This is a genomic window from Pseudomonas sp. (genome assembly GCF_036404235.1).
GTDB lineage: Bacteria > Pseudomonadota > Gammaproteobacteria > Pseudomonadales > Pseudomonadaceae > Aquipseudomonas.
Genome location: NZ_DASWOT010000017.1, coordinates 1 through 55,265 on the forward strand (window position 1 = coordinate 1; position 55,265 = coordinate 55,265).

Annotated in this window: 60 protein-coding genes, 4 tRNA genes and 1 pseudogene; 54 read left to right on the top strand and 11 right to left on the bottom strand. The window is 55.7% G+C overall.

Annotation, left to right across the window (positions count from 1 at the left end):
• The first annotated feature begins 213 nt into the window (after nt 1-213).
• The 47 genes from birA to bfr all read left to right on the top strand — a co-directional run bounded on the left by birA (nt 214) and on the right by bfr (nt 33,417).
• Nucleotides 214-1,185 (top strand): bifunctional biotin--[acetyl-CoA-carboxylase] ligase/biotin operon repressor BirA, encoded by a 972-nt coding sequence (birA, locus tag VGC62_RS01930; RefSeq protein WP_331185419.1) that lies wholly within the window; start codon nt 214-216, stop codon nt 1,183-1,185.
• Between the two features lie 111 nt (nt 1,186-1,296).
• Nucleotides 1,297-1,734 (top strand): hypothetical protein, encoded by a 438-nt coding sequence (locus VGC62_RS01935; protein ID WP_331185420.1) that lies wholly within the window; start codon nt 1,297-1,299, stop codon nt 1,732-1,734.
• Nucleotides 1,735-1,877: 143 nt separating this feature from the next.
• Nucleotides 1,878-1,962 (top strand) — tRNA-Tyr (locus tag VGC62_RS01940).
• A gap of 26 nt (nt 1,963-1,988) precedes the next feature.
• Nucleotides 1,989-2,062, top strand: a tRNA-Gly gene (locus VGC62_RS01945).
• 26 nt (nt 2,063-2,088) lie between these two features.
• Nucleotides 2,089-2,164 (top strand) — tRNA-Thr (locus tag VGC62_RS01950).
• Nucleotides 2,165-2,351: 187 nt separating this feature from the next.
• A tRNA-Trp gene (locus VGC62_RS01955) sits at nt 2,352-2,427 on the top strand.
• A gap of 45 nt (nt 2,428-2,472) precedes the next feature.
• Nucleotides 2,473-2,841, top strand: a complete 369-nt coding sequence (secE, locus tag VGC62_RS01960; protein ID WP_331185421.1) for a preprotein translocase subunit SecE — start codon at nt 2,473-2,475, stop codon at nt 2,839-2,841.
• A 9-nt stretch (nt 2,842-2,850) separates the two neighbouring features.
• Nucleotides 2,851-3,384 carry a transcription termination/antitermination protein NusG gene (nusG, locus tag VGC62_RS01965; protein WP_150804249.1) on the top strand — a complete coding sequence of 178 codons (534 nt, stop codon included), beginning with the start codon at nt 2,851-2,853 and terminating at the stop codon, nt 3,382-3,384.
• Nucleotides 3,385-3,502: 118 nt separating this feature from the next.
• Nucleotides 3,503-3,934 carry a 50S ribosomal protein L11 gene (gene rplK, locus VGC62_RS01970; protein WP_065833634.1) on the top strand — a complete coding sequence of 144 codons (432 nt, stop codon included), beginning with the start codon at nt 3,503-3,505 and terminating at the stop codon, nt 3,932-3,934.
• Nucleotides 3,934-4,629 (top strand): 50S ribosomal protein L1, encoded by a 696-nt coding sequence (gene rplA / locus VGC62_RS01975; protein ID WP_331185422.1) that lies wholly within the window; start codon nt 3,934-3,936, stop codon nt 4,627-4,629. The genes rplK and rplA overlap by 1 nt, the downstream gene beginning before the upstream one ends.
• A gap of 196 nt (nt 4,630-4,825) precedes the next feature.
• On the top strand, nt 4,826-5,326 hold the full coding sequence (gene rplJ, locus VGC62_RS01980) for a 50S ribosomal protein L10 (RefSeq protein WP_331185423.1): 501 nt from the start codon (nt 4,826-4,828) through the stop codon (nt 5,324-5,326).
• A 77-nt stretch (nt 5,327-5,403) separates the two neighbouring features.
• The gene (gene rplL, locus VGC62_RS01985) at nt 5,404-5,769 is read left to right on the top strand and encodes a 50S ribosomal protein L7/L12 (RefSeq protein ID WP_331185424.1); all 366 of its coding nucleotides are present in this window, start codon (nt 5,404-5,406) and stop codon (nt 5,767-5,769) included.
• A gap of 220 nt (nt 5,770-5,989) precedes the next feature.
• Nucleotides 5,990-10,063 carry a DNA-directed RNA polymerase subunit beta gene (gene rpoB, locus VGC62_RS01990; RefSeq protein ID WP_331185425.1) on the top strand — a complete coding sequence of 1,358 codons (4,074 nt, stop codon included), beginning with the start codon at nt 5,990-5,992 and terminating at the stop codon, nt 10,061-10,063.
• 64 nt (nt 10,064-10,127) lie between these two features.
• Nucleotides 10,128-14,327: a DNA-directed RNA polymerase subunit beta' gene (gene rpoC, locus VGC62_RS01995; protein WP_331185426.1), complete on the top strand. Its 4,200-nt coding sequence runs from the start codon at nt 10,128-10,130 to the stop codon at nt 14,325-14,327.
• Between the two features lie 203 nt (nt 14,328-14,530).
• The gene (rpsL, locus tag VGC62_RS02000; protein ID WP_002555494.1) at nt 14,531-14,902 is read left to right on the top strand and encodes a 30S ribosomal protein S12; all 372 of its coding nucleotides are present in this window, start codon (nt 14,531-14,533) and stop codon (nt 14,900-14,902) included.
• A gap of 120 nt (nt 14,903-15,022) precedes the next feature.
• Entirely contained in the window at nt 15,023-15,493 is a 471-nt protein-coding gene (rpsG, locus tag VGC62_RS02005) for a 30S ribosomal protein S7 (protein WP_002555493.1), read from the top strand.
• A 30-nt stretch (nt 15,494-15,523) separates the two neighbouring features.
• A complete protein-coding gene (gene fusA, locus VGC62_RS02010) occupies nt 15,524-17,626 on the top strand; it encodes an elongation factor G (protein WP_331185427.1) in 2,103 nt (700 codons plus the stop codon).
• Nucleotides 17,627-17,657: 31 nt separating this feature from the next.
• Entirely contained in the window at nt 17,658-18,851 is a 1,194-nt protein-coding gene (gene tuf / locus VGC62_RS02015; RefSeq protein ID WP_331185428.1) for an elongation factor Tu, read from the top strand.
• 138 nt (nt 18,852-18,989) lie between these two features.
• On the top strand, nt 18,990-19,301 hold the full coding sequence (rpsJ, locus tag VGC62_RS02020) for a 30S ribosomal protein S10 (RefSeq protein ID WP_003186070.1): 312 nt from the start codon (nt 18,990-18,992) through the stop codon (nt 19,299-19,301).
• Between the two features lie 81 nt (nt 19,302-19,382).
• Nucleotides 19,383-20,018, top strand: a complete 636-nt coding sequence (gene rplC, locus VGC62_RS02025) for a 50S ribosomal protein L3 (protein ID WP_268798241.1) — start codon at nt 19,383-19,385, stop codon at nt 20,016-20,018.
• 12 nt (nt 20,019-20,030) lie between these two features.
• Nucleotides 20,031-20,633: a 50S ribosomal protein L4 gene (gene rplD, locus VGC62_RS02030; protein WP_125831864.1), complete on the top strand. Its 603-nt coding sequence runs from the start codon at nt 20,031-20,033 to the stop codon at nt 20,631-20,633.
• The gene (gene rplW, locus VGC62_RS02035) at nt 20,630-20,929 is read left to right on the top strand and encodes a 50S ribosomal protein L23 (RefSeq protein WP_002555488.1); all 300 of its coding nucleotides are present in this window, start codon (nt 20,630-20,632) and stop codon (nt 20,927-20,929) included. Before rplD ends, rplW begins: the two co-directional genes overlap by 4 nt.
• 14 nt (nt 20,930-20,943) lie before the next feature.
• Nucleotides 20,944-21,768, top strand: a complete 825-nt coding sequence (rplB, locus tag VGC62_RS02040) for a 50S ribosomal protein L2 (protein WP_003317104.1) — start codon at nt 20,944-20,946, stop codon at nt 21,766-21,768.
• A gap of 16 nt (nt 21,769-21,784) precedes the next feature.
• Nucleotides 21,785-22,060 (top strand): 30S ribosomal protein S19, encoded by a 276-nt coding sequence (gene rpsS, locus VGC62_RS02045; protein ID WP_002555486.1) that lies wholly within the window; start codon nt 21,785-21,787, stop codon nt 22,058-22,060.
• Between the two features lie 13 nt (nt 22,061-22,073).
• On the top strand, nt 22,074-22,406 hold the full coding sequence (gene rplV, locus VGC62_RS02050) for a 50S ribosomal protein L22 (RefSeq protein ID WP_002555485.1): 333 nt from the start codon (nt 22,074-22,076) through the stop codon (nt 22,404-22,406).
• A 13-nt stretch (nt 22,407-22,419) separates the two neighbouring features.
• Entirely contained in the window at nt 22,420-23,106 is a 687-nt protein-coding gene (rpsC, locus tag VGC62_RS02055) for a 30S ribosomal protein S3 (protein WP_003176422.1), read from the top strand.
• 12 nt (nt 23,107-23,118) lie between these two features.
• Entirely contained in the window at nt 23,119-23,532 is a 414-nt protein-coding gene (rplP, locus tag VGC62_RS02060) for a 50S ribosomal protein L16 (protein WP_003186052.1), read from the top strand.
• On the top strand, nt 23,532-23,723 hold the full coding sequence (gene rpmC, locus VGC62_RS02065) for a 50S ribosomal protein L29 (RefSeq protein ID WP_002555481.1): 192 nt from the start codon (nt 23,532-23,534) through the stop codon (nt 23,721-23,723). Before rplP ends, rpmC begins: the two co-directional genes overlap by 1 nt.
• A gap of 2 nt (nt 23,724-23,725) precedes the next feature.
• On the top strand, nt 23,726-23,992 hold the full coding sequence (rpsQ, locus tag VGC62_RS02070; RefSeq protein WP_003176419.1) for a 30S ribosomal protein S17: 267 nt from the start codon (nt 23,726-23,728) through the stop codon (nt 23,990-23,992).
• Nucleotides 23,993-24,015: 23 nt separating this feature from the next.
• The gene (rplN, locus tag VGC62_RS02075) at nt 24,016-24,384 is read left to right on the top strand and encodes a 50S ribosomal protein L14 (protein WP_002555479.1); all 369 of its coding nucleotides are present in this window, start codon (nt 24,016-24,018) and stop codon (nt 24,382-24,384) included.
• 11 nt (nt 24,385-24,395) lie between these two features.
• Entirely contained in the window at nt 24,396-24,710 is a 315-nt protein-coding gene (rplX, locus tag VGC62_RS02080; RefSeq protein WP_268798237.1) for a 50S ribosomal protein L24, read from the top strand.
• A 20-nt stretch (nt 24,711-24,730) separates the two neighbouring features.
• Nucleotides 24,731-25,270 (top strand): 50S ribosomal protein L5, encoded by a 540-nt coding sequence (rplE, locus tag VGC62_RS02085; protein ID WP_020290700.1) that lies wholly within the window; start codon nt 24,731-24,733, stop codon nt 25,268-25,270.
• Between the two features lie 14 nt (nt 25,271-25,284).
• The gene (gene rpsN, locus VGC62_RS02090; protein WP_331185429.1) at nt 25,285-25,590 is read left to right on the top strand and encodes a 30S ribosomal protein S14; all 306 of its coding nucleotides are present in this window, start codon (nt 25,285-25,287) and stop codon (nt 25,588-25,590) included.
• A gap of 214 nt (nt 25,591-25,804) precedes the next feature.
• A complete protein-coding gene (rpsH, locus tag VGC62_RS02095; protein ID WP_331185430.1) occupies nt 25,805-26,197 on the top strand; it encodes a 30S ribosomal protein S8 in 393 nt (130 codons plus the stop codon).
• Between the two features lie 12 nt (nt 26,198-26,209).
• Nucleotides 26,210-26,743, top strand: coding sequence for a 50S ribosomal protein L6 (gene rplF, locus VGC62_RS02100; RefSeq protein WP_032626504.1), 534 nt, complete (start codon nt 26,210-26,212; stop codon nt 26,741-26,743).
• Between the two features lie 10 nt (nt 26,744-26,753).
• Nucleotides 26,754-27,104 carry a 50S ribosomal protein L18 gene (rplR, locus tag VGC62_RS02105; RefSeq protein ID WP_037017727.1) on the top strand — a complete coding sequence of 117 codons (351 nt, stop codon included), beginning with the start codon at nt 26,754-26,756 and terminating at the stop codon, nt 27,102-27,104.
• A gap of 3 nt (nt 27,105-27,107) precedes the next feature.
• On the top strand, nt 27,108-27,608 hold the full coding sequence (gene rpsE, locus VGC62_RS02110; RefSeq protein ID WP_093514287.1) for a 30S ribosomal protein S5: 501 nt from the start codon (nt 27,108-27,110) through the stop codon (nt 27,606-27,608).
• A 2-nt stretch (nt 27,609-27,610) separates the two neighbouring features.
• Complete coding sequence (gene rpmD / locus VGC62_RS02115; RefSeq protein ID WP_265388108.1) at nt 27,611-27,787, top strand: 50S ribosomal protein L30; 177 nt, start codon at nt 27,611-27,613, stop codon at nt 27,785-27,787.
• Between the two features lie 3 nt (nt 27,788-27,790).
• Nucleotides 27,791-28,222 (top strand): 50S ribosomal protein L15, encoded by a 432-nt coding sequence (rplO, locus tag VGC62_RS02120; protein WP_037017733.1) that lies wholly within the window; start codon nt 27,791-27,793, stop codon nt 28,220-28,222.
• Nucleotides 28,223-29,551, top strand: coding sequence for a preprotein translocase subunit SecY (gene secY, locus VGC62_RS02125; protein WP_331185431.1), 1,329 nt, complete (start codon nt 28,223-28,225; stop codon nt 29,549-29,551).
• A gap of 28 nt (nt 29,552-29,579) precedes the next feature.
• Nucleotides 29,580-29,696: a 50S ribosomal protein L36 gene (gene rpmJ / locus VGC62_RS02130; protein ID WP_002555468.1), complete on the top strand. Its 117-nt coding sequence runs from the start codon at nt 29,580-29,582 to the stop codon at nt 29,694-29,696.
• A 130-nt stretch (nt 29,697-29,826) separates the two neighbouring features.
• Nucleotides 29,827-30,183 (top strand): 30S ribosomal protein S13, encoded by a 357-nt coding sequence (rpsM, locus tag VGC62_RS02135; RefSeq protein ID WP_004883692.1) that lies wholly within the window; start codon nt 29,827-29,829, stop codon nt 30,181-30,183.
• A 30-nt stretch (nt 30,184-30,213) separates the two neighbouring features.
• Nucleotides 30,214-30,603 carry a 30S ribosomal protein S11 gene (gene rpsK / locus VGC62_RS02140; RefSeq protein ID WP_002555466.1) on the top strand — a complete coding sequence of 130 codons (390 nt, stop codon included), beginning with the start codon at nt 30,214-30,216 and terminating at the stop codon, nt 30,601-30,603.
• Between the two features lie 18 nt (nt 30,604-30,621).
• Nucleotides 30,622-31,242, top strand: a complete 621-nt coding sequence (rpsD, locus tag VGC62_RS02145; RefSeq protein ID WP_037017742.1) for a 30S ribosomal protein S4 — start codon at nt 30,622-30,624, stop codon at nt 31,240-31,242.
• A gap of 22 nt (nt 31,243-31,264) precedes the next feature.
• Nucleotides 31,265-32,266, top strand: coding sequence for a DNA-directed RNA polymerase subunit alpha (locus tag VGC62_RS02150; RefSeq protein ID WP_331185432.1), 1,002 nt, complete (start codon nt 31,265-31,267; stop codon nt 32,264-32,266).
• A gap of 41 nt (nt 32,267-32,307) precedes the next feature.
• Nucleotides 32,308-32,694, top strand: a complete 387-nt coding sequence (gene rplQ / locus VGC62_RS02155) for a 50S ribosomal protein L17 (protein WP_004397026.1) — start codon at nt 32,308-32,310, stop codon at nt 32,692-32,694.
• A 258-nt stretch (nt 32,695-32,952) separates the two neighbouring features.
• The gene (gene bfr, locus VGC62_RS02160; protein WP_331185433.1) at nt 32,953-33,417 is read left to right on the top strand and encodes a bacterioferritin; all 465 of its coding nucleotides are present in this window, start codon (nt 32,953-32,955) and stop codon (nt 33,415-33,417) included.
• A gap of 71 nt (nt 33,418-33,488) precedes the next feature.
• Here the strand turns inward: bfr and uvrA are convergent, their stop codons facing one another.
• Entirely contained in the window at nt 33,489-36,323 is a 2,835-nt protein-coding gene (uvrA, locus tag VGC62_RS02165) for an excinuclease ABC subunit UvrA (RefSeq protein ID WP_331185434.1), read from the bottom strand.
• Nucleotides 36,324-36,452: 129 nt separating this feature from the next.
• Between uvrA and VGC62_RS02170 the strand changes: the two genes are divergently transcribed.
• Together VGC62_RS02170 and VGC62_RS02175 are read left to right on the top strand one after the other, a co-directional pair.
• Entirely contained in the window at nt 36,453-37,847 is a 1,395-nt protein-coding gene (locus VGC62_RS02170) for an MFS transporter (protein WP_331185435.1), read from the top strand.
• A gap of 9 nt (nt 37,848-37,856) precedes the next feature.
• Nucleotides 37,857-38,402, top strand: a complete 546-nt coding sequence (locus VGC62_RS02175; protein WP_331185436.1) for a single-stranded DNA-binding protein — start codon at nt 37,857-37,859, stop codon at nt 38,400-38,402.
• A gap of 137 nt (nt 38,403-38,539) precedes the next feature.
• Here the strand turns inward: VGC62_RS02175 and VGC62_RS02180 are convergent, their stop codons facing one another.
• Entirely contained in the window at nt 38,540-39,019 is a 480-nt protein-coding gene (locus tag VGC62_RS02180) for a nuclear transport factor 2 family protein (protein ID WP_331185437.1), read from the bottom strand.
• 211 nt (nt 39,020-39,230) lie between these two features.
• On the opposite strand from VGC62_RS02180, the gene VGC62_RS02185 reads away from it, so the two are divergent.
• Nucleotides 39,231-39,563, top strand: a complete 333-nt coding sequence (locus VGC62_RS02185) for a hypothetical protein (RefSeq protein ID WP_331185438.1) — start codon at nt 39,231-39,233, stop codon at nt 39,561-39,563.
• A 29-nt stretch (nt 39,564-39,592) separates the two neighbouring features.
• Nucleotides 39,593-41,728 carry a mechanosensitive ion channel family protein gene (locus tag VGC62_RS02190; RefSeq protein WP_331185489.1) on the top strand — a complete coding sequence of 712 codons (2,136 nt, stop codon included), beginning with the start codon at nt 39,593-39,595 and terminating at the stop codon, nt 41,726-41,728.
• A gap of 36 nt (nt 41,729-41,764) precedes the next feature.
• Here the strand turns inward: VGC62_RS02190 and VGC62_RS02195 are convergent, their stop codons facing one another.
• Complete coding sequence (locus tag VGC62_RS02195; RefSeq protein WP_331185439.1) at nt 41,765-46,087, bottom strand: DEAD/DEAH box helicase; 4,323 nt, start codon at nt 46,085-46,087, stop codon at nt 41,765-41,767.
• Nucleotides 46,088-46,473: 386 nt separating this feature from the next.
• Here VGC62_RS02195 and VGC62_RS02200 point away from each other — a divergent pair, with 386 nt between their 5' ends.
• Together VGC62_RS02200 and VGC62_RS02205 are read left to right on the top strand one after the other, a co-directional pair.
• Nucleotides 46,474-47,358 (top strand): sugar nucleotide-binding protein, encoded by an 885-nt coding sequence (locus tag VGC62_RS02200; protein ID WP_331185440.1) that lies wholly within the window; start codon nt 46,474-46,476, stop codon nt 47,356-47,358.
• Nucleotides 47,351-48,280 carry an NAD-dependent epimerase/dehydratase family protein gene (locus VGC62_RS02205; protein ID WP_331185441.1) on the top strand — a complete coding sequence of 310 codons (930 nt, stop codon included), beginning with the start codon at nt 47,351-47,353 and terminating at the stop codon, nt 48,278-48,280. Before VGC62_RS02200 ends, VGC62_RS02205 begins: the two co-directional genes overlap by 8 nt.
• 149 nt (nt 48,281-48,429) lie before the next feature.
• On the opposite strand, the gene VGC62_RS02210 is transcribed toward VGC62_RS02205, so the two are convergent.
• The 5 genes and pseudogenes from VGC62_RS02210 to VGC62_RS02230 form a co-directional block, all read right to left on the bottom strand.
• On the bottom strand, nt 48,430-49,113 hold the full coding sequence (locus tag VGC62_RS02210) for an OmpW/AlkL family protein (protein ID WP_331185442.1): 684 nt from the start codon (nt 49,111-49,113) through the stop codon (nt 48,430-48,432).
• Between the two features lie 132 nt (nt 49,114-49,245).
• Nucleotides 49,246-49,779 carry a DUF3299 domain-containing protein gene (locus VGC62_RS02215; protein ID WP_414705730.1) on the bottom strand — a complete coding sequence of 178 codons (534 nt, stop codon included), beginning with the start codon at nt 49,777-49,779 and terminating at the stop codon, nt 49,246-49,248.
• Between the two features lie 11 nt (nt 49,780-49,790).
• Complete coding sequence (locus tag VGC62_RS02220) at nt 49,791-51,056, bottom strand: ABC transporter permease (RefSeq protein WP_331185444.1); 1,266 nt, start codon at nt 51,054-51,056, stop codon at nt 49,791-49,793.
• A 2-nt stretch (nt 51,057-51,058) separates the two neighbouring features.
• Nucleotides 51,059-51,768: pseudogene (locus VGC62_RS02225) on the bottom strand (ABC transporter ATP-binding protein); the annotation flags it as partial.
• A 66-nt stretch (nt 51,769-51,834) separates the two neighbouring features.
• Entirely contained in the window at nt 51,835-52,401 is a 567-nt protein-coding gene (locus VGC62_RS02230; RefSeq protein ID WP_331185446.1) for a DUF2796 domain-containing protein, read from the bottom strand.
• Nucleotides 52,402-52,638: 237 nt separating this feature from the next.
• Between VGC62_RS02230 and VGC62_RS02235 the strand changes: the two genes are divergently transcribed.
• On the top strand, nt 52,639-52,980 hold the full coding sequence (locus tag VGC62_RS02235; protein ID WP_331185447.1) for a hypothetical protein: 342 nt from the start codon (nt 52,639-52,641) through the stop codon (nt 52,978-52,980).
• 174 nt (nt 52,981-53,154) lie between these two features.
• Here VGC62_RS02235 and trxA read toward each other — a convergent pair whose 3' ends face one another.
• From trxA to VGC62_RS02250, 3 genes are all read right to left on the bottom strand, one after another.
• Nucleotides 53,155-54,033 carry a thioredoxin gene (gene trxA, locus VGC62_RS02240; RefSeq protein ID WP_331185448.1) on the bottom strand — a complete coding sequence of 293 codons (879 nt, stop codon included), beginning with the start codon at nt 54,031-54,033 and terminating at the stop codon, nt 53,155-53,157.
• 102 nt (nt 54,034-54,135) lie between these two features.
• Nucleotides 54,136-54,789: a class I SAM-dependent methyltransferase gene (locus tag VGC62_RS02245; RefSeq protein WP_331185449.1), complete on the bottom strand. Its 654-nt coding sequence runs from the start codon at nt 54,787-54,789 to the stop codon at nt 54,136-54,138.
• The gene (locus tag VGC62_RS02250) at nt 54,786-55,241 is read right to left on the bottom strand and encodes a hypothetical protein (protein WP_331185450.1); all 456 of its coding nucleotides are present in this window, start codon (nt 55,239-55,241) and stop codon (nt 54,786-54,788) included. Before VGC62_RS02250 ends, VGC62_RS02245 begins: the two co-directional genes overlap by 4 nt.
• Nucleotides 55,242-55,265 lie beyond the last annotated feature (24 nt).

Genomic DNA, 55,265 nt, shown 5'->3' on the forward strand with positions numbered 1-55,265 from the left:
GTCAAGATTGATTCCGAGCCCCCTCATCGCTTACGCGGTGAGGGGGTTTGTTTATGCGCTCGGAAAAGTGCCGGGGTTGCTGAAGGCTGCTTTAGGCCTGTAGCCCAAGCCCCCCTTTCAGCTGCGGCTACCACTCCGGTCGCCACCCCTGCCTTCTATGCATTAATTGAGCGCATGGCTATGATGCGTTTCTGATCGTTAGGGCTAATGCTAATGCGGAAGTTGTTGAGGCTTCTTGAAAATGGAGAGTTTCATTCAGGGCAGGCTCTGGGTGATGCGCTGGGTATAACTAGGGCAGCAGTCTGGAAGAGGCTTCAGCAGTTAGAGTCTGAACTTAATGTTGAAGTCCACAAGGTGCGTGGTCGAGGGTATCGCCTGGCCAGTCCTATCTGTTTATTGAGTGCCGGAGAGATATCAGTAGCAATTTCAAGTCTTGGATGGTCGGTTTGTATATGCGACAGCCTCGATTCAACCAACGCTGAAGCTATGCGGTTGATAGGTGGCGGGCATGCGTTGCCTCTGTTGGTATTGGCAGAGCAGCAAACGGCAGGGCGGGGGCGGCGAGGTCGAAAGTGGGTCAGCCCTTTTGCGGAAAATCTCTACTACAGTCTGGCGCTGAGGATTGATGGTGGGATGCGCCAGCTCGAAGGTCTTAGTCTGCTTGTGGGTCTTGCAGTAATTAAAACGCTGAGAGATGCAGGAATTATTGCTGCTGGGCTGAAGTGGCCAAATGATATTTTGGTCGGTCGCCGCAAGCTCGCTGGTATTCTTCTTGAGCTTACGGGGGATCCGGCTGATGTCTGTCATGTAGTAATAGGTATTGGCATTAATGTGAACATGCGTGCATCGACTGAGGTCGATCAGTCCTGGACCTCGATGCGTCTTGAGGGGGGCGTCACCTTTGATCGCAATCTGGTTGCTATTGGCTTAACTCAGAACCTGGCGCAATACCTAACTGCTCACAGGGAAAGTGGGTTCGCGGCGTTCCAGCATGAGTGGGAGGGAAACCATCTGTGGCAAGGCTGTGAGGTAACGTTGCTGGCTGGGTCGAACGTTATTCAAGGCGTCGTCTTGGGCGTTAATTCTGCGGGCGGGTTGAGGCTCGAGGTCGAGGGGCGGGAAGAGATCTTCAGTGGCGGCGAATTGAGTCTTCGTTTGCGCGATCAGTGCGCAAGTAATGCGTGATCTGAACTTCAGGAAACTGTCCATTCAGCTCGGCTAAGATGTTGGGCTCCAGCCTATATGCTTGTGTCTGAGTGCTGTTCGCTACGGTTTGACCATTGTCATGAGGTTCTGATGCGTTGGATCTTTTTAGTTTTATTGATGTTGAACGCTCTTTACTACGCTTGGCATCAGCAGGAGGCGCCGCTTCGAGTCAAAGAGGTTATGCCGCTCTCTTCCTATCGCGGATCTCAGCAGGGCATTCATTTGCTCAGTGAGTCTGGGGTGGGGGAGGAGGGTAGCGCCAGTCAGCGTGCAGATAGCGATAAATGTCTGTATCTCGGCGGGGATATGTCTCAGGTAGATGTGCGGACTATTGAGCAGCGTTTGACTAGCCTTGATATTCAGACTCAATTTGAGCGGCGTGATGATTCAGATAATGTCTACTGGCTGAAAGTATCTCCAGAGAGTCGCCGTTTGATGGATGACAGTTTGCTCGGTGGGCTGGTTCAGGATTTTCCACGTTTAAAAAGTAAAATAATGTCTTGTGAAGGCATTGCAACTACCGAGTAGTTTGCATAGAATGGCGCCCGCTTCGCAGTGTGGGGCGGTTACATAAGCTAGCAAAGCAAGTGTCAACGTTTGTAACCTCAGGTTTTTTATGAGAAAAAAGGTTGACAGAAGGGCAGCATGAGTTGAGAATGCTGCCTCGCTTAGGAGGGGTTCCCGAGCGGCCAAAGGGATCAGACTGTAAATCTGACGTCTACGACTTCGAAGGTTCGAATCCTTCCCCCTCCACCAAATTTCGAGCGTAAGCAGTAAGCTCTGCGGGTGTAGTTTAGTGGTAGAACCTCAGCCTTCCAAGCTGATGATGCGGGTTCGATTCCCGCCACCCGCTCCAGGTTTGCTGGTTGTGCGATGTGTTTTGCTCTTGTAGCTCAGTTGGTAGAGCACACCCTTGGTAAGGGTGAGGTCAGCGGTTCAAATCCGCTCAAGAGCTCCATTGCTAAGGCAGATATGAAAATATCTGCCTTTGTTTTAGGTGTCGGGTTCTGCGCGCTTGGGTGTCTACGTCCAGGTAGTGGCTCTGCCGCCTGCAGTTGTCCGGAAGGCCGCGTCTCAGGGTTTTACGAATAGCTGTTGAAATCTTCTTGTCGGGTCATCATAATGGTCGGCCTGATTTTGCTTTTAGGTCAGTAGCTCAATTGGCAGAGCGACGGTCTCCAAAACCGTAGGTTGGGGGTTCGATTCCCTCCTGACCTGCCAGATTCACTAAATGTCTCTGGCTTTCTTTTCACAGGATTTTAGTAGATGAATCCAAAGGCTGAAGCCCAAGACTCCCGCTTTGATCTGTTTAAATGGCTCGTTGTAGTCGTTTTGATTGTAGTCGGCGTCGTTGGAAATCAATACTACTCGGCGCAGCCAATCCTGTATCGCGTGCTTGCATTGCTGGCCATCGCTGCAGTTGCTGCTTATGTGGGCTTGCAGACTGGTAAGGGCAAGGCTTTCTTCGTGTTGGCCAAGGAAGCTCGCGCCGAAATTCGTAAAGTCGTATGGCCTACTCGCCAAGAAACTACGCAGACCACGCTAATTGTGGTGGCTGTGGTTCTCGTAATGGCGCTGCTGTTGTGGGGTTTAGATTCCCTGCTCGGCTGGCTTGTTTCCTTGATTGTTGGCTAAGGGTGTCCCGTGGCTAAGCGTTGGTACGTTGTTCATGCTTACTCGGGTTACGAGAAGCATGTTATGCGCTCGTTAATGGAGCGTGTAAAGCTGGCAGGCATGGAAGAAGGTTTTGGCGAAATTCTGGTCCCCACTGAAGAAGTGGTGGAAATGCGTAACGGCCAGAAACGCAAAAGCGAGCGTAAATTCTTTCCAGGCTATGTGCTTGTCCAGATGGATATGAACGAGGGCACTTGGCACTTGGTCAAGGATACACCTCGTGTCATGGGTTTTATTGGTGGCACGGCGGATAAGCCTGCGCCGATCACTGATAAAGAGGCTGAGGCGATTCTACGTCGCGTCGCTGATGGTAGTGATAAGCCAAAACCCAAGACGCTGTTTGAACCGGGTGAGGTCGTTCGTGTTACTGACGGTCCTTTCGCTGATTTCAACGGTACTGTAGAAGAAGTTAACTACGAAAAAAGCCGGATCCAAGTGGCTGTGCTTATTTTCGGACGCTCCACTCCGGTGGAGCTTGAGTTCAGTCAGGTCGAAAAGGCATAACTGGACGAGAATCCCATACCCCGCAGCCCTGGGCTGTGGGGTTTTTTCGTCACCGGGATAAACGCGCAAGTAACCGGGGAGCCTTTTAAGGCGTTTGAACCCGTAATTGGAGTGCCTCATGGCCAAGAAGATTACCGCTTACATCAAGCTTCAAGTGAAAGCCGCTCAGGCTAACCCAAGCCCACCAGTTGGTCCTGCTTTGGGTCAGCATGGCGTGAACATCATGGAGTTTTGCAAGGCTTTCAACGCCCGTACTCAGGGTATTGAACCAGGTCTGCCAACTCCAGTGATCATCACTGTTTATAGTGATCGTAGTTTCACTTTTGAAACCAAAAGCACCCCGGCTTCGGTTCTGCTGAAAAAAGCAGCTGGCCTGACCAGCGGCTCGGCACGTCCGAACACCGTTAAGGTTGGCACCGTTACCCGTGCTCAACTCGAAGATATCGCAAAGGCAAAAAATGCCGATCTGACCGCTGCTGATATGGACGCTGCTGTGCGTACTATCGCCGGTTCTGCTCGTAGCATGGGCCTTAACGTGGAGGGTGTGTAATGGCTAAGCTGACTAAGCGCCAAAAGGCAATTGCTGCCAAGATCGAACCAGGTAAATCTTACAACTTCGTTGACGCAGCAGCTTTGCTGACCGAACTGTCGACTGTGAAGTTCGGCGAGTCTGTTGACATCGCCGTGAATCTTGGTGTTGACCCGCGTAAATCTGACCAGGTTGTTCGTAGCGCTACAGTGCTGCCGCACGGCACAGGCAAGACAGTTCGTGTCGCTGTCTTCACCCAGGGGCCGGCTGCTGAAGCTGCCTTGGCTGCTGGCGCTGATCGCGTTGGTATGGATGATCTGGCTGCTGAAATGAAAGCTGGCGATCTGAACTACGACGTCGTTATTGCCTCCCCGGATGCCATGCGCGTTGTGGGTCAGTTGGGTCAGATCCTGGGCCCACGCGGCCTGATGCCTAACCCTAAAGTCGGCACTGTGACTCCAGACGTAGCTACCGCGGTTAAAAACGCCAAAGCTGGTCAGGTTCGTTATCGCACCGACAAAAACGGCATCATCCACACTTCCGTCGGCAAAGTCGGCTTCGATGCGGACAAGCTGAAAGAGAACGTTGAAGCCCTGATCGCTGATCTGAAGCGTATCAAGCCTGCTTCCTCGAAAGGTATCTACGTCAAGCGCGTTACCCTGAGCACCACCATGGGCCCGGGCCTGGTCATTGACCAAGGTTCGTTGGACGCGTAAGACCGGTATGGCACGGGTAGCCGTGTCATCCAAAAATTGGGGTCCCTGCTTTGCGGGGGCTATCCAAGACCGTAGGCGGCGAAAGTCTTAAAACTCAAGCCTACGCAGATGGTGCTCCCGGTTCCTTACCGAATCAGACACCAAAACGACATCGGGCCCCGGCCAGATGAAACGGTAACAAGCAGGAGTTAAACCCGTGGCAATTAAACTCGAAGACAAGAAGGCCATCGTCGCTGAAGTCAACGAGGCTGCCAAAGTCGCTCTTTCCGCTGTTGTGGCTGATGCCCGCGGTGTGACAGTAGGCGCAATGACCGGACTCCGTAAAGAGGCTCGTGAAGCTGGTGTATATGTACGTGTCGTACGTAACACTCTGCTTAGGCGTGCCGTTGCTGACACCCAATACAGTGTCCTCAACGATGCGTTCACCGGCCCGACCTTGATTGCGTTCTCCAACGAGCATCCAGGCGCTGCTGCCCGTTTGTTCAAAGAGTTCGCCAAAGGTCAGGATAAGTTCGAGATCAAGGCAGCTGCGTTCGAGGGCAAGTTCCTCGCAGCTAATCAGATCGACGTACTGGCAACTCTGCCGACCCGTGACGAAGCAATTTCTCAGCTGATGAGCGTGATTCAAGGCGCTACCAGCAAGTTGGCTCGTACTCTGGCGGCTATTCGCGACCAAAAAGAAGCTGCTGCAGCCTAAGGGCTCCGCGTTTCGTTCGCGTATTTTTGTTTATTTCGATGGTCGCGTAGGCCGTCCCCAATTCAGGAATTAGATTCATGTCTATCTCTCAAGACGATATCCTCAACGCAGTAAGCGAGATGTCCGTTCTGCAGGTTGTTGAGCTGATCAAAGCCTTCGAAGAAAAGTTCGGTGTTACCGCAGCTGCCGCTTCTGCTGGCCCGGCTGCTGCCGCTGCTGTTGTTGAAGAGCAAACTGAATTCAACGTCATGCTGCTTGAAGCTGGCGAGAAGAAAGTTAACGTGATCAAGGCTGTACGTGAGCTGACCGGCCTGGGCTTGAAAGAAGCCAAGGCTGTAGTTGACGGCGCGCCAGGCATCGTTCTGGAAGCTGTAGCTAAAGAAGCTGCTGACAAAGCCAAGGCTACCTTGGAAGAAGCAGGCGCTAAAGTCGAGCTGAAATAAGCATCGACCTTGTGTCTCCAGCCCGCGCGTTTAGCGTAAGGCTGATGGCTGGTGGCTTCTGCCACCGGCCTTTTTCCGTTATTGGCCGCCGGCTCGGTCGGTGCCATTAACGTGCTGTAACCACCTCGAACGGTGGCGCAAACCATGGGGTTTGCAAGATTTTCTGGCTGCTCCCGTCGGGAGAGGCCAAACAAGCAGGTGACCAAGCTGGGGAACGCTGATGGCTTACTCATATACTGAGAAAAAACGTATCCGCAAGGACTTTAGCAAGTTGCCGGACGTCATGGATGTGCCTTACCTCCTGGCCATCCAGCTGGATTCGTATCGTGAATTCTTGCAAGCGGGAGCGACTAAAGATCAGTTCCGCGACGTGGGCCTGCATGCGGCCTTCAAATCCGTTTTCCCGATCATCAGCTATTCCGGCAATGCTGCGCTGGAGTACGTCGGATATCGTCTGGGCGAACCGGCTTTTGATGTCAAGGAATGCGTGCTGCGCGGCGTAACGTACGCCGTACCTTTGCGGGTAAAAGTGCGTCTGATCATTTTCGACAAAGAATCGTCGAACAAAGCGATCAAGGACATCAAAGAGCAAGAAGTCTACATGGGTGAAATTCCCCTGATGACTGAGAACGGTACCTTCGTTATCAATGGTACCGAGCGCGTTATCGTTTCCCAGTTACACCGTTCCCCGGGCGTATTCTTCGACCACGACCGTGGCAAGACTCACAGCTCCGGCAAGCTGCTCTATTCGGCTCGGATCATTCCTTACCGTGGTTCTTGGCTGGACTTCGAATTCGATCCAAAGGACTGTGTATTCGTCCGTATCGACCGTCGTCGCAAGCTGCCTGCGTCGGTGCTGTTGCGTGCGCTGGGTTACACGACCGAACAAGTGCTGGATGCTTTTTATACCACCAACGTTTTCCACGTTCAGGGTGAAAACCTGAGTTTGGAGCTGGTGCCTCAGCGCCTGCGCGGCGAAATTGCCGTTCTGGATATCCTGGATGACAAAGGCAAGGTCATTGTCGAGCAAGGTCGCCGTATTACTGCTCGCCATATCAACCAGCTGGAAAAGGCCTGTATCAAAGAGCTGGAAGTGCCTCTGGATTATGTCTTGGGTCGCACTACCGCCAAGGCTATCGTGCATCCGGCAACGGGTGAGATCATCGCCGAGTGCAACACCGAGCTGAACACTGAAATTCTGGCCAAGATTGCCAAGGCTCAGGTCGTTCGCATTGAAACGTTGTACACCAACGATATCGACTGCGGCCCGTTCATCTCCGACACATTAAAGATCGATTCGACCGGCAACCAACTGGAAGCCCTGGTAGAAATTTATCGCATGATGCGTCCTGGCGAGCCGCCAACCAAAGACGCTGCCGAAACCTTGTTCAACAACCTGTTCTTCAGTCCTGAGCGCTACGACCTGTCTGCGGTCGGCCGGATGAAGTTCAACCGTCGTATCGGTCGTACCGAAATCGAAGGTTCGGGCGTGTTGTGCAAAGAAGATATCGTCGCGGTTCTCAAAACCCTCGTTGATATCCGTAACGGCAAAGGCATCGTCGATGACATCGACCACCTTGGTAACCGTCGTGTTCGTTGCGTTGGTGAGATGGCCGAGAACCAGTTCCGTGTCGGTCTGGTGCGTGTTGAGCGTGCGGTTAAAGAGCGTCTGTCAATGGCAGAAAGTGAAGGTCTGATGCCTCAAGACTTGATCAATGCCAAGCCGGTTGCTGCTGCGGTCAAAGAGTTCTTCGGCTCCAGTCAGCTCTCCCAGTTCATGGACCAGAACAACCCTCTGTCGGAGATCACGCACAAGCGTCGTGTTTCTGCACTGGGCCCTGGTGGCTTAACTCGTGAGCGTGCAGGCTTCGAAGTTCGTGACGTACACCCGACACACTACGGTCGTGTTTGCCCGATCGAAACGCCGGAAGGTCCGAACATCGGTCTGATCAACTCCTTAGCTGCCTACGCGCGCACCAACCAGTATGGTTTCCTTGAGAGCCCATACCGCGTGGTGAAAGATGCGCTGGTGACTGATGAAATTGTCTTCCTTTCTGCTATTGAAGAAGCGGATCACGTCATCGCCCAGGCATCTGCGGCAATGAACGACAAGAAGCAACTGATCGACGAGTTGGTAGCTGTTCGTCACCTGAACGAATTTACGGTCAAGGCACCGGAAGACGTCACGTTGATGGACGTTTCGCCGAAGCAGGTTGTGTCGGTTGCAGCATCGTTGATCCCGTTCCTTGAGCACGACGACGCCAACCGTGCGTTGATGGGTTCGAACATGCAGCGTCAAGCTGTACCAACCCTGCGTGCTGACAAGCCGCTGGTAGGTACTGGCATGGAGCGCAACGTTGCGCGTGACTCCGGCGTTTGTGTGGTTGCCCGTCGCGGTGGCGTCATCGACTCGGTCGATGCAAGCCGTATCGTTGTTCGCGTTGCAGATGATGAAGTAGAAACTGGCGAAGCCGGTGTCGACATCTACAACCTGACCAAATACACCCGCTCGAACCAAAACACTTGCATCAACCAGCGTCCGTTGGTGAGCAAGGGTGATCGCGTTCAGCGTAGCGACATCATGGCCGATGGTCCGTCCACCGACATGGGTGAGCTGGCGTTGGGTCAGAACATGCGCATCGCGTTCATGGCATGGAACGGCTTCAACTTCGAAGACTCCATCTGCCTGTCCGAGCGTGTTGTTCAGGAAGACCGTTTTACGACGATCCATATTCAGGAACTAACCTGTGTGGCTCGTGACACCAAGCTTGGGCCTGAAGAGATCACCGCTGACATTCCTAACGTGGGTGAAGCAGCTCTGAACAAGCTGGACGAAGCCGGTATCGTTTATGTTGGTGCAGAAGTCGGCGCTGGCGACATTCTGGTAGGTAAGGTCACTCCGAAAGGCGAGACTCAGCTGACCCCAGAAGAAAAACTGTTGCGTGCGATCTTCGGTGAGAAGGCAAGCGACGTTAAAGACACTTCCCTGCGCGTACCTACTGGTACCAAGGGTACTGTTATTGACGTACAGGTCTTCACGCGTGACGGTGTTGAGCGTGATGCTCGTGCCTTGTCTATCGAGAAGACCCAGCTTGACGAAATTCGTAAAGATCTGAACGAAGAGTTCCGCATCGTTGAAGGCGCTACGTTCGAGCGTCTGCGTTCCGCGCTGGTTGGTCGTATTGCCGAAGGTGGTGCTGGCCTGAAGAAAGGTCAGGAAATCACTGACGAAGTGCTCGACGGTCTTGAGCACGGTCAGTGGTTCAAGCTGCGCATGGCTGAGGATGCTTTGAACGAGCAGCTCGAGAAGGCTCAGGCTTACATCGTTGATCGCCGTCGCCTGCTAGATGATAAGTTCGAAGACAAGAAGCGCAAGCTGCAACAGGGCGATGACCTGGCGCCGGGTGTTCTGAAGATCGTTAAGGTATACCTCGCCATCCGTCGTCGCATTCAGCCTGGCGATAAAATGGCCGGACGTCACGGTAACAAAGGTGTGGTCTCCGTGATCATGCCGGTTGAAGACATGCCGCACGATGCCAATGGCACGCCGGTGGATATCGTCCTCAACCCATTGGGTGTACCTTCACGCATGAACGTCGGTCAGATTCTCGAGACTCACCTTGGCCTTGCGGCTAAAGGTCTGGGCGAGAAGATCAACCGCATGCTGGAGGAACAACGCAAGGTTGCAGATCTACGTAAGTTCCTGAACGAGATATACAACGAAATCGGTGGCCGCCAGGAAAGTCTGGAAGACCTGTCCGATCAGGAAATCCTCGATCTCGCGAAGAATCTTCGTGGTGGCGTTCCGATGGCGACGCCAGTGTTTGATGGCGCCAAGGAAAGCGAAATCAAGGCCATGCTGAAACTGGCAGATATGCCAGAAAGCGGTCAGATGCAACTGTTCGACGGTCGTACCGGCAACAAATTTGAGCGTCCGGTTACTGTTGGCTACATGTACATGCTGAAGCTGAACCACTTGGTGGACGACAAGATGCATGCGCGTTCCACTGGCTCATACAGCCTGGTTACCCAGCAACCGTTGGGTGGTAAGGCTCAGTTCGGTGGTCAGCGTTTCGGGGAGATGGAGGTCTGGGCGCTGGAAGCATATGGCGCGGCATACACTCTGCAAGAAATGCTCACAGTGAAGTCGGACGATGTAAACGGTCGTACCAAGATGTACAAAAACATCGTGGACGGCGATCACCGCATGGAGCCGGGCATGCCCGAGTCCTTCAACGTGTTGATCAAAGAAATCCGTTCGCTCGGTATCGATATCGATCTGGAAACCGAATAACACGTGACGCGAATCGAGGGTTGGGTCTGTACGACCGCCCTCTGCTCCGCCAGGAGGAAAGGCCTTGAAAGACCTACTGAATTTGCTGAAAAACCAGGGTCAAGTCGAAGAGTTCGACGCCATCCGCATTGGATTGGCATCGCCTGAGATGATCCGTTCGTGGTCGTTCGGTGAAGTTAAAAAACCGGAAACCATCAACTACCGTACGTTCAAACCTGAGCGTGACGGCCTGTTCTGCGCCAAGATCTTTGGCCCGGTCAAGGATTACGAGTGCCTGTGCGGTAAGTACAAGCGCTTGAAGCACCGTGGTGTGATTTGCGAGAAGTGTGGCGTTGAAGTTGCACTAGCCAAGGTCCGTCGTGAGCGCATGGCTCACATCGAACTGGCTTCGCCGGTTGCTCACATCTGGTTCCTGAAGTCGCTGCCGTCCCGTATCGGTTTGCTGATGGACATGACCCTGCGTGATATCGAGCGTGTTCTCTATTTCGAGAGCTATGTCGTTATCGATCCAGGCATGACCACCCTTGAAAAAGGTCAGTTGCTGAACGACGAGCAATACTTCGAAGCCCTTGAAGAGTTCGGTGATGACTTCGACGCCCGCATGGGTGCCGAGGCCGTCCGTGAGCTTTTGCATGCTATTGACCTGGAACACGAGATTGGCCGGCTGCGCGAAGAGATTCCGCAAACCAATTCGGAAACCAAGATCAAGAAGCTGTCCAAGCGCCTGAAGTTGATGGAGGCCTTCCAGGGTTCCGGCAACCTTCCTGAGTGGATGGTGTTGACTGTTCTGCCGGTTCTCCCGCCAGATCTGCGTCCCCTGGTTCCGCTGGATGGTGGTCGTTTCGCGACTTCCGACCTCAACGATCTGTATCGTCGAGTGATCAACCGTAACAACCGTTTGAAGCGCCTGCTGGATCTGTCCGCCCCTGACATCATCGTGCGCAACGAAAAGCGTATGTTGCAGGAAGCTGTCGATGCGCTGTTGGACAACGGTCGTCGTGGTCGTGCCATCACTGGTTCGAACAAGCGTCCTCTGAAATCCCTGGCTGACATGATCAAGGGTAAACAGGGTCGTTTCCGTCAGAACTTGCTCGGTAAGCGTGTTGACTACTCTGGTCGTTCGGTTATTACCGTAGGCCCGACCTTGCGTCTGCATCAGTGCGGTCTGCCGAAAAAAATGGCCCTTGAGCTATTCAAGCCATTCATTTTCGGCAAGCTGGAAATGCGCGGTCTTGCGACCACCATCAAAGCTGCCAAGAAAATGGTCGAGCGCGAGCTGCCGGAAGTTTGGGACGTTCTCGCTGAAGTGATTCGCGAACACCCAGTGCTACTGAACCGTGCTCCGACGCTTCACCGTCTGGGAATCCAGGCGTTTGAACCGGTTCTGATCGAAGGTAAAGCTATTCAGCTGCACCCTCTGGTTTGTGCTGCGTACAACGCCGACTTCGACGGCGACCAGATGGCTGTTCACGTCCCGCTGACGCTGGAAGCCCAGCTCGAAGCACGCGCGCTGATGATGTCGACCAACAACATTCTGTCGCCAGCCAACGGTGAGCCAATCATCGTTCCTTCGCAGGACGTTGTATTGGGCCTGTACTACATGACTCGTGAAGCGATCAATGCCAAGGGCGAAGGTCGTGTGTTCGCGGATCTGCAAGAAGTTGACCGTGTATTCCGCGCTGGCGAAGCTGCGCTGCATGCCAAAGTCAAAGTCCGCATCCACGAAACCGTTAACGATCGTGATGGCGGTAGCGTTAAGAACACTCGTATCGTCGATACTACTGTCGGCCGTGCGTTGTTGTTCCAGGTGGTTCCGGCCGGCCTGTCGTACGACGTAGTCAACCAGCCGATGAAGAAGAAGGCGATCTCCAAGCTGATCAACCAGTGCTACCGTGTGGTTGGTTTGAAGGAGACGGTCATTTTCGCTGACCAGCTGATGTACACCGGTTTTGCCTACTCGACCATTTCGGGTGTTTCTATCGGCGTTAACGACTTCGTTATCCCTGATGAGAAAGCTCGCATTATCGACGCGGCGACCGAAGAAGTTAAAGAGATCGAAAGCCAGTACGCATCTGGCCTGGTTACTCAGGGCGAGAAGTACAACAAGGTCATCGACCTTTGGTCCAAGGCAAACGACGAAGTCTCGAAAGCGATGATGTCGAACCTGTCCAAAGAGCGCGTTATCGACCGTCACGGCGTCGAAGTTGATCAGGAATCCTTCAACTCGATGTACATGATGGCTGACTCCGGTGCTCGGGGTTCTGCTGCGCAGATTCGTCAGCTCGCTGGTATGCGTGGTTTGATGGCCAAGCCGGACGGCTCGATCATCGAGACGCCGATCACCGCGAACTTCCGGGAAGGTTTGAGCGTACTTCAGTACTTCATCTCCACTCACGGTGCTCGTAAAGGTTTGGCGGATACCGCATTGAAAACCGCGAACTCCGGTTATCTGACCCGTCGTCTGGTAGACGTGGCTCAGGATCTGGTTGTGACCGAAGTCGACTGCGGAACCGAACACGGTCTGCTGATGACTCCGCACATTGAAGGCGGCGATGTTGTAGAACCATTGGGTGAGCGCGTACTGGGTCGAGTGATCGCCCGTGACGTGTTCAAACCTGGCACCGATGAAGTCATCGTTCCTGCCGGTTCGTTGATCGACGAGAAGTGGGTCGAGTTCATCGAGTTGAACAGTATCGATGAAGTTATCGTGCGTTCGCCGATTAGCTGCGAGACTCGCTATGGCATCTGTGCCAAATGCTACGGTCGTGACCTGGCTCGCGGTCATCAGGTCAACATCGGTGAAGCTGTCGGCGTAATTGCTGCTCAGTCGATCGGTGAGCCTGGTACTCAGTTGACGATGCGTACGTTCCACATTGGTGGTGCGGCAAGTCGGACATCTGCTGCAGACAGCGTTCAGGTCAAGAACGGCGGTATCGTTCGTCTGCACAACCTGAAACACGTTGAGCGTCTTGACGGTCACCTGGTAGCGGTATCCCGCTCAGGTGAGCTGGCCATCGCAGACGAATTCGGTCGCGAGCGTGAGCGTTACAAGCTGCCTTACGGTGCTTTGATTCTGGTGAAGGAAGGCGACAAGGTCGATGCTGGCTCTATCGTAGCCAAGTGGGACCCGCACACTCACCCGATCGTTACCGAAATGAAAGGTACCGTGACCTACGTGGGCATGGAAGAAGGCATTACGATCAAACGTCAGACTGACGAATTGACCGGTTTGACCAACATTGAAGTGTTGGATGCCAAAGACCGTCCTGCAGCAGGCAAAGACATTCGTCCTGCGGTCAAGATGGTTGGCGTAGATGGCAAGGATCTGTTACTGCCAGGTACTGACGTACCGGCTCAGTACTTCCTGCCGGCTAATGCCTTGGTAGGTGTTGCGGATGGTGCGCAGGTCGGTGTCGGTGATGTTATCGCCCGTATCCCGCAAGAAACTTCCAAAACCCGCGACATCACTGGTGGTCTGCCGCGTGTTGCCGACTTGTTCGAAGCGCGTCGTCCGAAAGAAGCCTCTATCCTGGCTGAAGTCAGCGGCACCATTGCGTTCGGTAAGGAGACCAAGGGCAAGCGTCGTCTGGTTATCACCCCGAACGATGGTAGTGACCCGTACGAAGAACTGATTCCGAAGTGGCGCCACCTGAACGTCTTCGAAGGCGAGCAAGTGAGTCGTGGCGAAGTCATCTCAGACGGTCCTAGTGATCCGCACGACATTTTGCGTTTGTTGGGTGTCAGTGCTCTGGCAAAATATATCGTCAACGAGATCCAGGATGTTTACCGCCTGCAAGGCGTGAAGATCAACGATAAGCACATCGAAACGATTCTGCGTCAGATGTTGCGTAAGGTGGAAATCGCTGAGTCTGGCGATTCGACTTTCATCAAGGGCGACCAGATGGAGTTGACTCACGTATTGGTAGAGAACGAGCGTTTGGCTGCGGACGAGAAGTTTGTATCCAAGTTCACTCGCGTTCTACTTGGCATTACCAAGGCGTCGCTGTCGACTGAATCGTTTATTTCCGCAGCGTCTTTCCAAGAGACTACTCGCGTATTGACCGAGGCAGCGGTAACCGGCAAGCGCGATTATCTACGTGGGCTGAAGGAGAACGTGGTTGTGGGTCGTCTGATCCCGGCTGGTACAGGTTTGGCTTATCACAGCGAACGTAAGCGTCGTCGTGAAGTTGACAAACCATTGCGTGTCAGCGCGAGCGAAGTTGAAGCTGCCCTGACTGAAGCGTTGAACTCCAGCAGTAATTGAGAGTAGGGCCCTGATTTTCACATCCATCGAAGCTGACAGGCTATTTGCTGTCAGCGGATGGTTGTGAAGGTCGGGGCTTTGCCTTGACGGGGAAAGAGATCCTCTTTAGACTCTTGTACCCCTAAATTTGGCGGGACGCGTGTCCTGCCATTTTGCTTTTCTTGTAAGACAATAGCGTCGCAAGACAACAGTGGAGCTAGTAGATGGCAACTATCAACCAGCTGGTACGTCAGCCGCGTAAGCGTATCGTCGAGAAATCCGACGTGCCTGCGCTGCAGAACTGCCCGCAACGTCGTGGCGTATGCACTCGTGTGTATACCACCACGCCGAAAAAACCTAACTCGGCACTGCGTAAAGTATGCCGTGTGCGTCTGACCAACGGTTTCGAGGTTTCCTCGTATATCGGCGGTGAAGGCCACAACCTGCAAGAGCACAGTGTCGTGTTGATTCGCGGTGGTCGTGTAAAAGACTTGCCGGGTGTTCGTTACCACACCGTTCGCGGCTCCTTGGATACCTCCGGCGTTAAAGGTCGTAACCAGGGTCGTTCGAAGTACGGTACCAAAAAGCCTAAGTAGTAGTGGCTTTTTGTAAAAACTGAATCATCTTATTTTCTGAGTCGATAAGAGTAAGGTCGGAGGCGCCCTGAAAAGGGTACTGATTCCGAGCGAACCTGAAGACCGTTTGAGGGCTTATCCATGCCAAGAAGACGCGTAGCAGCCAAGCGCGAAGTGCTTGACGATCCAAAGTACGGCAGCCAAATCCTGGCCAAGTTCATGAACCACGTAATGGAAAGCGGCAAAAAAGCCGTGGCCGAACGTATCGTTTATGGCGCGCTGGAAAAGGTTAAAGAACGCAAGAACAGCGACCCCCTGGAAATCTTCGAGAAAGCTCTCGACGCCATCGCTCCGCTGGTCGAAGTAAAGTCGCGCCGTGTAGGCGGTGCTACTTACCAGGTTCCGGTTGAAGTTCGTCCGTCCCGTCGTAATGCCTTGGCAATGCGTTGGCTGGTAGACTTCGCGCGCAAGCGCGGTGAGAAGTCTATGGCTCTGCGTTTGGCTGGCGAACTGTTGGACGCCGCCGAAGGTAAAGGTGCTGCAGTTAAGAAGCGTGAAGACGTGCATCGTATGGCTGAGGCCAACAAGGCTTTCTCGCACTACCGCTTCTAATTTCAGCGTCACTAATTTTGCGAGGGCTTTATGGCTCGTACTACTCCGATTAACCGCTACCGTAATATCGGTATCGTTGCTCACGTCGATGCTGGTAAAACCACCACGACCGAGCGCGTCCTTTTTTACACTGGCGTAAACCACAAAATGGGCGAGGTGCATGATGGCGCCGCGACCATGGACTGGATGGTGCAGGAGCAGGAGCGTGGTATTACCATCACCTCCGCTGCGACCACGGCTTTTTGGTCGGGTTCTACCAAGCAGTTTGACAAATATCGCTTCAACATCATCGACACCCCTGGCCACGTTGACTTCACGATTGAGGTAGAGCGCTCGCTGCGTGTTCTCGATGGTGCGGTTGTTGTTTTCTGTGGTACCTCTGGTGTTGAGCCTCAGTCGGAAACCGTATGGCGTCAGGCCAACAAATACGGCGTTCCACGTCTTGTTTATGTAAACAAGATGGACCGTGCTGGTGCGAACTTCCTGCGCGTGATCGGTCAGATCAAGCAGCGTCTGGGGCACACCCCGGTCCCAATCCAGTTGGCTATCGGTGCCGAAGATAACTTCCAGGGGCAGATCGACTTGATCTCCATGGAAGCTGTTTACTGGGATGATGCTGACAAAGGTATGGCTCCTCGTCGTGAGGCTATTCCAGCAGAGTTGCAGGAGTTGGCTGAAGAGTGGCGCGGCAACATGGTTGAGGCTGCGGCCGAGGCTACTGAAGAGCTGATGAACAAGTATCTTGAGGGTGAAGAACTCACCGTCGAGGAAATCAAGGGCGCTCTGCGTCAGCGTACTATCGCTGGTGAAATCGTTCTGGCTGTTTGCGGTTCTTCGTTCAAGAACAAGGGTGTCCCTCTTGTTCTCGACGCTGTCATCGACTACCTGCCTGCACCTGTCGACATTCCTGCTATCAAGGGTTCCGACCCAGATGACGAGACTGTTGAGATGGAGCGTCATGCAGATGACAACGAGCCGTTCTCTGCTCTAGCGTTCAAGATTGCTACCGACCCGTTCGTGGGTACTTTGACCTTTGCTCGTGTTTATTCGGGCGTGTTGAGCTCCGGCGACGGCGTGATCAACTCGGTAAAAGGCAAGAAAGAGCGTGTTGGTCGTATGGTTCAAATGCATGCGAACACCCGTGAAGAGATCAAGGAAGTGCGCGCTGGCGACATCGCGGCTCTGATCGGCATGAAGGACGTCACCACAGGTGATACCCTTTGCTCGGCTGACAAGCCAATCATCCTTGTTCGTATGGACTTTCCGGAGCCGGTTATTTCGGTTGCTGTTGAGCCTAAAACCAAGGACGACCAGGAAAAAATGGGTATCGCTCTGGGCAAGCTTGCTCAGGAAGATCCATCTTTCCGCGTCAAGACTGATGAAGAGACTGGTCAAACGATCATCTCTGGCATGGGCGAATTGCACTTGGACATCCTGGTTGATCGGATGCGCCGCGAGTTCAACGTCGAAGCCAACATCGGCAAGCCACAGGTTTCCTATCGTGAGAAGATCACGAAGTCCTGTGAGATCGAAGGCAAGTTCGTTCGTCAATCCGGCGGTCGTGGTCAGTTCGGCCATTGCTGGATTCGTTTTGCACCGGCTGACGAAGGTCAGGAAGGTCTGCAATTCGTGAACGAAGTGGTTGGTGGTGTTGTTCCTAAGGAATACATCCCTGCTATCCAGAAGGGTATCGAAGAGCAGATGAAGAACGGTGTTGTTGCCGGCTATCCGCTGATCGGCCTGAAGGCTACCGTTTTCGATGGTTCTTACCACGACGTCGACTCCAACGAGATGGCGTTCAAGGTGGCTGCTTCCATGGCGACCAAGCAGTTGTCCGCTAAGGGCGGCGCTGTAGTGCTTGAGCCGATCATGAAAGTAGAAGTTGTAACACCTGAGGACTACATGGGTGACGTGATGGGTGACCTGAACCGTCGTCGTGGTCTGATCCAGGGTATGGAAGATACGGTTTCTGGCAAAGTGATTCGCGCCGAAGTACCGTTGGGTGAGATGTTCGGTTATGCGACCGACGTTCGCTCCATGTCCCAGGGTCGCGCGAGCTACTCTATGGAATTCTCCAAATACTCCGAAGCTCCGTCGAATATCGTCGAAGCTATCGTTAAAAAACAAGGCTGATTCAGCCCCTTTAGGCTAGGAGTTCACTGTCGTGGCTAAAGAAAAATTTGAACGTAACAAACCGCACGTCAACGTCGGCACCATTGGTCACGTTGACCACGGTAAAACCACTCTGACTGCTGCTCTGACTCGTGTCTGCTCCGAAGTATTCGGTTCGGCTAAAGTCGATTTCGATAAAATCGACAGCGCGCCAGAAGAAAAAGCTCGTGGTATCACCATCAACACAGCTCACGTTGAATACGATTCGGCCGTTCGTCACTACGCGCACGTTGACTGCCCAGGTCACGCCGACTATGTAAAAAACATGATCACTGGTGCTGCGCAGATGGATGGCGCGATTCTGGTTTGTTCGGCTGCCGATGGTCCGATGCCTCAGACTCGCGAGCACATCCTGTTGTCTCGTCAGGTTGGTGTTCCGTACATCGTTGTCTTCCTGAACAAGGCTGACATGGTTGACGACGCTGAGTTGCTGGAGCTGGTTGAAATGGAAGTGCGCGATCTGCTCAGCACTTACGATTTCCCGGGTGACGACACTCCGATCATCATCGGTTCTGCTCTGATGGCCCTGAACGGTCAAGACGACAACGAAATGGGTACTACTGCCGTTCGTAAGCTGGTTGAGACACTGGATAGCTACATTCCAGAGCCAGTTCGTGCGATCGATAAGCCGTTCCTGATGCCAATCGAAGACGTCTTCTCGATCTCGGGTCGCGGTACCGTTGTGACTGGGCGTGTTGAGCGTGGAGTTATCAAGATCCAGGAAGAAGTAGAAATCGTGGGTCTGCGTGACACCACCAAGACTACTTGTACTGGCGTTGAGATGTTCCGCAAGCTGCTGGACGAAGGTCGTGCTGGTGAGAACTGCGGCGTTCTGCTGCGTGGTACCAAGCGTGACGACGTTGAGCGTGGTCAGGTTCTGGTTAAGCCGGGTACTGTTAAGCCGCACACTCAGTTCGAAGCAGAAATCTATGTTCTGAGCAAGGAAGAAGGCGGTCGTCACACTCCGTTCTTCAAGGGCTACCGTCCACAGTTCTACTTCCGTACTACTGACGTAACTGGTAGCTGCGAACTGCCGGAAGGCGTGGAAATGGTTATGCCAGGTGACAACGTTAAAGTTAACGTTACCCTGATCAAGCCAATCGCAATGGAAGATGGTCTGCGTTTCGCAATTCGTGAAGGCGGTCGTACCGTCGGCGCTGGCGTCGTGGCCAAAATCGTCGCGTAAGTGACGATTTGAAAAAAAGCCCCCGCTTGCGGGGGCTTTTTTATTGGGTTGACACCCTGTTGGCTCGTCTATAGAATTGCGCCTCCTTTTAACGGGCGTATTGCGCTCGGTGGGAAGTAGCCTGGAGTCTGAAATCCAATGCAAAATCAGCAAATCCGTATCAGGTTGAAGGCTTTTGACCATCGCCTGATCGACCAATCCACCCAGGAAATCGTGGAAACCGCGAAACGTACTGGTGCTCAAGTGCGTGGTCCAATTCCATTGCCTACCCGTAAAGAGCGGTTCACTGTTCTGGTTTCTCCGCACGTCAACAAAGACGCGCGCGACCAGTACGAGATCCGCACTCATAAGCGTGTTCTGGACATTGTCCAGCCAACGGATAAAACCGTTGACGCACTTATGAAGCTTGACCTTGCGGCCGGTGTGGAAGTGCAGATCAGCCTCGGCTAAGACTTGGGTCTTAGTCGTGTAACGCTCTGAAATGGGCGGCCATAGCGGGTGAAAGCCCCGTACACTCATGAGGTTTACAACATGACTATTGGTGTAGTCGGTCGTAAATGCGGTATGACCCGTATTTTCACCGAAGAAGGTGTCTCCATTCCGGTTACGGTCATTGAGATCGAGCCGAATCGCGTCACTCAGTTCAAAACCGAAGAAACCGATGGCTATCGTGCAGTGCAAGTCACTGTCGGTGAGCGTCGTGCTTCGCGCGTGACTGCTGCTCAAGCAGGTCACTTCGCCAAGGCAAACGTTGCCGCTGGCCGCGGTGTCTGGGAATTCCGTCTTGAAGAAGGCGATTACCAGGCTGGCGATTTGATCAATGCTGAAATCTTCGCTGCTGGTCAGATGGTCGATGTGACCGGTCAGTCCAAGGGTAAAGGTTTCCAGGGTACGATCAAACGCCACAATTTCCGTGGTCAGGATAATACTCACGGCAACTCCGTCTCTCACCGCGTCCCGGGCTCTATCGGCCAGTGCCAGACTCCTGGTCGTGTATTCAAGGGCAAAAAAATGTCCGGTCATATGGGCGCTGAGCGCGTGACCGTACAGTCCTTGGAAGTGGTGCGCGTGGACGCTGAACGCAATCTGTTGTTGGTTAAGGGCGCTGTTCCTGGCGCTACTGGCGGCAACCTGGTTGTACGTCCGGCGGCCAAGGCTCGCGGTTAAGGGGAAGCTGACATGCAATTAAATGTAAATGACGCTCAAGCGATCGAAGTTTCCGAACTGACATTTGGCGGCGAATTCAACGAGACGCTGGTTCACCAGGCGGTCGTGGCCTACATGGCTGGCGGTCGTCAGGGTAGCAAACAGCAAAAGACCCGTTCCGACGTTTCCGGTGGCGGTAAGCGCCCATGGCGTCAGAAGGGTACTGGTCGTGCTCGTGCCGGTACTATCCGTAGCCCAATCTGGCGTGGCGGCGGTACCACTTTCGCGGCACGTCCTCAGGACCACACTCAGAAGCTCAACAAGAAGATGTATCGCGCAGCTCTGCGCTCCATCCTTGCTGAACTGGTTCGTACTGATCGTTTGGTTGTGGTTCAGGACTTCGCTGTTGAGGCGCCGAAAACCAAGGATCTGCTGAATAAGCTGAATGGCATGGGTCTGACTGATGTTCTGATCGTGTCTGATGCTGTTGACCAGAATCTGTACCTGGCTGCTCGTAACCTGCCGCACGTAGATGTTCGTGATGTTCAAGGTTCCGATCCAGTTAGTCTGATCGCATACGACAAAGTGTTGATCACTGTGTCGGCCGTGAAGAAATTCGAGGAGCTGCTGGGATGAACCAGGAACGCGTATTTAAAGTTCTACTTGGCCCGCACGTTTCCGAGAAGGCCACGGTTCTGGCTGACAAGAAAGGCCAGTTCGTTTTCAAGGTTGCTACTGACGCAACCAAGCTGGAAATCAAGAAGGCCGTCGAAAGCCTGTTCAGCGTGAAAGTAGAGCGTGTTACTACCCTGAATGTTCTGGGTAAGAGTAAGCGCACTGCTCGCGGTCTGGGCAAGCGTAATGACTGGAAGAAGGCAGTTATCTCCCTTCAGCCAGGCCAAGATCTCGATTTCAGCAGCAGTGCTGAGTAAGGAAGGGGTGCATCATGGCAATCGTTAAATGCAAGCCGACTTCCCCTGGCCGCCGTTTTGTGGTCAAGGTGGTCAACCAGGAGCTGCATAAAGGCGCTCCTCACGCACCGCTGCTCGAGAAAAAATCGAAGTCTGGTGGTCGTAACAACAATGGTCGTATTACCACTCGTCACATTGGTGGTGGCCATAAGCAGCATTATCGTTTGGTCGATTTCCGTCGCAACGACAAAGATGGCATTGCTGCCACTGTTGAGCGTATCGAATACGATCCAAACCGTACTGCTCACATCGCTCTGCTGCTGTACGCAGACGGCGAACGTCGCTACATAATCGCCCCTAAAGGCGTGAGTGCTGGCGACCAGCTGATCGCAGGCGCTCTGGCTCCAATCAAGCCAGGTAACGCTCTGCAACTGCGTAACATTCCAGTGGGTTCCACCGTACACGGCATCGAATTGAAGCCGGGTAAAGGTGCACAGATCGCTCGTTCCGCTGGTGCTTCGGCTCAGCTGATCGCTCGTGAAGGTGTCTATGTGACCCTGCGTCTGCGCTCCGGTGAAATGCGTAAAGTGCTGTCGGAATGCCGGGCAACGCTGGGCGAGGTCTCGAACTCCGAGCACAGTCTGCGTTCGCTGGGTAAAGCTGGTGCCAAACGCTGGCGTGGCGTTCGCCCAACCGTTCGTGGTGTTGCCATGAACCCGGTTGACCACCCACATGGTGGTGGTGAAGGTCGTACCTCCGGTGGTCGTCATCCGGTATCGCCGTGGGGCTTCCCGACTAAGGGCGCGAAGACTCGTGGTAATAAGCGTACCGACAAAATGATCGTCCGTCGTCGCAAGTAAATAGAGGGATACGACAGTGCCACGTTCTCTGAAAAAAGGTCCTTTTATCGATCTTCACCTACTGAAGAAGATCGAAGTGGCGGCGGAAAAGAATGATCGCAAACCAGTTAAAACCTGGTCGCGTCGTTCGATGATCCTGCCACAAATGGTCGGTTTGACCATTGCAGTGCATAACGGTCGTCAGCATGTTCCAGTTCTTGTGAACGAAGACATGGTCGGCCACAAACTAGGCGAGTTTGCCGGTACCCGCACATATCGTGGGCACGTGGCAGACAAGAAAGCCAAGCGTTAAGGGGTAAGGAACGATGGAAGTAGCCGCTAAGTTGTCGGGCGCTCGAATCTCCGCCCAGAAAGCCCGCTTGGTCGCCGACCAGATCCGCGGGAAGAAGGTGGGCGAAGCGCTCAACCTGTTGGCTTTCAGCAGTAAGAAAGCCGCCGAGATCCTGAAAAAAGTGCTGGAGTCGGCCGTAGCCAACGCCGAGCATAACGAAGGCGCAGACGTTGATGACCTTAAGGTCTCTACCGTTTTCGTCAACGAAGGGCGTTCGCTGAAGCGCATCATGCCACGTGCCAAAGGCCGTGCTGATCGCATCGTCAAGCGGTCTTGCCATATCACTGTCAAGGTTGCTGACAAGTAACGGAGTCGAAGAGATGGGTCAGAAAGTACATCCCATTGGCATTCGCCTGGGAATCGTCAAGGAGCACACCTCCGTCTGGTACGCAGACGGTCGGACTTATGCGGACTATTTGTTCGCTGATCTGAAGGTGCGCGAGTATCTCCAAGACAAATTAAAAAGCGCGTCCGTAAGCCGTATCGATATCCATCGTCCGGCTCAGACTGCACGCATCACCATCCACACCGCTCGTCCCGGCATCGTGATCGGCAAGAAAGGTGAAGATGTTGAGAAGCTGCGTCAGGACCTGACCAAGCAAATGGGTGTGCCTGTGCACATCAATATCGAAGAGATCCGTAAGCCGGAGCTCGACGGTATGCTGGTTGCGCAGAGCGTAGCTCAGCAGCTGGAGCGTCGTGTAATGTTCCGTCGCGCTATGAAGCGCGCAGTACAGAACGCCATGCGCATTGGTGCCAAAGGCATCAAAATCCAAGTGAGCGGTCGTCTCGGCGGTGCTGAAATCGCACGTACTGAATGGTATCGCGAAGGGCGTGTGCCACTGCACACCCTGCGTGCCGACATCGACTATGCCAACTACGAAGCTCACACCACTTACGGTGTGATCGGTGTAAAGGTTTGGATCTTCAAAGGCGAAGTAATTGGTGGTCGCCAAGAAGAGCTGAAACCACAAGCACCAGCGCCTCGTAAAAAAGCTGCTAAGTAAGGGGTACGCCAAATGTTGCAACCAAAGCGTACGAAGTTCCGCAAGCAGATGACAGGCCACAACCGTGGCTTGGCATTGCGCGGTAGCAAAGTCAGCTTCGGCGAGTTCGCGCTGAAGTCTGTTGCTCGTGGTCGTCTCACCGCTCGTCAGATTGAGTCAGCGCGTCGTGCTCTGACCCGTCACGTTAAGCGTGGCGGTAAAATCTGGATCCGTGTATTCCCGGACAAGCCCGTCACCAAAAAGCCACTCGAAGTTCGGATGGGTAAAGGTAAGGGTAACGTGGAGTACTGGGTTGCCCAGATTCAGCCAGGCAAAGTCCTGTATGAAATCGAGGGTGTGTCTGAAGAGTTGGCGCGTGAGGCTTTCGCCCTGGCTGCTGCAAAGCTGCCGCTCGCCACCTCCTTTGTTAAGCGGACGGTGATGTGATGAAGGCGAATGAACTTCGTGAAAAATCAGCACAGCAGCTGAACGAGCAACTGCTCGGCTTGCTGCGCGACCAGTTCAATCTGCGTATGCAGAAAGCAACTGGCCAGTTGGGGCAGTCTCACCTGCTCTCGCAAGTTAAGCGTGACATCGCTCGCGTGAAGACTGTGCTCAACCAGCAGGCAGGTAAGTAATCATGGCTGAAGCCGAAAAAACCGTCCGTACGCTGACTGGCCGTGTTGTCAGCGACAAGATGGACAAGACCATCACCGTCCTGATCGAGCGTCGCGTTAAGCACCCGATCTACGGTAAATACGTTAAGCGTTCGACTAAGCTGCACGCGCACGACGAAACCAATCAATGCCACATCGGCGACAAGGTCACTATTCGTGAAACTCGTCCGTTGGCCAAGACTAAATCTTGGGCGTTGGTTGATGTTCTCGAACGCGCTGTGGAAGTCTAAGGGCTAAGGGTCGGAGAAATTATATGATTCAGACTCAATCCATGCTCGATGTGGCCGATAACAGCGGCGCTCGCCGTGTTATGTGCATCAAGGTGCTTGGTGGCTCTCATCGTCGTTACGCTGGTATCGGTGACATCATCAAAGTGACCGTCAAGGAAGCAATTCCTCGCGGCAAGGTGAAGAAAGGTCAAGTGATGACTGCTGTTGTAGTCCGCACTCGCCACGGCGTTCGTCGTGCAGACGGCTCCATCATTCGCTTCGATGGCAACGCTGCTGTTCTTTTGAACAACAAGCAAGAGCCGATCGGCACCCGTATCTTTGGGCCAGTGACCCGTGAACTTCGTACAGAGAAGTTCATGAAGATCGTCTCGCTCGCCCCAGAAGTGCTGTAAGGAGATCCGACATGCAAAAGATTCGTCGTGACGACGAGATCATCGTGATCGCCGGCAAAGACAAAGGTAAGCGCGGTAAGGTGCTCAAGGTTCTCGCTGATGACCGTTTGGTCGTTGGTGGTATCAACCTGGTGAAGCGTCATACCAAGCCAAACCCGGCGTCGGGCGTACAGGGCGGTATCGTCGAGAAAGAAGCGCCACTGCACGCTTCTAACGTCGCCATTTTCAACGGTGCAACCAACAAGGCTGATCGCGTTGGTTTCAAAGTTGAAGAAGGCAAAAAAATTCGTGTCTTCAAGTCGACCCAAAAAGCGGTTGATGCTTGAACACTGCTAGGTAGAAGACCATGGCACGACTAAAAGAGATTTACCGGAAGGAAATCGCTCCGAAACTTAAGGAAGAACTTAAGCTTTCGAACGTGATGGAAGTTCCGCGCGTTACCAAGATCACCTTGAACATGGGTCTGGGCGAAGCGATCGGTGACAAAAAAGTCATTGAGCACGCTGTAGCTGACCTGGAAAAGATCACCGGTCAAAAAGTCGTTGTGACTTATGCTCGGAAATCCATCGCTGGCTTTAAAGTCCGTGAAGGTTGGCCGATCGGCGTCAAAGTTACTCTGCGCCGTGACCGTATGTACGAATTCCTGGATCGTCTGCTGTCGATCTCCCTGCCTCGGGTTCGCGACTTTCGCGGCCTGAATGCCAAGTCCTTCGATGGTCGCGGCAACTACAGCATGGGCGTGAAAGAGCAGATTATTTTCCCGGAAATCGATTACGACAAGATCGATGCTCTGCGCGGTCTGGACATTACCCTGACCACCACTGCTCGTACGGACGATGAAGGTCGCGCATTGCTGCGTGCTTTCAAGTTCCCGTTCCGCAACTGATTGGAGTAGTTACCATGGCCAAGACGAGCATGAAAAATCGCGAGCTTAAGCGTCAGCTTACGGTCGCCAAGTACGCCAAGAAGCGTGCAGAGCTGAAAGCAATCATCGTGGATCTGAACGCAAGTCCAGAAGCGCGTTGGGAAGCTCAGGTAGCCCTGCAAAAGCAGCCTCGTGATGCAAGCGCCTCGCGCATGCGTAACCGTTGCCGCCTGACTGGTCGCCCACACGGCGTTTATCGCAAGTTCGGCCTCGGTCGTAACATGCTGCGTCAAGCAGCAATGCGTGGCGACGTTCCAGGTCTGGTTAAAGCCAGCTGGTAAGGCGTTATTCTTGTATCGCGGTCGCCAATTTCGAAAGAAAACGGTGATTGCGAGACTCGAATCGGAATCAAGCCCCTTTTGGGGCTTGATTCATTTCTGGGGTACGTCTAGAATTGCCGGCTCGCCAGAGCCCGTGTCTTCACGTGTCCGGAGTTTTTCGGCGAAAAGCTGTAGCCGCAAGGCTAATTATTTTTGTATCAGGAGCGTCTAGCCCATGAGTATGCAGGACCCGTTAGCGGACATGCTAACTCGTATCCGTAATGCCCAGATGGCTGAAAAGCCCGTCGTAAGCATGCCATCTTCCACGTTGAAGGTAGCAGTTGCCAAAGTCCTGAAGGACGAAGGTTACATTGCGGGTTATCAGATCAGCAGCGAAATCAAACCGTCGCTGTCCATCGAGCTGAAATACTTCGAAGGCCGTCCGGTCATCGAGGAAGTGAAGCGCGTTAGCCGTCCAGGCCTGCGTCAGTACAAGTCCGTCGAGGAATTGCCGAAAGTTCGTGGCGGCCTCGGTGTGTCTATCGTCTCCACCAACAAAGGTGTGATGACGGATCGTGCTGCGCGCGCTGCCGGTGTCGGCGGCGAAGTTCTTTGCACTGTGTTCTAAGGGGGGATAAGCATGTCACGCGTAGCTAAGAACCCCGTTAAGTTGCCATCAGGCGTCGAAGTTAAACTCGTCGGCCAGCAGCTTTCGGTGAAGGGTGCCAAGGGCACTCTCGACCTGAACATTCATTCGTCCGTTGAGATTGTTGAAGAAGCTGGTGAGTTGCGTTTTGCTGCTCGCAATGGCGATCAACAAACTCGCGCAATGGCCGGTACCACTCGTGCGTTGGTAAACAACATGGTCCAAGGCGTAAGCCAAGGCTTCGAGCGTAAGCTCCAGCTGGTCGGTGTTGGTTACAAAGCGCAAGCAAAAGGCACGGTGCTGAACCTGGCTCTTGGCTTCTCGCACCCAGTGGATTACGAATTGCCGGAAGGCATCACCGCTGAGACGCCCAACCAGACCGATATCTTCATCCGGGGTATCGACAAGCAGTTGGTTGGTCAAGTGGCCGCTGAGATCCGCGACTTCCGCCGTCCTGAGCCTTATAAAGGCAAAGGTGTGCGTTACGCGGACGAAGTCGTCCGTCGTAAAGAAGCCAAGAAGAAGTAGGGCATAGCAAATGACCGTCAAAAAAGTTACCCGACTGCGTCGCGCTCGCAAAGCACGCCTGAAAATGCACGAACTCGAAGTCGTGCGTCTCTGCGTGTACCGCTCTTCGCAGCACATCTATGCCCAGGTCATTTCGGCCGACGGCAGCAAAGTTCTGGCAAACGCCTCTACTTTGGACAAAGAACTGCGTGATGGTGCCACTGGCAACATCGACGCGGCCACTAAGGTTGGCCAGCTGATTGCTGAGCGTGCGAAAGCCGCCGGTGTATCGCAAGTGGCTTTCGACCGTTCTGGCTTCAAGTACCACGGCCGCGTCAAGGCGCTGGCTGATGCTGCTCGTGAAGGCGGGCTGGAGTTCTAAGTTATGTCAAATAACGACCAAAAACGCGACGAAGGTTACATCGAGAAGCTGGTTCAAGTTAATCGTGTAGCCAAAACCGTCAAAGGCGGCCGTATCTTCACTTTCACCGCGTTGACCGTGGTTGGTGATGGTAAGGGCCGTGTTGGCTTCGGCCGTGGCAAGTCACGTGAAGTGCCTGCTGCGATCCAGAAGGCAATGGAAGCTGCTCGCCGTAACATGATCCAGGTTGATCTGAATGGCACTACGCTGCAGTACGCAATGAAGTCTGCTCACGGCGCTTCGAAGGTGTACATGCAGCCCGCTTCTGAAGGTACTGGCATCATCGCTGGCGGCGCCATGCGCGCAGTGCTGGAAGTTGCTGGCGTTCAGAACGTGTTGGCCAAGTGCTATGGTTCGACCAACCCGGTAAACGTGGTTCACGCCACGTTCAAGGGTTTGAAAGCCATGCAGTCCCCTGAGTCCATTGCTGCCAAGCGCGGCTTGAACGTCAAGGAGATCTTCTGATCATGGCTACCGTTAAAGTCACGCTGATCAAAAGCATGACCGGCCGCATCCCTAACCACAAACTGTGCATTAAGGGTTTGGGTCTGCGTCGTATCGGTCACACGGTAGAAGTCGTTGATACTCCCGAAAATCGCGGAATGATCAACAAGGCTTACTACATGCTGCGAGTCGAGGGTTAATCGATGAAACTCAATGATCTGAGTCCTGCGCCGGGTTCCCGCCGCGAGAAGCATCGTCCGGGCCGTGGTATCGGTAGCGGTTTGGGTAAGACTGGTGGCCGTGGTCACAAAGGTCAGACCTCCCGTTCCGGTGGCACCATCGCACCGGGCTTCGAAGGCGGCCAACAGCCGTTGCATCGTCGTCTGCCTAAGTTCGGCTTCGTCTCTTTGAAGGCTATGGATCGTGCGGAAGTTCGCACCTCCGAGCTGGCGAAAGTAGAAGGCGTTGTAACTGTGCAGTCTCTGAAGGATGCCAACGTGATCAACCAAAACGTGCAGCGTGTGAAAATCATGCTGTCCGGTGAGGTTACTCGCGCGGTCACCCTAAAAGGTATCGCAGCCACCAAAGGTGCGCGTGCGGCTATCGAAGCAGCTGGCGGCAAGTTCGAGGAATAAATGGCTAAGCAAGGTGCTCTCTCAGCGCTCGGCAAAGGCGGGTTATCCGAACTCTGGGCTCGACTGCGTTTCCTGTTCCTGGCGATTATCGTCTATCGGATAGGTGCGCACATCCCAGTTCCAGGTATCAACCCGGACCGGCTGGCGGAACTGTTTCGACAGAATGAGGGGACCATTCTTAGCTTGTTCAACATGTTTTCCGGCGGTGCGTTGGAGCGGATGAGTATTTTTGCATTGGGGATCATGCCGTATATCTCGGCATCGATCATCATGCAGCTCATGACCGCTGTTAGCCCGCAGTTGGAGCAGTTGAAGAAGGAAGGTGAAGCTGGTCGTCGCAAGATAAGCCAGTACACCCGCTATGGCACCGTCGTCCTGGCGCTGGTTCAAGCTATTGGCATGTCCATTGGCCTGGCCGGTCAGGGCGTTGCGTTCTCTGCAGATCTGGGCTTCCATTTTGTGGCTGTCACCACCTTCGTGGCTGGTGCGTTGTTCATGATGTGGCTGGGCGAGCAGATCACTGAGCGCGGTGTTGGCAACGGTATCTCGATGTTGATTTTTTCGGGTATCGTCGCCGGTCTTCCGAGAGCGATCGGGCAGTCCTTTGAGTCTGCTCGTCAGGGCGATATCAATATCTTCGCTTTGGTCGCCATCGGTTTGCTGGCAGTAGCGATTATCGGTTTCGTGGTGTTCATTGAGCGTGGTCAGCGTCGTATTGCTGTTCACTACGCCAAGCGTCAGCAAGGCCGTAAGGTTTTCGCTGCGCAAACGAGCCACCTACCGCTGAAGGTGAATATGGCTGGTGTTATTCCAGCTATTTTCGCGAGCAGCATTTTGCTGTTCCCTGCTTCGTTGGGTGCCTGGTTTGGTCAGTCTGAAGGTATGGGCTGGTTGCAGGACATCTCGCAGTCAATCGCTCCGGGTCAGCCGTTGAATATTCTGCTGTTTAGTGCAGGGATTATTTTCTTCTGCTTCTTCTATACGGCGTTGATGTTCAATCCGAAAGACGTAGCGGAAAACCTGAAGAAGTCCGGTGCCTTTATTCCGGGTATCCGTCCTGGTGAGCAGTCCGCGCGCTACATTGATGGCGTATTGACTCGTTTGACCATGTTCGGTGCTCTTTATATGACGGCCGTGTGTCTGCTTCCCCAGTTTCTTGTGGTTGCGGCCAACGTTCCGTTCTACCTTGGCGGGACCTCGTTGCTGATCGTGGTCGTGGTTGTGATGGACTTTATGTCGCAAGTGCAATCGCACCTCGTTTCGCACCAGTATGAATCCCTGATGAAGAAAGCCAACCTGAAGGGCTACGGCAGCGGCATGCTGCGCTGAAGCACCCATAAGGTTCTAGGAGTTGGTGATGAAAGTTCGTGCATCGGTGAAAAAGCTGTGCCGTAACTGCAAGATTATTCGCCGCGAAGGTGTTGTTCGAGTAATTTGCAGCGCGGAACCACGTCACAAACAGCGCCAAGGCTGAGTGTGATCTGTGCTTAAGCCCAGCAGCTAGTGCGCTGCTGGGTTGATTATTTGTTATTACAGCGATATTATCTCGCGCCCTATTTCTTGGCTTCCGGGGCGTAGGTAGCTGTCAATTGGAGTCCCACTGAATGGCCCGTATTGCAGGCGTTAACATTCCAGATAACAAGCATACTGTTATCTCGTTGACCTACATCTATGGTGTTGGTCGCACCACCGCACAGAAAATCTGTGCGACCACTGGGGTTAACCCAGCGGCAAAGATCAAAGATCTGAGCGACGAGCAGATTGAACAGCTGCGTGGCGAAGTGGCGAAGTTCACCACTGAAGGTGACCTGCGTCGCGAAATCAACATGAAAATCAAGCGCTTGATGGATTTGGGCTGCTATCGCGGTCTGCGCCATCGTCGTGGTCTTCCAGTACGCGGTCAGCGTACCAAGACCAACGCGCGTACTCGCAAAGGTCCGCGTAAGCCGATCCGCAAGTAATCGCACCAGCGCATCGACAGGAATTTAGTCATGGCAAAACCTGCTGCTCGTCCTCGTAAAAAAGTTAAAAAGACAGTGGTTGATGGCATCGCCCACATCCACGCGTCGTTTAACAACACAATCGTCACCATCACCGATCGTCAAGGTAATGCGCTTTCTTGGGCTACCTCCGGCGGCTCGGGTTTCCGCGGTTCACGCAAGTCCACTCCGTTCGCTGCTCAAGTAGCTGCTGAACGTGCTGGTCAAGCTGCGCTGGAATACGGTCTGAAGAACCTCGACGTTAACGTCAAAGGTCCAGGCCCAGGTCGTGAGTCTGCTGTCCGTGCTTTGAACGGCTGTGGCTATAAGATCGCCAGCATCACCGACGTGACGCCAATCCCGCATAACGGGTGCCGTCCGCCGAAGAAGCGTCGCGTGTAATCCAGGAGACTGTAAGAAATGGCTCGTTACATTGGTCCAAAATGCAAACTTGCTCGTCGTGAAGGCACCGATCTCTTTTTGAAGAGCGGCGTTCGCGCTATCGAATCCAAGTGCAACATCGAAGCAGCTCCTGGTATTCACGGCCAACGCCGTGGTCGCCAGTCCGACTACGGTACTCAGCTGCGTGAAAAGCAGAAGGTTCGTCGTATCTACGGCGTTCTCGAGCGTCAGTTCAGTGGTTACTACAAAGAAGCTGCCGGCAAGAAAGGCGCTACTGGTGAGAACCTCCTGCAACTGCTCGAATGCCGTCTGGACAACGTCGTATACCGTATGGGTTTTGGCTCTACTCGTGCCGAATCTCGTCAGCTGGTATCGCACAAGTCGGTCAGCGTCAACGGCAAAACCGTTAACGTTCCGTCCTACCAGGTTCGTGCTGGGGACGTAGTCGCTATTCGTGAAAAAGCGAAGAACCAGCTGCGTATTGTGCAGGCTCTCGATCTGTGTGCCCAACGTGGCCGCGTAGAATGGGTAGAAGTAGACACTGAGAAAAAGTCTGGCGTTTTCAAAAGCGTACCAGCTCGCAGTGATCTGTCGGCCGACATCAACGAAAGCCTGATTGTCGAGCTCTACTCCAAGTAAGGGCTAGAAAATAGGTGCATCCATGCAGATTTCGGTAAATGAGTTCCTGACACCCCGCCACATTGATGTGCAGGTTGTCAGTCCGACCCGCGCCAAGATTACGCTCGAGCCTCTCGAGCGTGGTTTCGGCCATACCCTGGGCAACGCGCTGCGCCGCATCCTGTTGTCCTCCATGCCCGGCTGTGCAGTAGTCGAGGCCGAGATTGACGGTGTACTCCATGAGTACAGCGCCATCGAAGGTGTACAGGAAGATGTCATTGAAATCCTGTTGAACCTTAAAGGTCTGGCTATCAAGCTGCACGGTCGAGACGAAGTTACGCTGACCTTGTCGAAGAAGGGTTCGGGGGTGGTTACCGCTGCCGATATTCAGCTGGATCATGATGTCGAGATCGTTAACCCCGATCACGTAATCGCTAACCTGGCGTCTAACGGCGCCCTGAACATGAAGCTCGTTGTAGCTCGTGGTCGCGGTTATGAACCAGCAGACTCGCGTCAGAGCGATGATGACGAAAGCCGCAGCATTGGTCGCTTGCAGCTCGATTCTTCGTTCAGCCCGGTTCGTCGTATCGCATACGTGGTGGAAAACGCCCGTGTAGAACAGCGTACCAACCTGGACAAGCTGGTTATTGATCTGGAAACCAACGGTACTCTGGATCCTGAAGAGGCAATTCGTCGTGCTGCAACCATTCTGCAACAGCAGTTGGCTGCATTCGTCGACCTCAAAGGTGACAGTGAGCCAGTGGTAGTCGAACAGGAAGACGAGATCGATCCGATCCTGCTTCGTCCGGTTGACGATTTGGAACTGACCGTACGTTCGGCCAACTGCCTTAAGGCGGAGAACATCTACTACATCGGCGACCTGATTCAGCGCACCGAAGTAGAACTGTTAAAGACTCCGAACCTGGGCAAGAAATCCTTGACCGAGATCAAGGACGTTCTGGCTTCTCGTGGTCTCTCCCTCGGCATGCGCCTGGACAACTGGCCGCCGGCAAGTCTTAAGAAGGACGACAAGGCTACGGCCTGATCGTCGTAATCACCGAACGTGAGTTTGGTAAGGAATGAACCATGCGTCATCGTAAAAGTGGACGTCACCTGAGCCGTACCAGCTCGCACCGCAAGGCCATGTTTCAAAACATGGCGGTGTCGCTGTTCGAGCACGAGCTGATCAAAACTACCCTGCCGAAAGCCAAGGAACTGCGCCGCGTTGCCGAGCCGCTGATCACCCTGGCCAAGGAAGACAGCGTAGCTAACCGCCGTTTGGCTTTCGACCGTACTCGTTCGAAAGAAATCGTCGGCAAGCTGTTCAACGATCTGGGCAAACGCTATGCAACCCGTCAGGGCGGCTACTTGCGTATCCTCAAGTGCGGTTTCCGCACTGGCGACAACGCGCCTATGGCGTATGTCGAGTTGGTTGATCGTCCTGTCGGTGGCTCTGTAGAAGCCGCTGAATAAGACGTCAGTCTTTACAAAAAACCGGGCCTAGCGCCCGGTTTTTTGTTTTTTACACCGCCTTCAAATCAATGACCGAAGCGCGGAGGTGCATATTTATTGCGCTAACTCGTAGTGATAAACAGAACTCTCCTCATTTACCATGCTTTTCGACACCAGATATCGGATTTTAACGACATTTGTTAGCTTTCCTGCTGTTCTTGAAGTGACCTCGGCGGCAGGTTGGTTCAAACTACGCCTTTCAAGAGGAGAAGTACGGCGATGCAAGGCCATCCGGATGTCATTGATTACCTGAACACGCTGCTGACCGGAGAACTGGCCGCACGTGACCAATACTTCGTCCATTCGCGGATGTATGAGGATTGGGGTTTTACCAAACTCTACGAACGAATGAACCACGAGATGGAAGAAGAGACACAACACGCAGACGCGTTGATGCGTCGGATTCTCTTGCTCGAAGGTACGCCGCGTATGCGCCCGGATGATCTGGATGTCGGCACTACGGTACCTGAGATGCTCGCCAGCGATCTTCGCCTGGAGTATCGGGTCCGCGCTGCGTTGTGCAAGGGCATCGAACTCTGTGAGGTGCATCAGGACTACGTTAGCCGTGACATTCTGCGTATCCAGTTGGCCGATACCGAGGAAGATCACGCCTACTGGCTCGAAAAACAGCTAGGGTTGATCAAATCCATCGGTTTGGAAAACTACCTACAATCGCAATTCTGATCCTTTGAACCAAAAAGCCCCTGTCGCGAGTCCCGCAACAGGGGCTTTTTTATTTCGGCAGGATCAACACCTCATGCTTTGTCTCTTTCGAGCAAAGGTTTCAGGTAGTGCCCTGTGTACGACTGCTCCATCTCGGCCACTTGCTCCGGGGTACCTGTGGCAATGATCTGACCGCCTCTGGAGCCACCTTCTGGACCGAGGTCCACAAGCCAGTCGGCGGTCTTGATGACATCGAGGTTGTGTTCGATGACCACCACGGTGTTGCCGTGATCACGCAAGCGATGCAGCACATCCAACAGCTGTTGGATATCTGCGAAGTGCAGGCCAGTGGTTGGTTCATCGAGGATGTACAGCGTTTTGCCGGTATCGCGCTTGGACAGCTCACGCGACAGCTTCACTCGCTGCGCCTCACCGCCTGACAACGTTGTCGCCGATTGTCCGAGCTTGATGTAGGACAGCCCCACATCCATCAACGTTTGCAGCTTGCGCGCCAATGCAGGAACGGCGTCGAAGAAGATGCGTGCTTCCTCGATGGTCATCTCCAGCACTTCGTGGATGTTTTTGCCCTTGTATTTGATCTCAAGGGTCTCCCGGTTATAGCGTTTGCTCCTGCATACGTCGCATGGCACGTAAATATCCGGCAGGAAGTGCATCTCGACTTTGATCAGGCCGTCACCCTGACAAGCCTCACAGCGGCCGCCCTTGACGTTAAACGAGAAGCGGCCGGGCCCATAACCGCGTGAGCGCGATTCCGGGACACCCGAGAACAGCTCGCGAATCGGCGTGAACAAACCCGTGTACGTTGCAGGATTGGAGCGCGGGGTACGGCCAATCGGGCTTTGATCGATGTCGACGACTTTGTCCAGATGCTGTAACCCATCAATGCTGTCATGCGCGGATGCTTCCAGCGTCGTCGCACCGTTCAATGCCGTGGCACTGAGCGGGAACAGGGTGTTGTTGATCAGCGTCGACTTACCCGACCCCGACACCCCGGTGACACAGGTTAGCAGGCCAATCGGAATCTCAAGATCGACATTGCGCAGATTGTTTCCGCGTGCGCCCTTGAGTTTCAGTGACAGCTTTTTGTTGCGCGGTGTGCGCTTGGCGGGCACGGCAATCTTGACCCGACCGGACAGATATTTTCCCGTCAGCGAGTCTGGATGCGCCATGACTTCTGCCGGCGTGCCCTCTGCAACGATATGGCCGCCGTGTATACCGGCACCCGGACCAATGTCGACGACGTAGTCAGCCATACGAATGGCGTCCTCGTCATGCTCCACCACGATCACTGTGTTGCCGATATCCCGAAGATGGCGAAGGGTGTCCAGCAAGCGGTCGTTGTCGCGTTGATGCAGACCAATTGAAGGTTCATCGAGGATGTACATGACGCCAACAAGGCCGGCGCCGATCTGGCTGGCAAGGCGAATACGTTGCGCTTCGCCGCCGGACAGCGTGTCGGCGCTGCGATCCAGCGTCAGGTAATCAAGGCCCACATTGACCAAAAACTGTAGGCGTTCGCGGATTTCCTTGAGAATCTTGTCGGCAATTTCACCGCGGCGCCCAGTCAGCTTCAGCTTGCCGAAGTAGTCGGTCGCATCGCCGATTGGCAGATTAGTGACCGCTGGCAGTGTTTTCTCGCCAACCCATACGTGGCGGGCTTCGCGACGCAAGCGCGTGCCGCGGCAGTCCGGGCAGGGCTGGGTGCTGAGGAACTTGGCCAGTTCTTCTCGAACGGTCGCAGATTCTGTCTCGCGATAACGACGCTCAAGGTTTGGCACGATGCCTTCAAAAGGGTGCGCGCGTTTAACGATGTCGCCGCGATCATTCAGGTAGCGGAAGTCGACATTCTGAGTACCGCTGCCGTTAAGCAGGATTTTCTGTTGATCGGCTGGAAGCTCCTTGAACGGTACTTCCAGGCTAAAGCCATAGTGTTTGGCCAGCGAGCCGAGCATCTGGAAATAATAGACGTTTCGTCGGTCCCAGCCGCGAATCGCCCCCTCCGCCAACGTCAGTTCGCCGTTGACCAGGCGCTTGATATCGAAAAATTGTTTAACGCCCAAGCCGTCGCATGTCGGGCAGGCCCCGGCCGGGTTGTTGAAGGAAAACAACTTCGGCTCAAGCTCGCTGATCGCGTGACCGCAGATCGGGCAGGCAAAACGTGCGGAGAAGATGATCTCTTCGCCGGGTTCGTCGTCCATAGGGGCAACCAAAGCGATGCCGTCGGCAAGCTTCAGTGCGGTCTCGAAAGACTCCGCCAAACGCTGCTGCAGATCGGCTCGGACCTTGAAACGATCGACCACGACATCGATGGAATGTTTCTTCTGTTTGTCCAGCTTCGGCAATTCATCGAGTTCGCAAAGCCGGCCGTTGACCCGGGCCCTTACGAAACCTTGTGCGCGCAGCTCTTCGAACACCGCAAGGTGCTCGCCCTTGCGCTCGCGCACAACCGGCGCCAGCAACATCAACTTGCTGCCTTCAGGCTGTGCAATGACCAGGTCAACCATCTGGCTGACCGTCTGCGCTTCCAGGGGTATGTCGTGGTCCGGGCAGCGCGGTTGGCCCACCCGAGCGTAAAGCAGGCGCAGGTAGTCGTAGATCTCGGTAATCGTGCCCACGGTCGAGCGTGGGTTGTGAGAGGTCGACTTTTGCTCGATGGAAATTGCGGGCGACAGACCCTCAATGGTGTCGACGTCGGGTTTTTCCATCATCGATAGAAACTGTCGAGCATACGCGGACAATGACTCCACGTAGCGTCGCTGCCCTTCGGCGTACAGCGTGTCGAATGCCAGCGATGATTTGCCAGAGCCGGATAACCCGGTAATAACGATCAGTTTGTCGCGTGGCAGGGTGAGGTCAATGTTCTTCAGGTTGTGGGTTCGTGCCCCACGTATCAGGATCTGGTCCACTGCGGCCTCGCTCGGCGGGCATAAACACGGGAGTATACGGCTCCAAGCCAGTACGCGGCAAAGCGTCGCGTATGTGCTGTACACCGATGGGACTGGTAGAATCGCCGCCGGTTCACACGAGGTTATTCCATGCACGATTCACATAGCGAGCGCATGAGTGGTAGCGAGACCCGCGCGGCAGGCGGCCTGGCGCTGGTGTTCGCGTTCCGTATGCTTGGCATGTTCATGGTTTTGCCGGTTCTGGCGACCTATGGCATGGACCTGGCCGGCGCAAGTCCGGCGCTGATTGGTCTGGCGATTGGCGCATACGGCCTGACACAAGCTGTTCTACAAATCCCGTTCGGTATCATTTCCGACCGTATCGGACGTCGCCCGGTTATTTATTTTGGCCTTGTCGTTTTTGCCATTGGTAGCGTGCTGGCGGCTGATGCAACCTCGATATGGGGCGTGATCGCAGGCCGTGTCTTGCAGGGGGCTGGTGCGATTTCTGCGGCAGTGATGGCGCTGTTGTCTGACCTGACCCGCGAGCAGCATCGAACCAAGGCCATGGCAATGATTGGCATGACCATTGGCGTTTCCTTTGCGGTGGCGATGGTGGTCGGGCCGATCCTGACAAGCGCGTTTGGGCTGTCCGGATTGTTCCTGGCAACGGGAGCGATGGCGCTGGTGGGGATCGTCATTACCGCGTTCGTGGTGCCGAAATCCACCGTGACGCTACAGCATCGAGAGTCGGGGCTCGCCAAACAGGCATTGGGAGCAACACTGCGCCATCCAGATCTGCTGCGCCTGGATTTAGGTATCTTCGCGTTGCACGCGATGCTCATGTCCAGTTTCGTCGCATTGCCGCTGGCGCTGGTCGAGAAAGCCGGGTTGCCCAAGGAGCAGCACTGGTGGGTTTACCTGACGGCGCTGCTGATTTCGTTCTTCGCGATGATCCCGTTCATCATTTACGGTGAAAAGAAGCGCCAGATGAAGAGGGTTTTGCTGGGTGCCGTCGCGGTACTGATGCTCACTGAGCTATTCTTCTGGGAGTTCGGCGACACGCTTCGAGCGCTGGTTATCGGGACTGTGGTGTTCTTTACCGCCTTTAACCTGCTCGAAGCATCACTGCCGTCATTGATCAGCAAGGTGTCTCCGGCGGGCGGGAAGGGCACGGCGATGGGGATTTATTCTACCAGTCAGTTCCTTGGTTCGGCGGTCGGTGGCATCCTCGGCGGTTGGTTGTTTCAGCACGGCGGGCTCAGTGTCGTGTTCTTGGGGGGAGCAGGTCTGGCAGCACTTTGGCTCGTGTTTGCTGTTACCATGCGCGAACCTCCATACGTCACAAGCCTGCGCCTGCCGTTGTCGCCAGAAGCCCAGCGCGACCTGAGTCTGGCCGAGCGTTTGCTGGCCGTGCGTGGAGTAACAGATGCAATAGTGGTGTCCGAAGAGGGCGCCATCTATATCAAATTTGACAAAGAACTGTTGGATCGGGCGTCTTTCGACGAATTGGTCAATCCAGCGTCGCAAACGTGTGAAGCCTAGGAGAACGTTATGGCCCGTGGGGTTAACAAAGTCATATTGGTCGGTACTTGCGGCCAGGATCCCGAAGTTCGCTACATGCCGAACGGTAATGCCGTGACCAACCTGAGTCTGGCGACGAGCGAACAGTGGACCGACAAGCAAACCGGTCAGAAAGTTGAAAAAACCGAGTGGCACCGTGTGTCGATGTTCGGCAAGGTCGCCGAGATTGCCGGTGAATACCTGCGCAAAGGCTCGCAGGTCTACATCGAAGGCAAGTTGCAAACCCGCGAGTGGGAAAAAGACGGCATCAAGCGCTACACCACCGAAATCGTCGTCGACATGCAGGGCACTATGCAACTGTTGGGTGGCCGTCCGCAGGGCGAAGGCGCTCCACAAGGGCAAGGCGGTGGTGGCTATCAGCAGAACTCGGCACCTCGCCCTCAGCAGGCGCGTGCGCAACAATCGGCTCCACAGCAATCAAGTCCGCAGCCACAACGTGAATCCCGTCCAGCTCCGCAACAGGCGCCACAGCCAGCTCCTGATTTCGACAGCTTTGACGACGATATTCCGTTCTAGGATACGGCTACCGGATTACCGTGAACAAAATCGAAAAGCCCCCGGACAGTTCAACTGTCGGGGGCTTTTCCTTGCACCGTGCGATGTATCGGTTTTAACGCTTGGCGAGCAAGTTCGCACCGGCAGAATCGCAGCAATTACAGCCCCAGTTCGGACAATCCCGGATGATCATCCGGACGGCGACCCAGCGGCCAGTGGAATTTGCGCTCGGATTCTTTGATCGGCATGTCGTTGATGCATGCGAAGCGATTGGCCATCAGACCGTCTTTGGCGAACTCCCAGTTTTCGTTACCGTACGAGCGGTACCAGTTTCCTGAATCGTCGTGCCATTCGTAGGCATAACGGACGGCAATGCGGTTGTCGGTGAAGGCCCAAAGCTCTTTGATCAGGCGGTAATCGAGTTCTTTCTTCCATTTGCGCGTCAGGAAGCCTTTGGCCTCTTCGCGGTTGGTGGCGAATTCGGCGCGGTTGCGCCATTGGGTATCGAGGGTATAAGCCAACGCGACCTTTTCCGGATCGCGACTGTTCCAGCCATCTTCGGCAAGACGGATCTTTTCGATGGCCGATTCACGGGTGAACGGAGGAAGTGGCGGGCGAGTTTGGGTATTGGACGACATGGTCAAGCCTCCAGGCAGATTGAGTTAGCAGCAAAGTGGAGCTTTTTACCCGGCAGGTGTCAGGAGTGATGACTGTTCGAGTAATAGCTACGCAACGTCCTTTGCGCTATCGGCGCGGTGCTTAAGTCCCTCCTCACGCGCGCGCCGGTAATAGCGCCATCCATCTCAGCCACTGTTTAACCAGCGCTGCTGTCGTTCGATAGGCCGGCAGTTGCTCACACAACGCCTGAGCATAATTGAACAACTTCTGTTTGTGCATTTTCGCAATCAGGCTAATCGAGCCATTGGCATCGGCAATTTCTCAGGCGGTACTGATGAGGGAGCAGCCGCGCAAACCTTCGGACTCGAGCCAGCCCTTAAGCGCGACGAACATCATGAGGATGCGCACCTGCGGCATGTCGGACTCGATGATCCGGCTCAGGCAAAGGCGCTTCATCTCTCCTTGATTACGGGCAAAAACCGAACTTGCTGGATGAAAATAGATCAGTTCCTGTGGGCTTTATCTTTGTCGCCCGTCATCAACTATCCCACGAGCGAGGAGTGATCAGCGTTTTGTCGAACTTTAAGATCGCCATGTTGCTGTGCATTGTGTACTGCGCGGGCAGTTTCAACCTTCAGGCCGCCGATGCCCTTGCCGCTGCAGCGTCTTCTTCCGCACCCGCCGCAGATCCCGTCGCAGCCGAGCCCGAGAAGCCGGAAATACTCGTTGAAGGAGGGCTGCTCGGTGCGATCAGTTCCAGTATCGACAGCGTGCAAAACAAGCTTGATCTGGACGACCATTTGTTTGATTCCTGGCGTCTGCGCGCCGACCGTGCCGCCGACGAGTTGGACACGCTGGTCAACAAGCCATCCTCGCGTTCGAAATGGAGCGTTGCAGGCGACTTTGTAATACTTTCCGCTGTCTGGATCGGTGCATTTGCGCTGTTGCACCTGCTGGGCAAGTTCATCGTGGGCCGCATCTATCGGCATCGCTACTTGCTTAAGCGCGAGCGTGTGCAGGGCGTATTTGGCTACCTGATTCCGTTTACCGCCCCGGCCATGGCCTGTCTGCCGCTGACTCTCTACGTCAGCCATTTCATGCAGCTGTCAGCCGGTCGGGCGCTAGCGCTGTGCCTGGCTTATGCCACCAGCAGCGGTATTTTTTCGACGTCGATCATTTTGAGCGTCATCGTGCTGTTCAATAGTGGGCACAAACGTCCGGCGGTGCGTCTGATTCGCCGCTTCAGCCCGCGCCCGTTGTTCGTCGTGGGTTTCCTCGCCGCGCTGAGTGACGCACTGACCAGCCCCCAGATCGCTCGCCAACTGGGCAGCAACGTCACCACCAGCGTTGCGGTATTCACCGGACTTTTTGCGTCGGTGGTGTTTTGCATACTGGTGATCCGGATACGGCGCCCTGTTGCGCACTTGATTCGAAACCGGCCACTGGCCAGCCGTCTAGCGCGACCTGCTCTCCAGGAAACGCTGAAAATCTTCTCCAGCTTGTGGCACTTGCCGATCCTGCTGATGATTCTGGTGTCGGCAGTCAACCTGATCGGCGCCGGCGAAGACAGTCAGAAAGCGTTGCGTTGCGCCTTGCTGACCACGGTTTTGCTGATCTCGACGGTGTTTCTCAGCACCCTGTTTCAGCACATGTTCAAGCCGGCCGAGGCGCGTAGCGAGCATGTCTATAAAGAACGGTTGCTCAGCTTGCTGCACGCCTTGATGCGCATCGCGCTGGCGATTGGCTTTATCGAATTGCTTGGGCGGATCTGGGGGTTCTCGCTGTTTGAATTTGCCCAGCGCAATACGTTGGGCAAGGTAATCAGCGATTCGTTGAGCAGCATCGGCTTGATCTTGCTGGTGACCTGGTTGCTCTGGGTGGTGATGGACACGGCTATTCAAGAAGCGTTGAAGCAGCCAATCAACAATCGCGCTTCACGCCAGCCCAGCACGCGGGTCAAAACCATTCTGCCGCTGCTGCGTAACGCGATCAAAATCGTCCTGGTGGTGATCTGTGCCATCACGACCATGGCCAATCTGGGCATTAACGTTGCCCCACTGTTGGCCGGTGCCGGTGTCGTCGGCCTGGCCATTGGTTTCGGCTCCCAGCAACTGGTGCAGGACGTGATCACTGGTTTGTTCATCATTATTGAGGACACTATTTCGATTGGCGACTGGGTGGTGTTGGATTCCGGCCATGCGGGCACAGTCGAAAGCCTGACCATCCGCACCTTGCGTTTGCGTGACGGCAAAGGCTTCGTGCATTCGGTGCCATTCGGCCAGATCAAGGCCGTGACCAACCAATCCAGGCAATTCGCGTATGCGTTCTTCTCGTTCCAGTTCACCTACGACTCCGACGTCGATTCCGCTACGTCTCTGATTCGCGAAGCAGGGCAGGCGATCAGCGACGATTTGTTGCTCAAAGGCAACTTGCAAGGGCCGTTGGAAGTGTTTGGTCTGGACCGTATGGACATGAACGGCATTGTGATCACTGCGCAGTTCCGCACTTCATCAGGTGGGCAATATGCGGTGAGTCGTGCGTTCAACGACCGGCTAAAGCGGCTTGTGGATAAGTCCACTGACGTACGTTTTGCGCAAACTTATCCACAGGTGGTGATGAGTCCACATAACGGGGCGCTGCCGCCGATTGAGAATGAGGGTGCTGAGCAGCAACCGGTGCAGGGCAGGACGACGGTAGTCAACGGAGACGGCTCGGAAAGCCCGGTTTAGGAGCATCATTTGCTCCCACAGAGGGTGGCGGGTTTCCTACCGCAACAACCGATCCCTGACCTGCGCTGTGCTCGATTGATCCAACTCCAGCCAATACTGCGGCTTGCCCGCGATAATCGCTGCAGCCGGGATACCATCCCGGTAGACCAATCGATTGCCCATCAGCGCAGGCACTTTTGCGCCGGGCAACAATGTTCCGACCAGGTTCAACGGGTCAGCGCCGCTGATGCTGATCAGGCTGCCATCGAGCGGTCGCTTGCGAATCTCGCGCAGCAACGCAATTGCCTCAGGCAGCGCAAATTGCTCGCCCGCCAGGCCGCTGACAAATCGCCCGCCACGTATCTCGCCCCGCGCTTCCAGGCGATGAAACGTACGCAGCAATTCGCGCCAGCTCGGTAGCCAATCCGCTTCACGTTCAAGCACTCGCCAGAACACCACGCCGTAACGACGCAGCAACGTCATGGCGATGTGTTCCAGCGTCTGCGGATCGGTTTGCGGGGCGCGTTTTGAGTCAGGCACTGTTGGCGCCGCCGCTCGACGCAATAGCGCCCAGCGTCCGGCATCGTCCATCCCGCCGATGAAGGCCCCACGATTGCGCCGACTGGTGTGCGCTGCGCGTTTGCTCGCGGGTGTGATTAACGCACGCAGGCCCGCAAAACTGTCAGCGTTCACCAAGCCTGCGCCGACCAATTCCTGCAGCGCGTTCTCCAGTTCCGTACGCAGCAGATGCGCCTCGACCGTCAGCTCATCGAAAAACATCGCACCGTTGCGAGTCAGTGATTCGTGGACTTTTTGCGCGCGCAGCGACAGTTCCGTGGGCGCAGGCTGCTCGGTCAGGCCACTCCAGAGGTTCACCTGTGAGCGCGGCAACAACACGATGGGCGTGCTCCTCAACGCCGCAGCGCCGACCTTGTTGCGCGCGGCCAGACGCATCCACACCACTTTGCCCGAGCGACACAAGTCATCCAGCCAGCTTTGTGAATAGTCCTTGAGCCGAGCAGGCAGAATGTCGCTGTCCCAAGAACCTGCGGCGGCTGAAAATCCCTCCAGTTGATCGACCACTTCTGGCAGCGCCGCCTTGCCCTGGCTTTGGGTTGAACTGGATAAATGCTGCCAGTCAAACAGAAAACGCATGAAGTCCTGCAACGACACCGGCTCGATTTCTCGGCGCAGGCGCTTGACCGTGTAGCGATGAATGCGCGACAGCAAATGTCGCTCGCACCATTGATCCTCGGTGACGCCAGGGCTGAAGCGCCCGCGCAGCACATAGCCCTCGGTTTCCAGTTGCGCCAGTGCTTGAGTGACATTGCTGATTGGCATCGCCAGCGGTTCGGCGATGGCTGTCATGGGCAGGGGGCCAAAGCCGCTCAAGCGTGCGCGGACGATTTCCACCGCGGCGTCTTCTTGCGTCCACGGTTCGTTGAAACCGACGAGGGCGGCCAGGGGTGGATGCATTTCTGCCGTCGGATAAAGCGCGTGTAAACAGGTCAGCCGCTCCAGCGCGATCCACAATGCGTGATCAGGATTGACCTGCAAGCGTGTGGCGCGACCGGATGTTGCCAGCGCTTCCAGCCATTTCATCCAGTCCGGGTGGCCCCGTGCCTCGATGCCGCTGACGCAACCCAGGGTCATCAACGCTTCGTGCATTTCGTCGGGATTCTGCGGCTGCGGCCACGCTTCTTCGCCGACAGCCGTGATCGCGTCGGCATCCAGCGCACCAAGGTCGTTCGCGGATTGCGGGTCGCTCCAGCGGCGGTTGAGCACCGCCTGGGTTCGGCGTTCTTCCAGCGGCGCATCGTCGAGAAAGGCATAAGGCCGGGCGCTGAGGATTTCTGCCGCCAGCGGCGAGGGCGCGGGCAAATCGCGACAGATCAGCCGCACATCGCCACTTTCCATACGTCGCAACAAAGCCAGCCAGCCTTCGGCGTCCATCGCTTCGTGCAGGCAATCGTCCAGGGTTTGCTCGATCAGTGGATGGTCTGGGACTTCACGTTCACCGACCAGGTTTTCCAGGCACGCAATCTGATCGGGAAACACTGTAGCGATGAGGTCTTCACTCTTCATGCGCTGCAACTGCGGCGCCACTTTGCGGCCACCGGTATAGCGCGGCAGGGCCAGCGCGACGCCGGCATTCCAGCGCCAGCGCACGCCGAACAAGGGCGCGTCGAGCACGGCTTGTATCAGCAGGTGTTCGGCGGTGTTGGAATTCAGGTAGCGCCAGACGTCTTCCAGCGCAAAGCTGTGGCTGGTGGACAACGACAACACGATCGCGTCTTCGCTGGCGGCAGCCTGCAACTCGAAATTGAACGTGCGACAAAAGCGTTTGCGCAGCGCCAACCCCCAGGCCCGATTGATGCGGCTGCCGAACGGCGTGTGGATCACCAACTGCGTGCCGCCGGACTCGTCGAAGAAACGCTCCATGATCAGCGTGTTTTGCGAGGGCAGGGCGCCCAGTACGGCGCGCGCCCGAGCCAGGTAGTCGACGATCTGGTCGGCGCTGGCGTAATCCAGGCCCAAGGTGTCCATCAGCCATGTCATGCAGCGCGCCAGATCGCCGGGATGCTCGGTCAGCAGTTCATCCAGATGCCCTTGCAGGCGGGCGACGGCAAACGATAACTCGGCGCTGCGTCCGGGTGCTTCGCCAAGCCAGAAGGGAATGTTCGGCGGCATGCCTTGTGCGTCTTCGACTCGCACCCGACCAGACTCTATGCGCAAGATGCGATAGGACGTGTTGCCCAGTTGGAAGATATCGCCGGCGATGCTTTCCACGGCGAAGTCTTCGTTGACCGTGCCGATATTCAGCGCCTGCGGTTCGAGGATCACACTGTAGTCGGCGTTGTCCGGAATCGTGCCGCCGCTGGTGATCGCTGTTAGCTTGCTGCCACGTCGGCCGCGCAAGGTTCGGGTGATCGCGTCGCGGTGCAGGTAGGCAGCGCGCACGCCTTGGCGCCCGGTATAACCTTCGGCCAGCATGCGCAGCAACGCCTGGTAATGTTCTTCGCTCACGTTGGCATAGGGCGAGGCCTGGCGAAACAGGTTCAGCAGCGCCTGCTCTTGCCATTCCTGACAACTGACTTCGGCGATGATCTGCTGCGCCAGCACGTCTAGCGGTGCTTTGGGGATCAACAAGGTATCGAGTTCGCCCCGGCGTACGCAGTCCAGCAGGGCCGTGCATTCAATCAAGTCGTCGCGAGAGGTGGCGAACAGACGTCCTTTGGGCGTGCCGCCGACCTGATGGCCCGAGCGGCCGACGCGCTGCAGAAACGCTGCGATGGACCGCGGCGAGCCGATCTGGCACACCAGATCCACATCGCCAATATCAATCCCCAGCTCCAGCGACGCAGTGGCGATCAGCACCTGCAAGTCGCCGCGCTTGAGGCGTTGCTCGGCGTCCAGCCGTTGTTCTTTCGCCAGGCTGCCGTGGTGCGCGGCCACCGCCTGCTTGCCGAGGCGTTCGCTTAAATGCCGGGCCATGCGTTCGGCCATGCGCCGGGTGTTGACGAATATCAGCGTGGTGCGGTGTTCGCGGGCGAGCGTGGCCAGGCGGTCATACACCAACTCCCACACGTCATTGGCCATCACTGCCGTCAGTGCCACGGGCGGTACTTCGATTGCCAGGTCCCGAGGTCGTGCATGACCGATGTCGATGATGGCGCAAGGACGCTTGATCGGATCGCTGCCGACCAGAAAACGCGACACCCGCTCGATGGGTTTTTGCGTAGCCGAAAGGCCGATGCGCAACAGCGGAGCGCTGCACAGCGCCTGCAAACGCTCCAGGCTCAATGCCAGATGGCTCCCGCGTTTACTGGAGGCGATGGCGTGGATTTCGTCGACGATGACGGTATGGGTGCTGGACAACATGCGTCGGCCTGAGTCGGAGCCGAGCAGCACGTAAAGCGATTCAGGCGTGGTCACCAGAATGTGCGGCGCGGTCTTGCGCATCGCGGTCCGGTCTTTCTGGTGGGTGTCGCCAGTGCGCACGGCAGTGCTGATGCGCAGTTCAGGCAGCCCCATGCGCGCCAACTGTTCGCTGATTCCGGTGAGGGGATTTTGCAGGTTGATCTGGATGTCGTTGGACAACGCCTTGAGCGGGGAGACATAGACGACGAAGGTTTGGTCGGGCAATTCGCCGCCCAGCGCCAGCCCCTTGTGAATGAGATCGTCGATCACCGCGAGAAACGCAGTCAGGGTTTTCCCTGAGCCGGTGGGCGCTGCGATCAGTGTGGACTTGCGCTGCTTGATCAGCGGCCAAGCCTGCGCCTGAGCGGCCGTGACCGCCGGAAAGGTACTGTGAAACCAGGCACTGACAGCAGGGTGAAAATCGCTGAGTCCCGGTTCGAGCGTTTGGGGAAGGTTCATCGGGAATTTATGAGGGCGCTACTCGATAGATGCAAGCGCCGATGATCGGTCAGAGCTGCGCTGCGCGCGTTTGCCCGCAATCCAGCCGAGTATCCCCTACGTGATTAAACGCAATGGCTTTCATCCGTAGGTCTCTCTTGCACCCAGGATTACAACGCTAAAGGCTCGGACGTGGCGGGACTGCTATTGTTTAAACACTTGGAGCGAATTTTTCGTGCTCAAGATAGCGGATGAGCCGTCTTGATATTCCTACGCTGACGCATGAAATATCTGAAGTACGACGTGCGGGCCGCGTAACGGTTGGGAGATAAACGGCGACGTGTTATGTTTGCGGGCGTTTTTCACCTATTTTTAAACCGAATATTGAGACTGAGCCTGCTGACTCTATGCGAATGCGCCTTATGCTGTTGGGCGGCGGGAATGCCCTTGGGCAGGCGTTGATTCGTCTGGGTGCCGAGGAAGACATTGGCTTCCTCGCGCCGCGTCCACCACAAGACGGTTGGGATGCGGCAAGCCTGACGCAACTGCTCGATGACACCCGCCCGGATGCCTTGATCAACCTTGCTTATTACTTCGACTGGTTTCAGGCGCAGAGTGTGAGCGCGGAGCGCCTGGCCGCGCAGGAACGTTCGGTCGAGCGACTTGCCGAACTGTGCCAGCACCACAATATCGTGCTCGTGCAGCCTTCCAGCTATCGCGTGTTCGATGGTTCGCGTGCAACCGCCTACAGCGAAAAAGACGAGCCCGTGCCATTGGGTTCGCGAGGGCAAGCATTGTGGCGCATCGAGCAAAGCGTGCGAGCGGCCTGCCCGCAGCATGTGTTGCTGCGTTTCGGCTGGCTGCTCGACGACAGCGTCGACGGTGTCCTCGGTCGTTTCCTGACCCTTGCGCAAAACCCCGAAGAACTGCCAATGGCCGATGACCGACGCGGTAATCCAACGCCGGTGGACGACGCCGCACGGGTGATCATTGCGGTGCTCAAGCAACTTGATTGCGCCGCGCCGTTGTGGGGCACCTACCATTACGCCGGGCATGAGGCGACGACGCCGTTGGCGCTGGGGCAGGCCATTCTCACCGAAGCCCGGTTGATGCACCCCTTGGCAGTCGAAGCGCCGACGGCCCAGGCGCATGCCGCGCGCCTCGACGCTTCAGAAGAGCCACAAAACGCCGTGCTGGCTTGCAAGAAGATCCTTCACACCTTTGGCATCAAGCCGCGCGCCTGGCGTGCTGGGCTGCCAAGCTTATTGGACCGTTATTACCGTCATGTCTGACGCACCTGTCTTAATCACCGGCGGTGCCGGTTTCATTGGTTCGCACCTGGTCGACGCATTGCTTGAAAAAGGCTACGCGGTGCGGGTTCTCGATGATCTTTCCACCGGCAAACGCAGCAATTTGCCGCTGGACAACCCTCGGCTCGAACTGATTGAAGGTGACGTAGCCGATGCCGGGCTGGTCGCACTCGCGGCCCAGGGCTGTCAGGCGGTTGCACATTTGGCGGCGGTCGCCTCGGTGCAGGCATCGGTGGATGATCCGGTGCGTACGCATCAGAGCAATTTCATCGGCACGCTGAATGTCTGCGAGGCCATGCGTCAGGCCGGCATCAAACGCGTGATTTTCGCCTCCAGCGCAGCGGTATATGGCAATAACGGCGAAGGCGAATCGATCAGCGAGGACACGCCCAAGGCACCGCTGACGCCCTATGCCTCAGACAAGCTGGCGAGCGAATACTACCTGGACTTTTACCGTCGTCAGCACGGTCTGGAGCCGGTTTCGTTTCGCTTCTTCAATATCTTCGGGCCGCGTCAGGACCCCTCCTCGCCGTATTCGGGCGTGATCAGCATCTTCGCCGAACGCGCCGAGAAGGGCCTGCCAATCACTGTGTTCGGCGATGGCGAGCAGACGCGGGATTTTTTCTACGTCGGCGATCTGGCAGGCATATTGGTGCAGGCGCTTGAACGGTCGGCGGTAGAAGAGGGTGCAATCAATGTCGGGCTCAATGCCACGACCTCGTTGAATCAGCTGTTGGCAGCGCTTTCTGAGGTGGTCGGCGCCTTACCTGAGGTCACTTACCTGCCAGCGCGTTCGGGGGATATTCGACATTCGCGGGCTGATAACCGGCGCTTGATCGAGCGCTTCGACATGGCGGTGCCGACGCCGTTGAGTGTCGGGTTGGCGAAGCTGCTGGGGCGTTAACCTTTAAAAACGCAAAAGGCACCTTGATAGGTGCCTTTTGTGTTGATCCCTTGAGGCGCGTACTTGCCCGCGATTGCGCGTATCAGGTACGAATTTATCGCCTGACACACCCAGATCGCGGTCTTCGGCAGCTCCTGCTAAAAGGACAGTTAGAACTTGTAGCCAATACCGACCATGTAAACCCATGGGTCGACATCCACGCTCACCTTGGTCCGACCTACACCCAGCGCTGACGGGCCATCGATGCTTGCCTTGGTGTCGATGTCTACATACCAGACTGAGGCGTTGACCATTATCCGGTCGGTCAACATGTAGTCCATGCCCGCTTGCGCGGCCCATCCCCACGAGTTCTTCAGACTGAGGTTATTAAAACCTTCGCTCTTGCGAGTGCTGCTCAGGTTTTCGTCGTAGAACCAGGTGTAGTTCAGACCGGCGCCTACATACGGCTGAAACTTGGATGTTGTTTCCAGCGGGTAGTACTGCAACGACAAGGTCGGTGGCAGCTGTTTGATATCAGCCAGCTTGCCATCAAGACCTGCACCCAGGCCTTTCACTGCAACCGTGTGCTGGAACGGGGTCGCCGCCAGCAGTTCAAGGCCGATGTGGTCGGTGAGCATGTAGGCAAATGTCAGGCCGAGCTGAGTATCGCTGTCCAGTGTCGCCTTGGTGCCAGAGACTTTGGCGCCATCAAGCTTGATGTTGCCGCTGTCTTCATTGGGTGCTGTAGTCGCAGCGCCCGCACGGACGATAAAGTCCCCGGCCTGGTGAGCATTGGCAACGATTGGGCTGAGGGTCAGCGCAAGCAAAGATGCGCCAAGCAGTGACTTGTTCATTGGGGCTCCATATAGGCGTTAAAAGTGGGGATGGCTAATATTACGAAGCGTTGGGGGTGGGGGAGTTGATTTGGCTCAATAGAAAAGGCATTTAGCCACAGGTTAAAAACTTGCGACCTGTATTGCAATCGACTACTTGCCGCTGTTCTCATCTTGCAGCTCATAAATCAGAATCTTGTCTGCCTCCATTTGGTATCCCGCGTCCGCCAATTCGCTGGTGGAGGACTTCACTTGCATCGGCCCTTCGATCCAGTACGGCTGATACAGCTCATCGACTTTCACACCCAGCTCGCTGGTGACGTGAACGATCTGGTTTGGCGGCGGTGGCGGGACGTGGATGCAGGCGCCGAAATACGGCACCAGCAGGAAGTCCGTCACGCGGCCTTCCTCGCTGACCTCCAGTGGCACGATGTAACCTGGCAGGCGCACCGTTTGGCCGTCCAGGGCTTTGACCACGGGGGCATGGGGTGCAAGTTGATGCGCAGCGGGTGCGGACTCCATCGACAGAGTGTCGGCCATTTTCGACAGATCATGCATCGGCGCCGTGATCAGCTTCACTGGCGGCGCATCGGGCGGGATCATTTCCTGCCACGTCAGAACCCGGATCCCCTCGGCCCACGCAGGCGCGGCGATCAACAACGACACCATCAGCCACAGCCAGCGCATCATTTACGTCCTCACAAACGGATCGACAAACCATCGGCCAACGACTGCCGATAGGCACGCCAGGCAGGTACGATCCCCATCAACAACGCAGCGCCGAGGATACCGCCAAGCAAGGACCATTCATACTCGCTGGGCAGCGACAGCGGCAAGAACAAACCGTAATTGGCTTGCACGTAACCCTGCGCCGCGGCGATCCCGACATACAGCAATACCAATCCGGCGATCACGCTGGCCAGCGTCAGGGCAAAGGCTTCAAGTATCAACAGGCTGGCGATATGCCAAGGTCTTGCGCCCACCGAGCGCAGAATCGCCATCTCCCGGCGACGTTCATTGAGGCTGGTGAGAATCGCCGTGAGCATGCCGATCAAACCCGTCAACACCACGAACAGCGAGATCACGAACAAGGCCTTTTCAGCAACGCCCATCAAACTCCACAGCTCTTGCAGCGCAACGCCGGGCAAGATCGCCAGCATGGGCTCCCCCCGGTATTCATTGATCTCACGCTGCACGGCGAAGGTCGCGATCTTGCTGTTCAAGCCCAACATGAACGCCGTAATGGCGGTGGGCGTCAGGTCCATGTTGCGTGCCTGATCGGCGCTGATCCGGCCGGTGCCCTGAGCTGGCACGCCGTTGTGCCAGTCGATGTGAATCGCTTCCATGCCGCCGAGGCTGATGTGCAACGTGCGGTCAACGGGCGTCCCGGTGCGTTTGAGAATGCCCACCACGGTGAACGGCTTGTCGTCGTGCTTGACCAGACTGATCGCTGCCACGCCATGGGCCAGCACCAGCTTGTCACCGAGCTTGTACTTCAGGGCATCGGCGACTTGCGCGCCAAGCACCACTTCAAAAGGGTCGGTGGCAAATGGGCGGCCTTCAGCCAATTGAAGATGTTGCTGGCGGCCGAACTGATAATGCTCGAAATACGCCTCGTTAGTGCCCATGACGCGATAGCCATGATGGGAGTCGCCCAGTGAAATCGGGATCGCCCACTTCACCTGGTTGCTTTGGGCGAAGTGCTCAAAGCTGTCCCAGCGAATGTTGTTGGTGGCATTGCCAATGCGAAATACCGAATACAGCAGCAAATTTACCGAGCCGGAACGGGCGCCGACAATCAGGTCGGTGCCACTGATGGTGCTGGCGAAACTGGCGCGGGCTTCGGTGCGTACGCGTTCCACCGCCAACAGCAGGCAGACCGACAAGGCGATGGCGAATACAGTGAGAAACGCTGTAAAGCGGCGGTTGGCGAGACTGGCCATGGCCAAACGGAAAAGATACATCTCAAACCTCGGGGGCGATGGCGGCGCGATTGAGTTCGGACAACGACAGATTGCGGTCGAACAGCGGCGCCAGGCTCTGATCATGGCTGACGAACAACAGGCTGGCCCCGGCTTCTCGGCATTCGGCGAACAGCAAGCGGATGAACGCCTCGCGGGCATCAGCGTCCAGTGCCGAGGTGGGCTCGTCGGCGATCACCAGTTCTGGCTGGCCGATCAATGCACGCGCGGCGGCGACCCGCTGTTGCTGGCCGATGGACAGGGAGTCGGCGCGACGGCTCAGTATTTCCGGGTCTTTCAGGCCCAGGTGGGCGAGCAGCGACGCGGCGGCTTTATCGACGCTGCCATGGCGCTGCGTCGCCCGCTGGGTACGGAGTTTGGAGAAGCGGCAGGGCAGCTCGACATTCTCCCGTACCGACAGAAACGGCAGCAGGTTGAACTGCTGGAAGATGTAACCGGTGTGATCGACGCGAAAACGGTCGCGGGCGCCGGCCGACAATTGCGCAAGCTCCTGCCCCAGCAACCGAATACTGCCGCGATTGGGTGTTTGCACGCCGCCCAGTAAGCCGAGCAAGGTGGTTTTGCCGCTGCCGCTCGGGCCTTTGAGGAACAGGGTTTCGCCGGGCTCCAGGCGAAACGCCGGAATGTCCAATAACTGCGGGTGCCCCGGCCAACCGAAGCCGAGATCAGACAGTTCGATGAGTGCTTGAGTCATGGCCTGAGTCGTGTCGAGAAGTGAAACGACCGGGCGATCCCGGCCGTGTGTGCGCAGGCGTAATGCTTAAAATTTGATCACTGGATTGCTGGCTCGTACTTCGGCGCCCAGTTGGCGCTTGGTGGTGATCAGTTGCACCTGAACGGTCTGGGTAGCCGGGAAAGTTTTGAAGAGCTGCGAAAGGTCCAGTTGGGTCAGCACTGCGGGTACGTTACAGGTGAATTGGTAGTGGCCGTGGATTTCACTGTGCTCGTCTTTCTCATCTTTGTGTTTACCGTCCTCGTCCTTGTCACCAAACAGCGGGCTGGTGAGTTTTTGCGAGACCACTGAACACTGCGCCGCTTCCGGCACGGCGAACAAACCGTGGGGTTTGAGCAGCTTCTCGCGCGCATCCGCCAATGTGGACTTGTCGGCGTCGCTGGTGGCCGCGTGCTCGAAGCCGACGATGTTCATGGCCGGGGTGTTCAGGTCGAATTCCAGCGTCGTGCCTTCTTGTGCTACGTCCAGCCGTGCGACGCCGTGTTCGTGAGCGCCAAGGCTGCCGTGCTCGTGATCGTGATCATGTTCTTCAGTCGCGTGGGCGATGGCGAGGGGCAGCAGCGCGAAGGGAAGAGCAAGTAGCAGACGACGCATGGGGGCGGGCTCCAAAGGTAGGGTCTAAAAGTTGTTATGTGATCTTATAACAATGCTTCGCGTTCGTTCTTAACTTTTTGTTTGGTTGCGGTCTTTGCACAAGCCAACGTGTTGGCAAGGGGTTGCGGGGTACGTCAGATGCAACGCCTCGCGAACACGTTCGCTCCTACCGGGGATTGCGTGCAGCTCTGCAAGACCTGTGGGACCATGCCGACAGCGAATCAGAGGAATTGAATCATGCTACGTATCCGTGGAACTGTCGGCGATTACCCGGTGGATCTGACCATTGAGCTGGATGATGGCGATTGGGCGCAATTGAGCGCTCAACTGCAGGCGGCAAAGTTGGGCACCGAGGAAATAAAAGCAGCGCCTGTAAGGCAGGACGACAAGGTCTGGCTGATTGCCCAAGAGTTGCTGCAAAAGGCCGGACAGATCAGCGGGCCGGATTTACTCGAACAATTGGAAGGGCTGGCCGGCAGCTCGGCAGCGGGAAAAAGGCTGCTGGTAAGGCTGCGGCATAACCCAAAAGTGAAGGTCGAAAGCGGCGCGGACACACCGATTTATTGCTGGGTTGAGTAAGTCTGCACATGCCGTATGTCATGGGAGTCGCATCGCAGCCTTCGGCAACGCTCATTCCACAAAAACAGGTCATTGATTCTCCCTACAATATGGCGGGTCAGGGCCAGAACGCACTGTAGCGAGGCAAGCCTCGCCAACAAGGCCCTGGGTTCGCTGCACATTTTGCGGTGACGATCAGTAAAGTGCAGCAAACAACTTGCGACGGTAGGTTGTGACCAGCGGGTGGTCATTGCCCAGCAAGTCGAACACTTGCAGCAAGGTCTTGTGCGGCAGGCCTTCGTTGTAGTTGCGGTTACGAATGAACAGCTTGAGCAGGCCTTCCAGCGCGGCTTCGTATTGCTGGCGTGAGAGTTGATGAATCGCCAGTTGATGCGCGGCCTCATCGTCCTGCGGGTTTTGCGCCAGGCGGGTCTTCAAATCGGCGGCGTCAGGGATAGCAGCCGCTTCGGCGAGGAAGGTCAGTTGCGCTTTGGCACCGGCGAGGTCGGCTTTGTGGTCGTCGCCCTTGACCGCATCAAGCACGGTACGCGCTTCGGTCAGCTCACCACGTTCAGCCAGGCAGCGCGCATACAAAATCAACGCGGCGGCGTTGGTGTTGTCTTCGGCCAGCGAGGTTTTCAGCACGGCTTCGGCGTCGGCAAAGCGACTTTCTGCAAACAGCGACTGAGCGGTTTCCAGTGGATCTGCTTCAGCGTCGACGGGTTCAGGCATCTGCACATGAGGTTCGAGCAACGCGCGAATCTGCGGTTCAGGCTGCGCGCCAGCGAAGCCGTCCACCGGTTGGCCGTCCTTGAACAGCACCACGGTCGGCAGGCTGCGGATGCCGAAGCGCTCGACGATGTCTTGTTCGGCATCGCAATCGACCTTGGCCAGCAGCAATTCGCCCTGATACTCCTCGGCGATTTTTTGCAGCATGGGCATCAGCACCTTGCAGGGCGCACACCACTCTGCCCAGAAATCCACCAGCACGGGTTTGTGAAACGAGTTCTCGATGACCAACTGATCGAAATTGGCAGTGGTTGCGTCGAAAATGTACGGGGTGTCCTGGCTCATCGCTAGTCTCGGAAAATCCTGAATGGGGGCAACTATAAAGCGCGCGCTCATCAAACACGATCTGAATGAGCGAGATTTTCTGTAGGCGCTGGCGAAAGCCGATCAGCGTACCGCGTGATACAGACTGACCTTACGAAATTCCCAAGGCTCGGCCAGATCCGGCAACGTCAGTGCGTCAAGAGTCCCGATCCGATCGTACAGCGGATGCTTGAAATCCCTGACCCGAGAGTCCGCCACCAACGCCTCCTTGCCACGACTTAAAAACTCATCCAGCAATGGCAGATTAGCTCGGTCGTACAACACATCCGCGACCAGAATCAGATCGAAACGATCAGCCTGGGCAAAGAAATCCGTCGAATAACCCAACTGGACATCATTGAGCGCCGCGTTTGCTCGACAGGCCTGGATCGCCAGCGGGTCAAGATCACAGGCCACCACTTCCAGCGCCCCGGCCTTGGCTGCTGCAATCGCGGCGACGCCTGAGCCTGCACCGAAATCCAACACCCGTTTACCCTTGACCCAGTGCGGTTGCTCGGCCAGAAAACGCGTCAACGCCAGGCCGCTCGCCCAGCAGAACGCCCAATACGGCGGGTCGTCGAGAATGCGCCGGGTTTCTTCGGGGCTGAAAGCGCGGTCCATGTTTTGCGCGTCGATCAGCCACAGCTTCAGATCCGTACCGGGCAACGGCTCAGATACCAACCGCGCATCGCCGAGCAGGTCACTCAGCGCTGCCTGAAGTTGAAGCGGTGGCGTCATGGCGCCGTGACGAACTGCAATTGGCCCAGCGCCTGGGTGTCTGGGGTTTGGATGCGTACCGATGGCAGATGCAAGATCAACTGGCCCGACTGGCTGGCGCGTCCGCGCAATTCAACGCGAGCACCGACCGGGAAGGCTTCAGGATTGAAGCGCAACTGGAAAGGCAGTGACTTATTGTTGCCAACCAGTTTGGTGCTCGACAGCAGTTTTTGTGGGCGATTGCGGTCATCGACCACCAGTAGCGCCATCTCCACCTCGGCACCGGCGGGCACCCCGAGCAATTGGCCGCTCAGTTCGCGCTGATAAGGCAATAGCGGCCCAGACCCTTCCGGCAATTTAATAGGCGCCGTTTTGGTCGCCGATTGAGCCGGAGCAGGAGTCGGTGGCGCAGTGCTGCTACACGCGGCCAAGAGGCCAGTAAGGCTGATTACAACGAGCAGTCGTAGCGTCATGAACAACTCCAGCAGAAACAAATA

Coding starts and splice junctions, on each gene's coding strand:
- birA (WP_331185419.1), top strand. CDS start 214: ATGCGGAAGTTGTTGAGGCTTCTTGAAAATGGAGAGTTTCATTCAGGG.
- VGC62_RS01935 (WP_331185420.1), top strand. CDS start 1,297: ATGCGTTGGATCTTTTTAGTTTTATTGATGTTGAACGCTCTTTACTAC.
- secE (WP_331185421.1), top strand. CDS start 2,473: ATGAATCCAAAGGCTGAAGCCCAAGACTCCCGCTTTGATCTGTTTAAA.
- rplK (WP_065833634.1), top strand. CDS start 3,503: ATGGCCAAGAAGATTACCGCTTACATCAAGCTTCAAGTGAAAGCCGCT.
- rplA (WP_331185422.1), top strand. CDS start 3,934: ATGGCTAAGCTGACTAAGCGCCAAAAGGCAATTGCTGCCAAGATCGAA.
- rplL (WP_331185424.1), top strand. CDS start 5,404: ATGTCTATCTCTCAAGACGATATCCTCAACGCAGTAAGCGAGATGTCC.
- rpoB (WP_331185425.1), top strand. CDS start 5,990: ATGGCTTACTCATATACTGAGAAAAAACGTATCCGCAAGGACTTTAGC.
- rpsL (WP_002555494.1), top strand. CDS start 14,531: ATGGCAACTATCAACCAGCTGGTACGTCAGCCGCGTAAGCGTATCGTC.
- rpsG (WP_002555493.1), top strand. CDS start 15,023: ATGCCAAGAAGACGCGTAGCAGCCAAGCGCGAAGTGCTTGACGATCCA.
- fusA (WP_331185427.1), top strand. CDS start 15,524: ATGGCTCGTACTACTCCGATTAACCGCTACCGTAATATCGGTATCGTT.
- rpsJ (WP_003186070.1), top strand. CDS start 18,990: ATGCAAAATCAGCAAATCCGTATCAGGTTGAAGGCTTTTGACCATCGC.
- rplC (WP_268798241.1), top strand. CDS start 19,383: ATGACTATTGGTGTAGTCGGTCGTAAATGCGGTATGACCCGTATTTTC.
- rplD (WP_125831864.1), top strand. CDS start 20,031: ATGCAATTAAATGTAAATGACGCTCAAGCGATCGAAGTTTCCGAACTG.
- rplW (WP_002555488.1), top strand. CDS start 20,630: ATGAACCAGGAACGCGTATTTAAAGTTCTACTTGGCCCGCACGTTTCC.
- rplB (WP_003317104.1), top strand. CDS start 20,944: ATGGCAATCGTTAAATGCAAGCCGACTTCCCCTGGCCGCCGTTTTGTG.
- rplV (WP_002555485.1), top strand. CDS start 22,074: ATGGAAGTAGCCGCTAAGTTGTCGGGCGCTCGAATCTCCGCCCAGAAA.
- rpsC (WP_003176422.1), top strand. CDS start 22,420: ATGGGTCAGAAAGTACATCCCATTGGCATTCGCCTGGGAATCGTCAAG.
- rplP (WP_003186052.1), top strand. CDS start 23,119: ATGTTGCAACCAAAGCGTACGAAGTTCCGCAAGCAGATGACAGGCCAC.
- rpmC (WP_002555481.1), top strand. CDS start 23,532: ATGAAGGCGAATGAACTTCGTGAAAAATCAGCACAGCAGCTGAACGAG.
- rpsQ (WP_003176419.1), top strand. CDS start 23,726: ATGGCTGAAGCCGAAAAAACCGTCCGTACGCTGACTGGCCGTGTTGTC.
- rplN (WP_002555479.1), top strand. CDS start 24,016: ATGATTCAGACTCAATCCATGCTCGATGTGGCCGATAACAGCGGCGCT.
- rplX (WP_268798237.1), top strand. CDS start 24,396: ATGCAAAAGATTCGTCGTGACGACGAGATCATCGTGATCGCCGGCAAA.
- rplE (WP_020290700.1), top strand. CDS start 24,731: ATGGCACGACTAAAAGAGATTTACCGGAAGGAAATCGCTCCGAAACTT.
- rpsN (WP_331185429.1), top strand. CDS start 25,285: ATGGCCAAGACGAGCATGAAAAATCGCGAGCTTAAGCGTCAGCTTACG.
- rpsH (WP_331185430.1), top strand. CDS start 25,805: ATGAGTATGCAGGACCCGTTAGCGGACATGCTAACTCGTATCCGTAAT.
- rplF (WP_032626504.1), top strand. CDS start 26,210: ATGTCACGCGTAGCTAAGAACCCCGTTAAGTTGCCATCAGGCGTCGAA.
- rplR (WP_037017727.1), top strand. CDS start 26,754: ATGACCGTCAAAAAAGTTACCCGACTGCGTCGCGCTCGCAAAGCACGC.
- rpsE (WP_093514287.1), top strand. CDS start 27,108: ATGTCAAATAACGACCAAAAACGCGACGAAGGTTACATCGAGAAGCTG.
- rpmD (WP_265388108.1), top strand. CDS start 27,611: ATGGCTACCGTTAAAGTCACGCTGATCAAAAGCATGACCGGCCGCATC.
- rplO (WP_037017733.1), top strand. CDS start 27,791: ATGAAACTCAATGATCTGAGTCCTGCGCCGGGTTCCCGCCGCGAGAAG.
- secY (WP_331185431.1), top strand. CDS start 28,223: ATGGCTAAGCAAGGTGCTCTCTCAGCGCTCGGCAAAGGCGGGTTATCC.
- rpmJ (WP_002555468.1), top strand. CDS start 29,580: ATGAAAGTTCGTGCATCGGTGAAAAAGCTGTGCCGTAACTGCAAGATT.
- rpsM (WP_004883692.1), top strand. CDS start 29,827: ATGGCCCGTATTGCAGGCGTTAACATTCCAGATAACAAGCATACTGTT.
- rpsK (WP_002555466.1), top strand. CDS start 30,214: ATGGCAAAACCTGCTGCTCGTCCTCGTAAAAAAGTTAAAAAGACAGTG.
- rpsD (WP_037017742.1), top strand. CDS start 30,622: ATGGCTCGTTACATTGGTCCAAAATGCAAACTTGCTCGTCGTGAAGGC.
- VGC62_RS02150 (WP_331185432.1), top strand. CDS start 31,265: ATGCAGATTTCGGTAAATGAGTTCCTGACACCCCGCCACATTGATGTG.
- rplQ (WP_004397026.1), top strand. CDS start 32,308: ATGCGTCATCGTAAAAGTGGACGTCACCTGAGCCGTACCAGCTCGCAC.
- bfr (WP_331185433.1), top strand. CDS start 32,953: ATGCAAGGCCATCCGGATGTCATTGATTACCTGAACACGCTGCTGACC.
- VGC62_RS02170 (WP_331185435.1), top strand. CDS start 36,453: ATGCACGATTCACATAGCGAGCGCATGAGTGGTAGCGAGACCCGCGCG.
- VGC62_RS02175 (WP_331185436.1), top strand. CDS start 37,857: ATGGCCCGTGGGGTTAACAAAGTCATATTGGTCGGTACTTGCGGCCAG.
- VGC62_RS02180 (WP_331185437.1), bottom strand. CDS start 39,019: ATGTCGTCCAATACCCAAACTCGCCCGCCACTTCCTCCGTTCACCCGT.
- VGC62_RS02190 (WP_331185489.1), top strand. CDS start 39,593: ATGTTGCTGTGCATTGTGTACTGCGCGGGCAGTTTCAACCTTCAGGCC.
- VGC62_RS02195 (WP_331185439.1), bottom strand. CDS start 46,087: ATGAACCTTCCCCAAACGCTCGAACCGGGACTCAGCGATTTTCACCCT.
- VGC62_RS02200 (WP_331185440.1), top strand. CDS start 46,474: ATGCGAATGCGCCTTATGCTGTTGGGCGGCGGGAATGCCCTTGGGCAG.
- VGC62_RS02205 (WP_331185441.1), top strand. CDS start 47,351: ATGTCTGACGCACCTGTCTTAATCACCGGCGGTGCCGGTTTCATTGGT.
- VGC62_RS02210 (WP_331185442.1), bottom strand. CDS start 49,113: ATGAACAAGTCACTGCTTGGCGCATCTTTGCTTGCGCTGACCCTCAGC.
- VGC62_RS02215 (WP_414705730.1), bottom strand. CDS start 49,779: ATGCGCTGGCTGTGGCTGATGGTGTCGTTGTTGATCGCCGCGCCTGCG.
- VGC62_RS02220 (WP_331185444.1), bottom strand. CDS start 51,056: ATGTATCTTTTCCGTTTGGCCATGGCCAGTCTCGCCAACCGCCGCTTT.
- VGC62_RS02230 (WP_331185446.1), bottom strand. CDS start 52,401: ATGCGTCGTCTGCTACTTGCTCTTCCCTTCGCGCTGCTGCCCCTCGCC.
- VGC62_RS02235 (WP_331185447.1), top strand. CDS start 52,639: ATGCTACGTATCCGTGGAACTGTCGGCGATTACCCGGTGGATCTGACC.
- trxA (WP_331185448.1), bottom strand. CDS start 54,033: ATGAGCCAGGACACCCCGTACATTTTCGACGCAACCACTGCCAATTTC.
- VGC62_RS02245 (WP_331185449.1), bottom strand. CDS start 54,789: ATGACGCCACCGCTTCAACTTCAGGCAGCGCTGAGTGACCTGCTCGGC.
- VGC62_RS02250 (WP_331185450.1), bottom strand. CDS start 55,241: ATGACGCTACGACTGCTCGTTGTAATCAGCCTTACTGGCCTCTTGGCC.